The organism is Brevundimonas sp. PWP3-1b1 (assembly GCF_049896065.1).
Lineage (GTDB): Bacteria > Pseudomonadota > Alphaproteobacteria > Caulobacterales > Caulobacteraceae > Brevundimonas > Brevundimonas intermedia_B.
The window spans coordinates 2,351,081-2,402,379 of the sequence record NZ_JAFCTO010000001.1; the positions used below are offsets into that span (position 1 = coordinate 2,351,081).

54 protein-coding genes and 1 pseudogene are annotated in these 51,299 nt (G+C 67.5%); 21 read left to right on the forward strand and 34 right to left on the reverse strand.

Annotated elements, in window-relative coordinates; genetic code table 11:
* The first annotated feature begins 40 nt into the window (after positions 1 to 40).
* Positions 41 to 3,313, forward strand: a complete 3,273-nt coding sequence (locus tag ACP69V_RS11550) for a PAS domain S-box protein (RefSeq protein ID WP_426023964.1) — start codon at positions 41 to 43, stop codon at positions 3,311 to 3,313.
* Positions 3,314 to 3,400: 87 nt separating this feature from the next.
* Here ACP69V_RS11550 and ACP69V_RS11555 read toward each other — a convergent pair whose 3' ends face one another.
* Both ACP69V_RS11555 and ACP69V_RS11560 read right to left on the reverse strand, forming a co-directional pair.
* Positions 3,401 to 3,757 carry a DUF6481 family protein gene (locus ACP69V_RS11555; RefSeq protein WP_426019912.1) on the reverse strand — a complete coding sequence of 119 codons (357 nt, stop codon included), beginning with the start codon at positions 3,755 to 3,757 and terminating at the stop codon, positions 3,401 to 3,403.
* Positions 3,758 to 4,007: 250 nt separating this feature from the next.
* The gene (locus tag ACP69V_RS11560) at positions 4,008 to 4,199 is read right to left on the reverse strand and encodes a hypothetical protein (protein ID WP_426023965.1); all 192 of its coding nucleotides are present in this window, start codon (positions 4,197 to 4,199) and stop codon (positions 4,008 to 4,010) included.
* A gap of 449 nt (positions 4,200 to 4,648) precedes the next feature.
* On the opposite strand from ACP69V_RS11560, the gene ACP69V_RS11565 reads away from it, so the two are divergent.
* Entirely contained in the window at positions 4,649 to 5,800 is a 1,152-nt protein-coding gene (locus ACP69V_RS11565; protein WP_426023966.1) for a cell wall hydrolase, read from the forward strand.
* 27 nt (positions 5,801 to 5,827) lie between these two features.
* Here the strand turns inward: ACP69V_RS11565 and nadC are convergent, their stop codons facing one another.
* Genes nadC through nadA form a run of 4 tightly spaced genes read right to left on the reverse strand, consistent with a single transcriptional unit; the run spans position 5,828 to position 10,216 of the window.
* Entirely contained in the window at positions 5,828 to 6,697 is an 870-nt protein-coding gene (gene nadC, locus ACP69V_RS11570; RefSeq protein WP_426023967.1) for a carboxylating nicotinate-nucleotide diphosphorylase, read from the reverse strand.
* On the reverse strand, positions 6,694 to 8,208 hold the full coding sequence (locus tag ACP69V_RS11575; protein ID WP_426023968.1) for an L-aspartate oxidase: 1,515 nt from the start codon (positions 8,206 to 8,208) through the stop codon (positions 6,694 to 6,696). The genes nadC and ACP69V_RS11575 overlap by 4 nt, the downstream gene beginning before the upstream one ends.
* Positions 8,205 to 9,080 (reverse strand): metalloprotease, encoded by an 876-nt coding sequence (locus tag ACP69V_RS11580; RefSeq protein ID WP_426023969.1) that lies wholly within the window; start codon positions 9,078 to 9,080, stop codon positions 8,205 to 8,207. The genes ACP69V_RS11575 and ACP69V_RS11580 overlap by 4 nt, the downstream gene beginning before the upstream one ends.
* Before the next feature lie 56 nt (positions 9,081 to 9,136).
* On the reverse strand, positions 9,137 to 10,216 hold the full coding sequence (gene nadA, locus ACP69V_RS11585) for a quinolinate synthase NadA (protein WP_426023970.1): 1,080 nt from the start codon (positions 10,214 to 10,216) through the stop codon (positions 9,137 to 9,139).
* A 204-nt stretch (positions 10,217 to 10,420) separates the two neighbouring features.
* Between nadA and ilvA the strand changes: the two genes are divergently transcribed.
* Positions 10,421 to 11,935 carry a threonine ammonia-lyase, biosynthetic gene (gene ilvA / locus ACP69V_RS11590; RefSeq protein ID WP_426023971.1) on the forward strand — a complete coding sequence of 505 codons (1,515 nt, stop codon included), beginning with the start codon at positions 10,421 to 10,423 and terminating at the stop codon, positions 11,933 to 11,935.
* Positions 11,936 to 11,994: 59 nt separating this feature from the next.
* Here ilvA and ACP69V_RS11595 read toward each other — a convergent pair whose 3' ends face one another.
* On the reverse strand, positions 11,995 to 12,393 hold the full coding sequence (locus tag ACP69V_RS11595; protein WP_346494816.1) for a host attachment family protein: 399 nt from the start codon (positions 12,391 to 12,393) through the stop codon (positions 11,995 to 11,997).
* Positions 12,394 to 12,498: 105 nt separating this feature from the next.
* Between ACP69V_RS11595 and ACP69V_RS11600 the strand changes: the two genes are divergently transcribed.
* Complete coding sequence (locus ACP69V_RS11600; RefSeq protein WP_426023972.1) at positions 12,499 to 13,209, forward strand: LamG-like jellyroll fold domain-containing protein; 711 nt, start codon at positions 12,499 to 12,501, stop codon at positions 13,207 to 13,209.
* On the opposite strand, the gene ACP69V_RS11605 is transcribed toward ACP69V_RS11600, so the two are convergent.
* The 7 genes from ACP69V_RS11605 to ACP69V_RS11635 all read right to left on the reverse strand — a co-directional run bounded on the left by ACP69V_RS11605 (position 13,206) and on the right by ACP69V_RS11635 (position 19,187).
* Positions 13,206 to 13,727 carry a methylated-DNA--[protein]-cysteine S-methyltransferase gene (locus tag ACP69V_RS11605; protein ID WP_426023973.1) on the reverse strand — a complete coding sequence of 174 codons (522 nt, stop codon included), beginning with the start codon at positions 13,725 to 13,727 and terminating at the stop codon, positions 13,206 to 13,208. The genes ACP69V_RS11600 and ACP69V_RS11605 overlap by 4 nt on opposite strands.
* The gene (locus ACP69V_RS11610; protein ID WP_426023974.1) at positions 13,711 to 14,802 is read right to left on the reverse strand and encodes a bifunctional transcriptional activator/DNA repair enzyme AdaA; all 1,092 of its coding nucleotides are present in this window, start codon (positions 14,800 to 14,802) and stop codon (positions 13,711 to 13,713) included. Before ACP69V_RS11610 ends, ACP69V_RS11605 begins: the two co-directional genes overlap by 17 nt.
* Before the next feature lie 70 nt (positions 14,803 to 14,872).
* Entirely contained in the window at positions 14,873 to 15,067 is a 195-nt protein-coding gene (locus ACP69V_RS11615) for a helix-turn-helix transcriptional regulator (protein ID WP_426023975.1), read from the reverse strand.
* Positions 15,068 to 15,074: 7 nt separating this feature from the next.
* Positions 15,075 to 15,764, reverse strand: a complete 690-nt coding sequence (locus ACP69V_RS11620) for a hypothetical protein (protein WP_426023976.1) — start codon at positions 15,762 to 15,764, stop codon at positions 15,075 to 15,077.
* 77 nt (positions 15,765 to 15,841) lie between these two features.
* Positions 15,842 to 17,674 (reverse strand): SLC13 family permease, encoded by a 1,833-nt coding sequence (locus tag ACP69V_RS11625; RefSeq protein WP_426023977.1) that lies wholly within the window; start codon positions 17,672 to 17,674, stop codon positions 15,842 to 15,844.
* Between the two features lie 50 nt (positions 17,675 to 17,724).
* Entirely contained in the window at positions 17,725 to 18,855 is a 1,131-nt protein-coding gene (locus ACP69V_RS11630) for an HAAS signaling domain-containing protein (RefSeq protein WP_426023978.1), read from the reverse strand.
* Positions 18,852 to 19,187: a PadR family transcriptional regulator gene (locus tag ACP69V_RS11635; RefSeq protein WP_426023979.1), complete on the reverse strand. Its 336-nt coding sequence runs from the start codon at positions 19,185 to 19,187 to the stop codon at positions 18,852 to 18,854. Before ACP69V_RS11635 ends, ACP69V_RS11630 begins: the two co-directional genes overlap by 4 nt.
* A 139-nt stretch (positions 19,188 to 19,326) precedes the next feature.
* Here ACP69V_RS11635 and uvrB point away from each other — a divergent pair, with 139 nt between their 5' ends.
* The gene (gene uvrB, locus ACP69V_RS11640; protein ID WP_426023980.1) at positions 19,327 to 21,681 is read left to right on the forward strand and encodes an excinuclease ABC subunit UvrB; all 2,355 of its coding nucleotides are present in this window, start codon (positions 19,327 to 19,329) and stop codon (positions 21,679 to 21,681) included.
* A gap of 67 nt (positions 21,682 to 21,748) precedes the next feature.
* Here uvrB and ACP69V_RS11645 read toward each other — a convergent pair whose 3' ends face one another.
* Positions 21,749 to 22,705: an HNH endonuclease gene (locus tag ACP69V_RS11645; protein ID WP_426023981.1), complete on the reverse strand. Its 957-nt coding sequence runs from the start codon at positions 22,703 to 22,705 to the stop codon at positions 21,749 to 21,751.
* Between the two features lie 282 nt (positions 22,706 to 22,987).
* Between ACP69V_RS11645 and ACP69V_RS11650 the strand changes: the two genes are divergently transcribed.
* Positions 22,988 to 23,338: an endonuclease domain-containing protein gene (locus tag ACP69V_RS11650; RefSeq protein WP_426024062.1), complete on the forward strand. Its 351-nt coding sequence runs from the start codon at positions 22,988 to 22,990 to the stop codon at positions 23,336 to 23,338.
* A 145-nt stretch (positions 23,339 to 23,483) separates the two neighbouring features.
* On the opposite strand, the gene ACP69V_RS11655 is transcribed toward ACP69V_RS11650, so the two are convergent.
* A complete protein-coding gene (locus ACP69V_RS11655) occupies positions 23,484 to 23,978 on the reverse strand; it encodes a hypothetical protein (protein ID WP_426023982.1) in 495 nt (164 codons plus the stop codon).
* Positions 23,979 to 24,219: 241 nt separating this feature from the next.
* Here ACP69V_RS11655 and ACP69V_RS11660 point away from each other — a divergent pair, with 241 nt between their 5' ends.
* Positions 24,220 to 25,704 carry a DEAD/DEAH box helicase gene (locus ACP69V_RS11660; protein ID WP_426024063.1) on the forward strand — a complete coding sequence of 495 codons (1,485 nt, stop codon included), beginning with the start codon at positions 24,220 to 24,222 and terminating at the stop codon, positions 25,702 to 25,704.
* 221 nt (positions 25,705 to 25,925) lie between these two features.
* Here ACP69V_RS11660 and ACP69V_RS11665 read toward each other — a convergent pair whose 3' ends face one another.
* Together ACP69V_RS11665 and ACP69V_RS11670 are read right to left on the reverse strand one after the other, a co-directional pair.
* Positions 25,926 to 27,275 carry an OmpP1/FadL family transporter gene (locus ACP69V_RS11665; RefSeq protein WP_426023983.1) on the reverse strand — a complete coding sequence of 450 codons (1,350 nt, stop codon included), beginning with the start codon at positions 27,273 to 27,275 and terminating at the stop codon, positions 25,926 to 25,928.
* 162 nt (positions 27,276 to 27,437) lie between these two features.
* The gene (locus ACP69V_RS11670) at positions 27,438 to 28,202 is read right to left on the reverse strand and encodes a competence/damage-inducible protein A (protein WP_426023984.1); all 765 of its coding nucleotides are present in this window, start codon (positions 28,200 to 28,202) and stop codon (positions 27,438 to 27,440) included.
* Between the two features lie 98 nt (positions 28,203 to 28,300).
* On the opposite strand from ACP69V_RS11670, the gene map reads away from it, so the two are divergent.
* The 7 genes from map (at position 28,301) to ACP69V_RS11705 (ending at position 32,720) form a co-directional block, all read left to right on the forward strand.
* Positions 28,301 to 29,119: a type I methionyl aminopeptidase gene (gene map, locus ACP69V_RS11675; protein ID WP_426023985.1), complete on the forward strand. Its 819-nt coding sequence runs from the start codon at positions 28,301 to 28,303 to the stop codon at positions 29,117 to 29,119.
* A 266-nt stretch (positions 29,120 to 29,385) separates the two neighbouring features.
* Positions 29,386 to 30,111 (forward strand): RadC family protein, encoded by a 726-nt coding sequence (gene radC / locus ACP69V_RS11680; protein WP_426023986.1) that lies wholly within the window; start codon positions 29,386 to 29,388, stop codon positions 30,109 to 30,111.
* Positions 30,108 to 30,632, forward strand: coding sequence for a GNAT family N-acetyltransferase (locus tag ACP69V_RS11685; RefSeq protein WP_426023987.1), 525 nt, complete (start codon positions 30,108 to 30,110; stop codon positions 30,630 to 30,632). The genes radC and ACP69V_RS11685 overlap by 4 nt, the downstream gene beginning before the upstream one ends.
* A 57-nt stretch (positions 30,633 to 30,689) precedes the next feature.
* A complete protein-coding gene (locus ACP69V_RS11690; protein WP_426023988.1) occupies positions 30,690 to 30,932 on the forward strand; it encodes a BolA/IbaG family iron-sulfur metabolism protein in 243 nt (80 codons plus the stop codon).
* A gap of 3 nt (positions 30,933 to 30,935) precedes the next feature.
* A complete protein-coding gene (locus ACP69V_RS11695) occupies positions 30,936 to 31,838 on the forward strand; it encodes an oxidoreductase (protein WP_426023989.1) in 903 nt (300 codons plus the stop codon).
* Positions 31,839 to 31,932: 94 nt separating this feature from the next.
* Positions 31,933 to 32,286 carry a Grx4 family monothiol glutaredoxin gene (gene grxD / locus ACP69V_RS11700; protein ID WP_426023990.1) on the forward strand — a complete coding sequence of 118 codons (354 nt, stop codon included), beginning with the start codon at positions 31,933 to 31,935 and terminating at the stop codon, positions 32,284 to 32,286.
* Complete coding sequence (locus ACP69V_RS11705) at positions 32,286 to 32,720, forward strand: acyl-CoA thioesterase (protein ID WP_426023991.1); 435 nt, start codon at positions 32,286 to 32,288, stop codon at positions 32,718 to 32,720. Before grxD ends, ACP69V_RS11705 begins: the two co-directional genes overlap by 1 nt.
* Before the next feature lie 69 nt (positions 32,721 to 32,789).
* Here the strand turns inward: ACP69V_RS11705 and ACP69V_RS11710 are convergent, their stop codons facing one another.
* Positions 32,790 to 33,170 carry a hypothetical protein gene (locus ACP69V_RS11710; RefSeq protein ID WP_426023992.1) on the reverse strand — a complete coding sequence of 127 codons (381 nt, stop codon included), beginning with the start codon at positions 33,168 to 33,170 and terminating at the stop codon, positions 32,790 to 32,792.
* Between the two features lie 277 nt (positions 33,171 to 33,447).
* On the opposite strand from ACP69V_RS11710, the gene ACP69V_RS11715 reads away from it, so the two are divergent.
* Positions 33,448 to 34,554 carry an NADH:flavin oxidoreductase/NADH oxidase gene (locus tag ACP69V_RS11715; protein ID WP_426023993.1) on the forward strand — a complete coding sequence of 369 codons (1,107 nt, stop codon included), beginning with the start codon at positions 33,448 to 33,450 and terminating at the stop codon, positions 34,552 to 34,554.
* Positions 34,555 to 34,561: 7 nt separating this feature from the next.
* On the opposite strand, the gene ACP69V_RS11720 is transcribed toward ACP69V_RS11715, so the two are convergent.
* The 3 genes from ACP69V_RS11720 to rpsD form a co-directional block, all read right to left on the reverse strand.
* A complete protein-coding gene (locus tag ACP69V_RS11720) occupies positions 34,562 to 36,922 on the reverse strand; it encodes a bifunctional diguanylate cyclase/phosphodiesterase (protein ID WP_426023994.1) in 2,361 nt (786 codons plus the stop codon).
* Positions 36,923 to 37,038: 116 nt separating this feature from the next.
* On the reverse strand, positions 37,039 to 37,419 hold the full coding sequence (locus tag ACP69V_RS11725; protein ID WP_426023995.1) for a hypothetical protein: 381 nt from the start codon (positions 37,417 to 37,419) through the stop codon (positions 37,039 to 37,041).
* Positions 37,420 to 37,615: 196 nt separating this feature from the next.
* Entirely contained in the window at positions 37,616 to 38,233 is a 618-nt protein-coding gene (gene rpsD, locus ACP69V_RS11730; protein WP_426019989.1) for a 30S ribosomal protein S4, read from the reverse strand.
* Positions 38,234 to 38,522: 289 nt separating this feature from the next.
* Between rpsD and ACP69V_RS11735 the strand changes: the two genes are divergently transcribed.
* Positions 38,523 to 38,744 (forward strand): hypothetical protein, encoded by a 222-nt coding sequence (locus ACP69V_RS11735; RefSeq protein ID WP_346494792.1) that lies wholly within the window; start codon positions 38,523 to 38,525, stop codon positions 38,742 to 38,744.
* On the opposite strand, the gene ACP69V_RS11740 is transcribed toward ACP69V_RS11735, so the two are convergent.
* Positions 38,741 to 39,676, reverse strand: a complete 936-nt coding sequence (locus tag ACP69V_RS11740; protein WP_426023996.1) for an MBL fold metallo-hydrolase — start codon at positions 39,674 to 39,676, stop codon at positions 38,741 to 38,743. The genes ACP69V_RS11735 and ACP69V_RS11740 overlap by 4 nt on opposite strands.
* Before the next feature lie 87 nt (positions 39,677 to 39,763).
* A complete protein-coding gene (locus ACP69V_RS11745; protein ID WP_135194846.1) occupies positions 39,764 to 40,375 on the reverse strand; it encodes a superoxide dismutase in 612 nt (203 codons plus the stop codon).
* 148 nt (positions 40,376 to 40,523) lie between these two features.
* On the opposite strand from ACP69V_RS11745, the gene ACP69V_RS11750 reads away from it, so the two are divergent.
* The gene (locus tag ACP69V_RS11750; RefSeq protein ID WP_426023997.1) at positions 40,524 to 40,814 is read left to right on the forward strand and encodes a hypothetical protein; all 291 of its coding nucleotides are present in this window, start codon (positions 40,524 to 40,526) and stop codon (positions 40,812 to 40,814) included.
* 10 nt (positions 40,815 to 40,824) lie between these two features.
* On the opposite strand, the gene ACP69V_RS11755 is transcribed toward ACP69V_RS11750, so the two are convergent.
* The 3 genes from ACP69V_RS11755 to fghA are packed head-to-tail and all read right to left on the reverse strand — an operon-like array spanning position 40,825 to position 42,889.
* Positions 40,825 to 41,052 (reverse strand): hypothetical protein, encoded by a 228-nt coding sequence (locus ACP69V_RS11755; protein ID WP_135194844.1) that lies wholly within the window; start codon positions 41,050 to 41,052, stop codon positions 40,825 to 40,827.
* A 15-nt stretch (positions 41,053 to 41,067) separates the two neighbouring features.
* Positions 41,068 to 42,030 carry a DUF4350 domain-containing protein gene (locus ACP69V_RS11760; RefSeq protein WP_426023998.1) on the reverse strand — a complete coding sequence of 321 codons (963 nt, stop codon included), beginning with the start codon at positions 42,028 to 42,030 and terminating at the stop codon, positions 41,068 to 41,070.
* Between the two features lie 7 nt (positions 42,031 to 42,037).
* Entirely contained in the window at positions 42,038 to 42,889 is an 852-nt protein-coding gene (gene fghA, locus ACP69V_RS11765; protein WP_426023999.1) for an S-formylglutathione hydrolase, read from the reverse strand.
* A gap of 84 nt (positions 42,890 to 42,973) precedes the next feature.
* Between fghA and ACP69V_RS11770 the strand changes: the two genes are divergently transcribed.
* Entirely contained in the window at positions 42,974 to 43,660 is a 687-nt protein-coding gene (locus tag ACP69V_RS11770; RefSeq protein WP_426024000.1) for a glutathione S-transferase family protein, read from the forward strand.
* 9 nt (positions 43,661 to 43,669) lie between these two features.
* On the opposite strand, the gene ACP69V_RS11775 is transcribed toward ACP69V_RS11770, so the two are convergent.
* Both ACP69V_RS11775 and ACP69V_RS11780 read right to left on the reverse strand, forming a co-directional pair.
* Positions 43,670 to 44,053: a VOC family protein gene (locus ACP69V_RS11775; RefSeq protein ID WP_346494786.1), complete on the reverse strand. Its 384-nt coding sequence runs from the start codon at positions 44,051 to 44,053 to the stop codon at positions 43,670 to 43,672.
* Positions 44,054 to 44,116: 63 nt separating this feature from the next.
* Positions 44,117 to 45,223 carry an S-(hydroxymethyl)glutathione dehydrogenase/class III alcohol dehydrogenase gene (locus ACP69V_RS11780; RefSeq protein ID WP_426024001.1) on the reverse strand — a complete coding sequence of 369 codons (1,107 nt, stop codon included), beginning with the start codon at positions 45,221 to 45,223 and terminating at the stop codon, positions 44,117 to 44,119.
* Positions 45,224 to 45,441: 218 nt separating this feature from the next.
* Here ACP69V_RS11780 and cobB point away from each other — a divergent pair, with 218 nt between their 5' ends.
* On the forward strand, positions 45,442 to 46,152 hold the full coding sequence (cobB, locus tag ACP69V_RS11785) for a Sir2 family NAD+-dependent deacetylase (protein ID WP_426024002.1): 711 nt from the start codon (positions 45,442 to 45,444) through the stop codon (positions 46,150 to 46,152).
* 60 nt (positions 46,153 to 46,212) lie between these two features.
* Here the strand turns inward: cobB and ACP69V_RS11790 are convergent, their stop codons facing one another.
* Entirely contained in the window at positions 46,213 to 46,764 is a 552-nt protein-coding gene (locus tag ACP69V_RS11790) for an OmpA family protein (protein ID WP_426024003.1), read from the reverse strand.
* 375 nt (positions 46,765 to 47,139) lie between these two features.
* Here ACP69V_RS11790 and ACP69V_RS11795 point away from each other — a divergent pair, with 375 nt between their 5' ends.
* The gene (locus ACP69V_RS11795; protein WP_426024004.1) at positions 47,140 to 48,003 is read left to right on the forward strand and encodes a hypothetical protein; all 864 of its coding nucleotides are present in this window, start codon (positions 47,140 to 47,142) and stop codon (positions 48,001 to 48,003) included.
* Here ACP69V_RS11795 and ACP69V_RS11800 read toward each other — a convergent pair.
* Genes ACP69V_RS11800 through ACP69V_RS11810 form a run of 3 tightly spaced genes read right to left on the reverse strand, consistent with a single transcriptional unit; the run spans position 48,000 to position 50,167 of the window.
* Positions 48,000 to 48,326: a YnfA family protein gene (locus ACP69V_RS11800; protein WP_426024005.1), complete on the reverse strand. Its 327-nt coding sequence runs from the start codon at positions 48,324 to 48,326 to the stop codon at positions 48,000 to 48,002. The genes ACP69V_RS11795 and ACP69V_RS11800 overlap by 4 nt on opposite strands.
* A gap of 9 nt (positions 48,327 to 48,335) precedes the next feature.
* Positions 48,336 to 49,142 carry an RNA methyltransferase gene (locus ACP69V_RS11805; protein ID WP_426024006.1) on the reverse strand — a complete coding sequence of 269 codons (807 nt, stop codon included), beginning with the start codon at positions 49,140 to 49,142 and terminating at the stop codon, positions 48,336 to 48,338.
* Between the two features lie 5 nt (positions 49,143 to 49,147).
* Entirely contained in the window at positions 49,148 to 50,167 is a 1,020-nt protein-coding gene (locus tag ACP69V_RS11810) for a S1/P1 Nuclease (protein ID WP_426024007.1), read from the reverse strand.
* 226 nt (positions 50,168 to 50,393) lie between these two features.
* On the opposite strand from ACP69V_RS11810, the gene ACP69V_RS11815 reads away from it, so the two are divergent.
* Entirely contained in the window at positions 50,394 to 51,029 is a 636-nt protein-coding gene (locus ACP69V_RS11815; protein WP_426024008.1) for a DUF4168 domain-containing protein, read from the forward strand.
* A 3-nt stretch (positions 51,030 to 51,032) separates the two neighbouring features.
* Here the strand turns inward: ACP69V_RS11815 and ACP69V_RS11820 are convergent.
* Positions 51,033 to 51,299, reverse strand: a pseudogene (locus ACP69V_RS11820) (monovalent cation:proton antiporter-2 (CPA2) family protein); the annotation flags it as partial.

Consider the following 51,299-nt stretch of genomic DNA (forward strand, 5'->3'; position numbering starts at 1 on the left):
AGCATCGCGAACACAACGCGGTTGGGGGAAGCGGGAAAGCATGAGCGCAGGCGCGTTCTTGAGGCGGATCGCCGACACGGACCGATGGCTTATCGGTCTGTCGCGTCTGGCCGCGCCATCCCTGTTCGCCCGCGTTATGATCGGCATCGGGTTCGCCTTGGCGGGATTGATCGTTCGCGCCTGCGCCTCACCCATCTATGGCGAGGTCACAGGATTCGCTATTCTGTTGCCCGCCGTCAGCTTGGCGGCGCTGGCGGGCGGCTGGACCGCCGCCCTTGTCGCCCTGGCCGCCTGCATCGGTGGCGGCTGGACGATTCTGGCGCTGACGGCGACAGGCAAGGACGGCGTCCTGGGCGCCATCGGCTGGGTGGCGACCATAAACTTCCTGGTCGTCGGCCTGATCACGGCTTTCGTCGGCGCATCCCTGCGCCGAACCCTTTCGCGGCTGCGCGAGAGCGAGACGCGGTTTCGCCTGCTGGCGGACACCGCGCCCTCCCCCATCTGGCTGCTGAATGCGGACAACGCGCTGGAATTCGTCAACGCCGCCGTCACCGAATTCCACGGAATGACCATCGACGCCGTCGGCGAGGGGTGGAAGGCTGCGCTTCATCCCGAAGACCGGGCTCGGGTCGATGCTGCCGAAGCCGCCGCCATCCCCCACCGCCTGCCCTATGATTTCGAGGCCCGCCTGCGGCGTCGCGACGGCGACTGGCGCTGGATCCACGCGACGGGCCGGCCGCGCTTCGACGATGGGGGGGTCTTCCTCGGCTACGCTGGAATATCCTTCGACATCACCGAAAATCGCGAGGCGCTAGAGGCTTCGGCGCGCGCCGAGCGCCGGCAGGCCTTCCTGCTGGACCTCAGTGACCGCCTGCGCGACCTGACCGATCCCGAAGAGATCATGGCCGAGGTCGAAAGCGCCCTGGGCGCCCTGCTGGATGCTGACCGCGTCGGCTATGGAGAGGTGGATCAGGCGGCCGGCGTCGTCGCCATGAGCCGCGACTGGACCGCCGGCGTGGCCAGCGCCCAGGGTCAGTTCAGCCTGAACGCCTTCGGCGAGGGTCTTATCGCGGACCTGGCCGACGGCCGCACCATCCACATCGAGGACGTGCGCGAAGACCCGCGCACCTCCGACTTCACCGACGCCTTCAACGCCATCCAGACGCGCGCCCTGATCCGCGCGCCCCTGATCCGCAGCGGGCGTCTGCGCGCCTTTCTTTACGTCCATTCCTCGACGCCACGCCTGTGGACCGAAGCCGAGGTCGGCCTGGTCGAGGAGATCGCCGCACGGACCTGGGCCGAGGTCGAACGCGCCCGCGCCGAAACCGAGATGCGCGAAAGCGAGGAACGCTTCCGCGCCATCGCCGACACCGCGCCGGTGCTGATCTGGGTGACCCAGCAGGACCGCCAACGCGCCTTTGTGAACCAGGCCTATGTCGCCTTCCACGGCGGGGACTACGAGACGGTACGCACGCTGGATTGGCACGTGGCGCTCCATCCCGACGACCAAGCCCGAATTCTCGCCGAGTCCCTGGCAGGAGAGGCGACGCGACAGCCCTTTTCGCTGGAGGCCCGCTACCGCCGCCATGATGGTGAATGGCGCTGGCTGAAGTCCTTCTCGCGACCTCGGCTGGCAGGGTCCGAAATCATGGGCTTCGTCGGCGTGGCCTTCGACGTGACCGACATGAGGGCGGCCCAGGCCAGGCTGGAAGAGTCCGAGAACCGCTTCCGCATCGTCGCCGACAGCGCGCCGGCCCTGATCTGGATGAGCGACGACGCCGCCCAGATGGTGTTCGCCAACAGACGATACCGCACCTTCTTCGGGGTCGAGGCCGACGGCCATCTGCCCGACAGCTGGCGCGCCCTGATCCACCCGGACGACGAGGGCGTCTTCGTCGCCGCCTTCATGCGGGCCTTCGAGGCCAGGGATCGGTTTGAGGCCCTGACACGGGTCAACCACCCGCTGCTGGGCCTGCGCTGGCTGCGCAACGAGGGCGTGCCGCGCTTCGACGCCTCGGGTCAGTTCCAGGGCTATGTCGGCGCCTGCCTGGACGTGACCGACGCCAAGCGCGCCGAGGACGATCTGAAACGGATCAACGAACTGCTGGCGGAGCGGGTCGACGAGGCCCTGATCGACAAGGCCCAGGCCGAGGCCCAGCTGGTTCACGCCCAGCGGATGGAGGCCGTCGGGCGACTGACCGGCGGGGTGGCGCACGATTTCAACAACCTGCTGACCGTCGTGATCGGCGCCCTGGACATCATCCTGCGCAGCGAGGATCCGGCCAAGCGCAAGAAGCTGGGCGAGGCGGCCCTGGCGGCCGCGCGGCGTGGCGAGAGCCTGACGCACCAGCTGCTGGCCTTCTCGCGCCGCCAGGCGCTGAGGCCCGAGCCGATCGACCTGAACGCCCTGATCCGCGAGAGCGCACCCCTGCTGCGTCGCGCCGTCGGAGAGGCGGTCGATTTCAAGGTGAAGCTGAAGCGCGGCGGCGCATGCGCCAATGTGGACCCGGCCCAGTTCGAGGCGGCGCTGCTGAACCTGATCGTCAACGCCCGCGACGCATTGGGCGACGTGACGGGGGCCAAGAGCCGCCATGCGCGGATCACCGTCCAGACACGAGCCTGTAAGGTCGAGGCCGGCCATGTCGCAGAGCTGCCGCCCGGCGACTATGTCTGCGTCGCCGTGTCCGACAATGGCGAAGGCATGTCGGCCGAGGTCCGCGACCGGGTGTTCGAACCCTTCTTCACCACCAAGGGCGTCGGCAAGGGCACGGGCCTGGGCCTGAGCCAGGTCTATGGGTTCGCGCGCCAGTCGGGCGGCGGCGTCCATATCGAATCCGAACCGGGACAGGGCGCCGAGATCTGCCTCTATCTGCCGCCCCTGTCCGCCGAAGATGCGGTGGCGGCGCCGGCCGCGGCGTCCGGGGACGACGCGCCTTTAGCCGAGGGCGGGCGGATGCTGCTGGTCGAGGACGATCCCGGCGTCGCCGCCGTGGCGCTGGAAATCCTGGAAGGTTTCGGGCTTGAGGTCGATTGGGCCGAGACTGGCGACGACGCGCTGAAGTTCCTGCACGCCGACCGCTTCGACGTGATGCTGACCGACGTGGTCATGCCCGGCGGTATGAGCGGGGTGGAACTGGCGCGCACGGCGGCGGTCCAATGGCCCGAAATGCGGATCGCCCTGACCTCGGGCTATGTCGGCGAGGACGTGGATGCGGTGCTGGCCGACACGACCTGGCCCCTGCTGCGCAAACCCTATTCGTCCGATCAGTTGCGCGCCCTGCTGGAGCGCATGAGCGCCACGCCGACGACCTGACGGGCAAAGAAAAACGCGCCGCAGAGCTGCGACGCGTCGATCTTTTCAGCAGTCGGCCCAGTAGTCGGCGGGGTAGTCGGCGGGGGCCTAGCGGCGCGCCTTGCGCGCGGCGTAACGGGCGTCGCGCTTTTCCTTTTGCTCTTCCTTGGTCAACTGCTTGCGCGCCTTGCGGTCGGCGCGCTTCTCGGCCTCGATCGCTTCCTGAGCGGCGAGATCGGCAGCCATGCGGGCGGCGTCCTTCTCGGCCTTCTCACGGCGCTGTTCGGCCTTGGCCAGTTCGTGTTGTTGACGCAGGGCTTCCTTTTCGGCGGCGCGCTTCTCGGCCAGCCGATCGAATTCGGGGTCGGGCGCAGCGGCCTTCGGCTTGAATTTGGCGAGCAGGGCCTTCTTGGCCTCCTGCTGGGCGGTAATGCGGTCGGAGAATCCGGTCTTCAGATCTTTCATGCGAAAGCGTCAGGGTTCCTTGTGAACGGCCAGGGGCGGCCGTCGGGGGTCAGGCGGCGAAAAAACGCGCATCCCGAAGCGGGGGGCACAAAGCCGATAAGCGGGCGAAAATCAAGGTTCGCCGCCAGGAAATCGGTTCTGCGAGGCATTTGGCGTGCGACGGCGTCGCCATCGACACGCCTTGTCTAAGGTAGGTCGCGCCAGCCCGATGGCAAGGGTCGCCATCCGAACGGGCGCGGTCGGCGCAGGCTCAGTTCGGCTTTTGCGCCTGCCCCACAGCCGCTCCAGCGGCCCCGCCGACGGCGGCGCCCACGGGCCCGCCCACGACGGCGCCGGCGATGGCGCCGCTGGCGGCCTTCTGTTCGATGGTTGCGCCACAGGCGGCCAGGGTCAGGGCGGCGGCGACGGCGGCGGCGGCGGTCAGAACGAGTGTCCGGGACATGGTGCTTCTCTCCAAAAGGCCAAGCTTGAACGCGAACGTCGCATCGCGGTTCCGGCCTTTCACTTTAGTAGCGATTACGCGCACCGTCACAATCTTGAACAGACGAAGGCCACGCCTTTAGTCCGCTGCACCGCAACACGTCGTTCGACGGGCAGTTTTTGTGTAAACGAATACAGTATTCGATAGTTCGATTATGGGCGATGCGCCGGATTTCGGCCACAAGCCGCCGACCATCTGAAAAATACCTAGTCGTTTCGCCGCCTTAACCATCGGATTGCGAATCGAACACATTGAGGCCATAAAAGGCTGGCTAAAGGCCCGTCCTCGACGCCCGGGCCAGTGAGCCGAGCGCCGGAAATTGCAGGCTGGAATGCGACCGCAGAGTCGCCTCGCCGGCAAGACTACCCCCGGGGGCCGCGTTTCTCGCCCTGCTGAACAGGACTACCTCGTTGTCGCATTCCTCGCAGACGCGCGCCATTCTGCGCGCCGATCGTGTGGCCAAGATCAAGCCCATGACGGCCGCCGCAGCATTCGGCGGTCTGGTGGGACTGGCGATCGGCTGCGCCTATCTGGGCGGCACGACGGCGCGCGCGACGACGCTGCGCGCCCAGGCCGAACGGATTCAGGGCGCGACCGCCGCCGGTTTCACTGAAGAGGCGCTCGCCGCCGCCGCCGGCGGCCTGGACGCCAGCGCCCTGACCATCGCGCGTCGCCACGATCCCTATACCAGCGCCGGCTCGGCGCAGCGCGACCGCCAGGCCGAACTGCTGGCCGCCCGTCTCGAACAGCTTCGCGCGCCCGGCGATACCAATCTTCGCCGCGCCAGCCTGACCGCCCCGACCGCCGCCCGCCCCTTCCAGATGGCCAACGCCCTGGACGCCAGCCGCGATCTCGATTGCCTGACCCAGGCCGTCTATTATGAAGCCCGCGGCGAAGGCCGCGACGGCATGAAGGCCGTGGCGCAGGTGGTCCTGAACCGGGTTCGCCACCCCGCCTTCCCCAAGACGGTCTGCGGCGTCGTCTTCCAGGGCGCCGCGCGTCGCACGGGTTGCCAGTTCTCCTTCACCTGCTCGGGCGTGATGAAGGGCCGTGTCAATCAGACCGCCTGGAACCGTGCGCGCACCGTCGCGTCGGACGCCATGTCGGGATCGGTCTTCGCCCGCGTCGGCAACGCCACCCACTTCCACACCACCGCCGTCGCGCCGGGCTGGCGTTCGTCGCTGGTTCAGGTCAGCCAAGTCGGAAGCCATCTGTTCTATCGCTTCGGCGGGCGTTCGGGCTCCAGCGGCGCCTTCACCTATGCGGCGCGGCCTTCGGCGCCTGCGGAACAGCCGCGCCTGATCCAGGCCGGCCTCAACCCGGTCGAGACCGCGCGTCAGGCCGGACAGGCCGTGGCCTATACGATGGTGCTGGCGCAGGAAGGCCGGTCCCTGCCGGCTCCCGCCGCCCAGCCGGCGACGCCGCCGCGTCCGGCCGCCGCGACGACCCCGACGCCGACCGCCGCCCGCGCCGCCAACACCCAGCCGACGTCGCGTCCCGCGCGTCCGGCTGAAACCCCGGTCAAGACCGACATCGTCGAAACGGCCTCCAGCCCGGCCTGATCGGCCCAGGTCTGGAGGGTCTGGCGGCTAAAGCGCGTCCAGACCGATGTCGAGAACCGGCGCCGAATGGGTCAGGGCGCCGACCGAGATCACGTCGACGCCCGTCTCGGCGATGCCGCGTACGGTCGTCAAATCGACCCCGCCCGAGGCCTCCAGCACGATCCGCCCCGCGACACGCGCCACGGCGGCCCGCAGGTCCGACAGGCTGAAGTTGTCCAGCATGATCACGTCCGGCGCCGCGCCCTCTTCGATCAGGGCCAGCACCGCGTCCAGCTGATCCAGCCCGTCCACCTCGACCTCGACCTTCATCAGGTGCGGGGCGAAGGCCCTGGCCCGCCGCACGGCCTCGGCGACCCCGCCCCCACCGCCACCACAGACGGCGACGTGGTTGTCCTTGATCAGGATGGCGTCATCCAGGCCGAAGCGATGGTTCATTCCACCGCCACAGGCCACGGCGTGCTTCTCCAGCGCGCGCAGGCCCGGCGTGGTCTTGCGCGTATCGGCGATCCGCGCCCGCGTACCCGCGACCGCATCGACATAGGTCCGCGTCAGGGTCGCCACGCCGCTGAGCCGCCCGATCAGGTTCAGCGCCGTCCGCTCGGCTGACAGGAAGGCGCGCGCGTCGGCCTCGACCACCGCCAACACCGCGCCTGCTTCGAAGGCGTCGCCGTCATGGAGGCGCACGTCCACGAACGCCTTCGGATCCATGGCCAGCACCGCCAGCCTCACGCAATCGATCCCGGCCAGCACGCCCGGCTTGCGCGCCGCAAAGGCCGCCGTCATCCGCGCATTCTCGGGAATGCAGGCCATGGCTGTCACGTCGCCCGCCCGGCCCAGATCCTCGGCCAGAGCCATGCGCACGACGGGTTCGATCAGGACATCGGCAAGCCGTCTCATTCCGCCGCCTCCAGCGCCGCCGGGCGGGTGATCCGCACCCGCGTATGGTCGGCGCGCGCCGCCGTCTGAGGATAGTCCGAACGATAATGGCCGCCCCGGCTCTCGCGCCGATCCAGCGCCGCCTGGGCGATCAGCCGCGCCGCCAGCAGGATGGCTGCCGGTCCATGCTGGACCTCCAGCCGGTCGATCAGGGCGATCAGGGCCGACAGCCCTGCCGCATCGCGCACCACGCCCGCATGAGCCGTCATCGCGGTCCGCAGTTCCGCCATCGCCGCATCCGGCAGATCGGGCGCGATCTCGACCGGCGCAGGACGGCCGGCGCCCGTCTCCAGGGCCGCCGCCACGCCCGCGCGCCGACCGAAGGCCGCCGCTTCGAGCAGGGAGTTGGACGCCAGCCGGTTGGCGCCATGCACCCCCGTCGCCGCACATTCGCCGACCGCATAGAGGCCCGCCACCGTGGTGCGTCCGTCCGCGTCTGCGGCGATCCCGCCCATATGATAGTGGCAGGCCGCCATCACCGGAATGGGACTGACGCGCGGGTCCAGGCCGCTGCGCATGCAGGCGGCGAAGACGGCGGGAAACTCGTGCGGGAAGGACTCGCCGATAGCCGTGCGCGCATCCAGAAAGGCGCCCCTTCCCTCGGCCCGGGCCGCATGGACCGCCCGCGCCACCACGTCGCGCGGCTTCAGATCGGCGTCGTTCTCGGCGCCCAGCAGGAACCGCCCCTGCCCGTCGATCAGCCGCGCCCCCTCGCCCCGCAGCGCCTCGGTCGCCAGAGGCGCGGGGTCCAGACCCACGTCGATGGCGGTGGGGTGAAACTGCACGAACTCGGGATCGAGGATTTCAGCACCGGCTCGCGCGGCCAAGGCCATCCCCTCACCTTTCAGCGCCGCCGGGGTCGTGGTCGCCGCGAACAGGCCGCCCGCCCCGCCGGTGGCCAGCACCACGGCCGTGGCCGTGATCTCGACCAGACGGCCGCCGCGCACGACCACCGCCCCGACCACACGGCCGTCAGCGTCCTGCAGCAGGCCCTTCAGCCGCGCGTCGTCCCACACCTCGATCAGCTTCTCGGCCCGCACCGCCGCGACCACGGCCGACAGGATGGCCCGCCCGGCCCCGTCCCCGCCGACCCGCGCCACGCGGGGGACGGAGTGGGCCGCCTCCAGGCTGACGACGAAGCCGCCGTCTGCATCCCGGTCGAACGGCGCGCCCAGGGCCGCCAGCCATTCCACCGTCTCGCGCCCCGCCTCGGTCAAGGCCCGTGTCGCGCCCGGATCGACTAGGCCCGCGCCCGCCGCCTCGGTATCCTTCGCATGACGTTCGGCCGAATCCTGCGCCGTCAGGGCCGCCGCCATCCCGCCCTGCGCCCAGGCGGACGAGCAGGCGTTCAACAGCGGCTCCGGCGTCACCACCAGAACCCTGACGCCAGCTTTGGCCGCCTCCAGCGCGGCCGACAGTCCCGCCAGGCCTGCGCCGACGATCAGCGGTCCGTCATGCCGCGTTCGGGTCATCCGCGCACTCCCAGATAGTTCAGGCCCAGTTGCACCGCCGCGGCCGGATCGCCCCCGGTCATCGGCATCAGGGCGCCGACGGCCGCCGCCGCACATACGGCAAGGGTCAGCAGATAGAGCCCCAGGCTCTTGCCCGCCTCGGGCCAGCTCAGCGTGCCCCAGGCCGCGCGCCAGACGCCGCGCTTCAGATGACTGAACACCGACAAAGCCAGGAAGGCAGCCAGGATGAACCGCCCCGTCGTCAGACCCCACCAGACGACCGCCACGCCGATGACCAACAGCACGATCTGCTCCAGGCGCGGATGCACCCGCGTCAGCACCGGCCCAAGAGCCTTGGACCCGTCCAGCGGCGGCGCGGGGACCAGGTTCACGAGGTTCAGCATGGCGATGAAGAAGGCGCCCATCAGCCATTCGCCCTGACCGAGCACCATCCAGACCCCGACGAAGGGGATCATGGCCAGCAGACCGAAGGCCGGCCCGGCCAGCGACACCAGCACGCCGTCCCATTCGCTGCGGGGTTCGCGCCGCGCCTTGGCCAGTCCGCCGAGGAAGGGAATGATGTAGATGCGCGCCGGTCCCATGCCGAGCTTGTTCATCGCCAGGGCGTGCCCCGCCTCGTGGACGAACAGGCCGATCAGCACCGCGCCCGCCACGATGGCGCTGCCCGTGACCCACCACAGGAAGCCGCCCATCAGGGCCGTGGACAGCAGGGCCCAGACCAGGCTCTGGTCCTTCTCGATCGGGGCGTCGATGGCGGCGCGTTCGACCTGCGCCTCACGAACGGCGGCGTCCTCGGGCCGAGCATCCCAAGGACCGGGCGTGCGGCCAGAGGGGCTGAGGGGTTTGGGGTTTGGGGTGTCGGTGTTGCTCATGGCGTCCAGATGGGCGCGGACGACCGTCCCGTCGCCGGGACCGATCGCCGCGTCGCTCAGATCAGCTCCACATCGACGTGATGCCGCGCCTTGACCAGGTCGTAGCGCGCGGGAACCAGCGGCGGCGGCAGGTCGATCATCCGCTGCACCGCCAGGCGTCCGCGTTCGATCATGTCGGCCGGCACCGTCACCTCGAACTGCATGTGCAACAGGCAGTCGCGGATGTTCTCCAGCGTGATCCGCTTCATGTGCGGGCACAGGTTGCAAGGCCCGATGAACTGCACGCCCGGCACGTCCCCGGCGACGTTCGCGGCCATCGAACATTCGGTGATCATGACCACCTGTTTGGGCCGGCGCGCCTCGACATAGTCGGTCATGGCCGCCGTCGAACCGGCGAAGTCCGCCGCCGCCAGCACGTCTTCCGGGCATTCCGGATGGGCCAGGATTTCGGCCCCCGGATAGGCGGCGCGCATCTCGGCGATGTCGTCCACCGTGAACCGCTCGTGCACCTCGCAGCGGCCCTTCCAGGCGATGATCCCGACCGTCGTCTGGGCCGCCACATTGCGCGCCAGATATTCGTCGGGGATCAGGATGACCCGATCCACGCCCCATTCCTTCGCCGCCCATTCCACCACCTGAACGGCGTTGGCGCTGGTGCAGCAGATGTCGGTCTCGGCCTTCACATCGGCCGTGGTGTTCACATAGGTCACGACCGGCAGGCCCGGATAGCGCTGCTTGATCAGCCGCACATCCGCACCCGTGATCGAAGACGCCAGCGAACAGCCGGCCCGCAGGTCGGGGATCAGCACGGTCTTTTCCGGGCTCAGGATCTTCGAGGTCTCGGCCATGAAATGCACGCCCGCCTGGACGATCACCTTGGCGTCCGACCGCGCGGCCTCCTTGGCCAGGCCCAGGCTGTCGCCGACATAGTCGCCGACCCCGTGGAAGATCTCGGGCGTCATATAGTTGTGGGCCAGGATCACCGCGTCGCGCTCGCGTTTCAGCCGGTTGATCTCGCTGATCAGCCGCGCCTGTTCAGGCCACTCCAGCGGCGTGACGTGGTCCTTGACCTTCGCCCACACCCCGGCGGTCTCCCGCTCCAGTTCCTTCGTCAGACCAAAGGCGCCGTCCGCCATGACCGTCTCCCTAGACCCTTATGCTCAGAGTTAGCATAAGCAAGAACAATGTAGGCCGATGCGGACGCGGTGCAAGAGGAAATGCAAAGCCGCACTCCGCAAGCGGCGACGGCTCGGATTTGCAAAAACCGTTCCCAAGACGGCTGACTTCGCCTAGATGACAGCCCACTTCTTTGCCGCTTCAAGCCTATTCACGACATTTCCATGCAGGACACCATCCGCCGCATCCTCACTGCCCGCGTCTATGACGTGGCGGAGGAAACGCCTCTCGACCCGCTGCGCCGCCTGTCGGCGCGGCTCGACCGGCCCGTCCTGCTGAAGCGCGAGGACCTGCAGCCGGTCTTTTCGTTCAAGATTCGCGGCGCCTACAACAAGATCGCCGCCCTGTCGGAGGACGAACTGTCGAAGGGCGTCATCTGCGCCTCGGCCGGCAATCACGCGCAAGGGGTCGCCCTGGCTGCCGCGCGGCGCAACACGCCCGCGACCATCGTCATGCCGACCACCACCCCCGGCATCAAGGTCGCCGCCGTGCGCGCCCTGGGCGGCGAGGTGGTCCTGCACGGCGAGAGCTTCGACGAGGCCTATGCCCACGCCCGCCATCTGGAAAGCCGGACCGGCGCGGCCTTCATCCACCCCTTCGACGACCCTGACGTGATCGCCGGCCAGGGCACGGTAGGCTTGGAGATCGCCCGCCAGCACGCCGATCCCATCGAGGCCGTCTTCGTGCCCATCGGCGGCGGCGGCCTGGCCGCCGGGGTCGCCGCCATCGTGAAGTTCCTGCGGCCCGACACCCGCGTCATCGGGGTGGAGCCGGTCGACGCCCCCACCATGAAAGCGTCCATCGACGCGGGAGAGGTCGTGACCCTGAACGAGGTCGGCCTGTTCGCCGACGGGGTCGCCGTGCGTCGCGCCGGGGATCACACCTTCCGCCTTTGCAAGGACCTGCTGGACGAGATCGTCCTGGTGGACACCGACGCCATCTGCGCCGCCATCAAGGACATCTTCGACGACAGCCGCGCCATCGCCGAACCGTCAGGCGCCGTGGCTCTGGCGGGGCTCAAGGCCTGGGCCGTCGCCCACCCGGGCGCAGGCACGCTGATCGCGATCAACTCGGGCGCCAACCTCAACTTCGACCGGCTGCGTCACGTCGCCGAACGGGCCGAGATCGGCGAGGGCGCCGAGGCCCTGCTGGCCGTGGCGATGAAGGACGACCGCGACGACTACCGCCGCTTCCTGGATACGCTGGACGGCCGCTCGGTGACCGAGTTCAACTACCGCTGGTCCGGCGACGGCGACGCCCAGATCTTCGTCGGCGTCGCGCTGAGAAACGGCCCGCACGAGCGTGACGACCTGATCGCCGCGCTGCGCTCGGGCGGCTACGCCGTCGAGGACATGAGCGACAACGAGACCGCCAAACTGCACGTCCGCTACATGGTCGGCGGCCGCACCGTCGGCCTGCCCCACGAACGGATCCTGCGCTTCCAGTTCCCCGAACGGCCCGGCGCCTTCCTGCGCTTCCTCAACAGCCTCCAACCCGCCTGGGCCCTGACCCTGTTCCACTATCGCAACCACGGCGACGACGTGGGCCGGGTGCTGGCGGGCATCAGCGTGCCCCCGCAGGAGCAAGATCAACTGTCCGCCGCCCTCGCCGACCTGGGCTACCCTTACGTGGACGAGACCGCCAACCCCGCCTGCCGGCTGTTTCTGGACGGCGCCTGACAAGCGAAGGGGCGGCGACCGTCTCCGATCGCCGCCCCTTGAACTCATCGTGCTTTAGCTTACGCCTTCTCGATCGCCGCCGCGATCTGGTCGGTGGAATGACCCGTCAAGTCTTTGGCGATCTCGCCCGCCAGCTTGCCCTGGAGATCCTTGTGCCAATGTTTGCGCAGCTCGCCCAAGGTCTTGGGCGCCGCGATCACCAGCAGTTCGTCGATCTTGTTGGTGACCGACCATTTGTTCAGCACCTCTGCGACGCCCATGGCGAAACCGTCTTCGGCTTGGGTATCGTTATCGGGGTTGGCCTCATTGGAACGGCGGCCGGCCGAGCCGGACACGCGATCCGCGATGGGGGGATTTTCCAGGGCCGTCAGCTTGATCTCTTGGGCGTTGGTGTTCTTGAACAGGGCCAGCTTTTCGCCGTCGATCACCGCCACCAGGGCGCCGTTGGAAAGTTTCATCGTCGATACTCCAGTCTATGGACGGAGGTAACGAACCGCCGGCCAGGCCGTTGCGTCGATGGGACGATCGCCTAGTGTCGCAGGCTGATCCTCAGCGAGCCGTCGATGACCAACGCCCTCCATCCCGACCGTCGCAAGCTTCTGGCCTTCGGCGCCGCCGGTGTCGCCGGGACCCTGCTGCCCGGTTGCGCCACGGTCGCCGCATCGTCGCCGCGCCAGACCGTCTGGACCTTCGACCGGCTGAGCGACATCGGCGGGGTCGCAACGAGCGTCGAGGACGACCCGACCCTGATCGACAGTCCGTATGGTCGCGCGGTGCTGTTCGACGGCGAGGACGACGCCCTGTTCATCGAGGACCACCCGCTGGCCGGCGCCGAGACCTTTACCTTCGAGGCCCTTTTCCGGCCCGACGGCGGCGCCTTCGAGCAGCGCTGGTTCCATCTCGCCGAAGAGGCGCCCGCCGGCCAGCCGCCGTCCCAGACGCGGTTTCTGTTCGAGATCCGCGTGGTTCGGGACCGCTGGTACCTGGACGCCTTCACGCGCGGCCCCGGCTACAACCACACCCTTATCTTTCCCGAACGCCTCTACCCTTGCGGACAGTGGTTCCACGTCGCCCAGACCTTCGACGGCGTCATGTACCGCGCCTATGTCGACGGCGTGCTGCAGGGCGAACATGCCGTACCGTTCAAGCCCCAGGGACCGGGTCGCGCCTCGGTCGGCTGTCGCATGAACCGGGTGAACTATTTCAAGGGCGCGGTGCGTCAGGCCCGCTTCACCCACGCCGCCCTGCCGCCCGAGCGGTTCACGCGGCGCTAGAGCAAGCGGCCCTCGTGCGCCAGTAGCCAGCGCTTGCGCTCCAGCCCGCCGGCATAGCCCGTCAGCGTCCCGTTGGCCCCGATCACGCGGTGGCAGGGCACGATGACCCCGACCGGATTGGCGCCGTTGGCCAGACCGACCGCCCGCACCGCCTTGGGCGCGCCGATCGCCGCCGCCAGTTGGCCGTATGACCGCGTCTCGCCGGCGGGAATGTCGCGCAACGCCCGCCAGACGGAGCGTTGGAAATCCGTGCCGCCTGTCTTCACCTCGACCGCGTCGAAGGCGGTCAGGTCTCCGCCGAACCAGGCCTCGACGGCCTGGCGCACCCGTTGAGGCGCCCGGCCCTCAACCAGAACGACCTCGCCATAGTGGCGGCGAAGCAGCAGTCGCAGCCGCGCCTCGTAGTCGTGGAAATCCAGCGCCCGCACCGCACCGTCCGCATCGGTGACGACCAGCACCTCGCCCACCGGCGACGGGATTCGGTCCAGGATCAGATGCATCTCAGGCTGCTTTGTCATCTCGCCGCTCCTCGATCAGGGTCCAGTACAGGCCGCCGTAAGCCCGCCACGGCCGCCACCGCTCCGCGCGCGCCAGCAATCCGGCGTCTGTGGTCGCCAGCCGATCGCTGGGCGCATCCTCGCCCGCATCGATCCAGTCGCCCGCAGGCCGCAATCCCGGCTGGGCCTCGACGGCCGCCCGCAGGACGGGATCGGCCGACAGGTCGCGCGTGATCGCCTCGGGATCGGCGGCGAGGTCGAACACCCGCCGCACCCGCGCCAGAACGCCGGGCAAGGCCTTCAGCTCGCCGACCCGCGCCTCGACCGCCGCCCTGCCCATGGCGGCGGGGCGCACCGTCACAGACCCGTCCGTGCCATCCACTTCGATGCGCAGCCGCCGGGTCCATACGCCATCGACCACCGCCTCGTCCGCGACGCCGCGCATCGCCAGCGTCGTCATCATGGCGGCCCAGTCATAGGGAGGCCGATAGGACAGGCCGATCTTGACCACCCCGCCCGGCTCGCCTTCGACCTTGCGCCGGCGCAGGTCCGACGGCGCGCGGCCGTAGAGGGCCTGGAATGTCTCATTGAACCGACGCACGCTGCCGAAGCCGGAAGCCATCGCCACCTCCGCCATCGACAGGTCGCTTTCGTGGATCAGCTGTTTGGCCAGCAGCACGCGCCGCGTCTGGGCCACGCTGACCGGGGCGGCGCCCAGGTGCTGGCGGAACAGGCGGCGCAGTTGCCGCTCGCCCATGCCCAGCCGGGTCGCCAAATCTTCCGCATTTCCGGTGTCCAGCGCGCCCGCCTCGATCAGGGCCAGCGCCCGGCTGACCGTGTTCGACGTGCCCCGCCAGGCGCCCATCTCCGGCGCCGTCTCGGGCCGGCAGCGCAGACAGGCCCTCAAGCCCGTCTCCTCGGCCGCCGCCGCCGTCGGATGAAAGATCACATTTTCCCGCTTCGGCGTGCGCGCCGGACAGACCGGCCGGCAATAGATCCCGGTCGAGGTCACGCCGGTGAAGAAACGCCCGTCGAAACGGGCGTCCCGCGCCACGACGGCGCGCCAGCAGGCGTCCTGATCCAGGGGCTGTTCCATGAGGACAGGATGCCCCGCTCGCCCGGCCATGTCTCGCGGTTTTCGGACATGGATCGGATCGGGGATCGCATCAGTCCTTGAGGAAGAACAGCGCCTCCACCGTCGTCTCCAGCGCCCGCGCCAGTTCCAGCGCCAGGACGGTGGAGGGCACGAAGACGCCGTTCTCGACCGTATTGATGGTCTTGCGCGACACGCCAGCCTTGTCGGCCAGGCCGGCCTGGGTCAGTTCGGCGGCCAGCCGCGCCTCCTTCAGGCGCGATCCCAATCTCGGATCACCCACCGCGCTCGGCCTCCCGATCCAGCCAGGCGAACCTGAGTCCCGCCGTCGCCCCGCCGATGGCCAGCACATAGGGCAGGGCGGCGACGCCATAGGCCGGTCGCCACATGCCCAGCATCAGGGCAACCGTCGCCCCGCCCATCAGCACCACAAAGGCCAGGATCATCGCCTGCGCCCGCATCGACTGGGTCAGTTCGTCGTCCAGCAGACTGCGATGCTTTCGCGTGGTCCAGTCCCAACCCATCACGATCAGGGGCACGACCCAGCCGTACAGGACCGGCAAGGACACCTGAAGATAATGCCCCCAGTTCCCCTGCCCGGCCAAGACCTGCTGCATGGCCAGGTGGGCCTGGAACATGAAGGCCAGCATGACGAAGGGGAAGATGATCAGCTGACGCGTCCGCGCCTTCTGCAACTGATCACGGCTCGTCCCATGGCGCCGCAGAAGCGCCTCCACCGACTGTCCTGGCCGTGTGCACCAGGCCAAGGCCAGCGCCGCAACCAGGATCACGGCTCCGGCGCCCGTCACCGCGCCGGCGGCGGTGGCAAGGTCGCCATCGACTCGAACCCCGACCGCGACGCCGCCGATCACGGCGGCTGTGCTGAATGCCGCCAGGGCTATCGCCCAGCGCCATTTCGTCGCCCGCTTCGATTCCATCAGGCGGATCGCCTGTTCGTCTTGCATGGTCTTGCCTCCCTGAGCCATAAGTAACCTTGAGGTGACATATCACCTATAGGTTACACGGCGTCAAGAGGTGTTCCTCACATGGGCCAGAACAGCAGGATCATCGGCGGGCCGATGACCAGCACCAGCAGGCTCAAGGGCGCGCCCAGCTTGGGATAGTCCGAGAATTTGTAGCCGCCTGGCCCCATGACCATGGTGTTGCACTGGTGTCCGATGGGGGTCAGGAAATCGCACGCGGCGCCCACGGCCACCGCCATCAGGAAGGGGTCGGGCCGATGGCCTAGCTGCTGGGCCAGAACACCGGCGATGGGCGCCACGACCAGAACCGTGGCGGCGTTGTTCAGGAAGGGCGTCACCGCCATCGACACGGCCATCATCCCCGCCACGGCGACCACAGGCGGTATGCCCTCGAACAGGCCCTTCAGGGCGCCGGCGATCAGGTCGGCCCCGCCCGTCTGCTGGATGGCGTCGGACACGGGGATCAGCGCCGCGATCAGGACCAGCAACGGCCCGTCCAGCGCCGCATAGGCGTCCCGCATCTTCAACCCGCCCAGCGCCACAATCACGACCGCCGCGCCGAAGAAGGCGATGGCCACGGGAAGGATGCCGAATCCCACCATCACCATGGCCGCCGCCAGCACCACCGCCGGCAGGTATTTGCGTCGCTTGCCGCCCAGCCGCACCTCGCGCTCGGCCAGAGGCAGCAGCTGCAGCGCCGTCAGCACCTTGGGCAAGGCGGCCTCCGATCCCTGCAGCAGCAGGACGTCGCCGGCCTGAAGCTTGGCCGTCCGCAGATGCTGGGTCAGCTCATAGCCGCTGCGCGACACGCCCAGCAGGTTCAGACCGTGTTGGCCGTACAAATCCAGTTGGCGCACCGACTGCCCCGTCAGGGGCGAGTCGGCGCCCACCACCGCCTCGACCAGATGCACTTCGTCCTTGGCCTGCTCCAGCAAAACGGGCCTGTCGCCCCGCACCAGGCTCAGCTTCGTCGCGTCGATGAAGCCTTCCAGCGCCTCCTGGTCGCCTTTCAGCAACAGGGTGTCGCCGGCGCGCACGATCGTATTGCCCCGGGGACGGGCGCGACGCTTGCCCTCGCGGATCAGGGCCATGACCCGGATATCGTCCGGCGCCAAGGCCGCCAGCGCGGTGATGGTGGTCGGCTCCAGCGTCCAGTCGTCGGGCACACGCGCCTCGGTCAGATAGGCGTTGGCCGACAGCGCCGCCGACAGGCCCAGCGTCCCGGTCCGGTCCCTGGGCAGCAGCCGATAGCCGAAGGCCAAAAACACCAGCGCCGCCGCCGTCAGCGCCAGACCGACCGGCGCATAGTCGAACATCTGGAACGGCTGGCCGACGATGTCCTGACGCACCTCTGCGACCAGGATGTTGGGCGAGGTGCCGACCAGGGTGACCATGCCGCCCGCCATGGCGCCGAAGGCCATCGGCATCAGCAGGCGCGACTGCGGCGTGCCCGTCCGCCGCGCGACCTGCAGCGCCACGGGCATCATGATGGCCAGGGCCCCGACGTTCTTGGTCACCATGGACAGCAGGGTCACAGCCGTGGTCAGCACCGGAACCTGGCTGCGTTCGGTCTTCAGGTGCGGCAAGACCCGCTTCAACGCCATCTCGACGATGCCGGACCGGGCGAAGGCCGCCGAAACAATCAGGGCGCAGGCGATGATCACCGTCACGTCGTTGGCGAAGCCCGCGAAGGCGTCCTCCGCCGGGATCACGCCGATGGCGAGGCCCGCGACCAGCGCCGCCAGCGCCACCAGGTCATAACGGAAGCGGCCCCAGATGAAGGCCGCCACCGTCAATCCGACCAGGCCGAACGCCAAACCCTGTTGTAATGTCACGCGATAACCCAGCCCCGATGCGGTCCAGAACGGCGCCGCTTGGGCCAAACGGCGCAATCGTCCGAAGGTTCAGCCATTGCCGTCGCGGAAGGGCTGAACCCGTCCCCTCAGCGACCGACGGCCAGCCGCGCCGCCGCCCGCACCATCCGCACGATCTCGGCGGCGAAGGCCCAGACCACCACGATCATCAATATGGTCGCCAGCCCATCGACGTCGCTTGATCGGTCGAACAGCCCCTGCACCCGATCGACGAATTCCGTGATCGTGCCGACCCAGATGATCGGCGACAGCGCCGACCACAGCCATATCCACATTATACCCCACGCCGCCGCCGCGCCGAACGCCAGGTCGCCCAGCGCGGTCAGGCGCACGTCGCCCCCCGACGCGGCCCGCATCAGGTCGAACCCGACCCGGCACACGGCGAACAGCGTCACCGGCCAATAGGCGGCCTGCACCATGTCGCCCAGGACGCGGCCGTAATCGACGCCGTCGACCACGCCGGCCAGGTCCTCGGGCCGGATCGGCGCGACCTGCACCAGGCCCGTCCACCAAAGCAGAACCACTGCCCAGCCGATGGCGCTGGCCACCGCCCGCGCGACCGGCGACATTTCGGCGCTCTTGCGTACCTCGACGCCCGACTTGGCCTTGGGCGAGGACCAGTCGCCGCGCGCCAGCTTCTGGCTCCACTGATCGGCGTCGAAATCGCCGCCCAGTTCGAACATGCCCAGATCCTTGACCCGCCATCTGGCGATGAAGTCCGGCTTCTTCTCCTGGCGTTCCAGAATGAAGCCGGCGACGGTCAGCAGGCCGATTATGGTCACGGCCCCGCTGAACAGGCTGGCGATCCCCTGCCCGATCGCCTGGCCCACATAGACCTCGCCGATCAGCACCCGCACCGCCAGCCCGATCAGGGTCACGCAGGCCATGACCGTCAGCCCGACCTTCACCCCGAACATCCACCACGGATAGAGCTCGGGCCCCATCAGCGCCTGCGGCCCCGAGCGATAGCGCGCCGCGACGCTCAGCGGATGCCCGACCTCGCGCAGCAACGCCTCGACCTCGTCGTCGCTCGGCGTCCGGCCCAGCCGCGCCTCCAGGTCCTCGATCCGACCCATTATGTCATCGCGCAGCTCGGCGACGATGTCTTCGCGCGTCTCCTTCGGCAACTGCGCCGCGACGGCTTTCAGATAGCGTTCGACCAGGTCCATGCCGGTCTCTCCCTCTTTCCCGATGTTCACAGCATCTTCTCCAGCGAGGCCGACAGGCGTCGCCATTCGGCTGCCAGCCGTTCCAGCATCGCCTCCCCGCGCGGCGACAGGCGATAGAACCGCTTCTTGCGCCGCTCCTCCTCGCGCCATTCGCTGTCGAGCAGCCCCTGGCTCTCCAGTCGACGCAGCAGCGGATAGAGGGTGCTCTCCTCCATCTCGACCCCGACCTCGCCCAGGGCGACCCGCAGCGAATAGCCGTATTGCTCGCGCCTGAGGCTCGCCAGCACCGCCAGGATCAACGACCCCCGCCGCAGCTCCAGTCGAAGGCTCTCAAACAGCAGCGCCTCATCGTTCTCGCTCACGCGCCACCTCCGTGCGTCACATAGTGTGTGATACACAGTGTATGGGACATACTGTGCGAGCGAGTCAATCCAGCTCCTGCAACATTCGTCAACCTCGCGCACTATGGCGTGACCCGCACCCACGCACTAAGTTCTGTTCATGAACCGTTCTTCGACGCCGAAGCCCGCCGCCGCCAAGCCGGCCAAGCCCGTCCACGTGCCCAATCCGGGGGTGCAGGAGGCGTCGGCGCAGTTCGTGCGGGATACAGGCAAGCCGGCCAAGGCGATGCCGATGTTCGCGCCAGTCACCGGCCCGCGCCTGACGCCGGAGGAGCCCGTCGCTGCCCCCGCCGACTGGGTCCCGCACCGCCCGTCGCACGAGGGCAAGAAGAAGGGCGGCCGGTTCCGGCTGGAAACCAAATACACCCCCGCCGGCGACCAGCCCGCCGCCATAGCCGAACTGGTGGCCCAGGCCGAGGCGGGCGACCGCGACCAAGTGCTGCTGGGCGTCACCGGCTCGGGCAAGACCTTCACCATGGCCAAGGTCATCGAACAGACCCAGCGCCCTGCCCTGATCCTGGCCCCGAACAAGACGCTGGCGGCCCAGCTGTATTCCGAGTTCAAGAGTTTCTTCCCGGACAACGCCGTCGAATACTTCGTAAGCTACTACGACTACTACCAGCCGGAGGCTTATGTCCCGCGTACGGATACGTACATTGAGAAGGACTCAAGCATCAACGAGCAGATCGACCGGATGCGGCACTCGGCGACGCGGGCGATACTGGAGCGGGAGGATGTGATCGTCGTGGCGTCGGTCAGCTGCATCTACGGCATCGGGTCGGTGGAGACCTATACGGCCATGACCTTCACGCTGAAGGTCGGGGACCAGATCGATGAGGGGAAGCTGCGGGCCGATCTGATCGCGCTGCAGTACAAGCGCAACGACCTGAACTTCGACCGGGGCATGTTCCGCAAACGCGGCGACGTCATCGAAATCTTCCCGGTCCACCTTGAGGACCGCGCCTGGCGCATCAGCCTGTTCGGGGACGAGCTGGAGGCGATCCAGGAGTTCGATCCGCTGACGGGCAAGAAGACGGCCGATCTGAACGAGATCACCGTCTACGCCGCCAGCCACTATGTGACCCCGCGCCCGACGCTGAACCAGGCGACCAACGGCATCAAGGCCGAGCTGAAGGAGACGCTCGACTGGATGGTCGAGAACGGCAAGCTGCTGGAGGCCCAACGCCTGGAGCAACGCACCCGTTTCGATCTGGAGATGATGGAGGCCACCGGTTCCTGCGCCGGCATCGAGAACTATTCCCGCTGGCTGACCGGCCGCGCGCCGGGCGAGCCGCCGCCGACCTTCTTCGAATACATCCCCGACAACGCCCTGCTGTTCGTGGACGAGAGCCACGTCACCATCGGCCAGATCAACGGCATGTTCCGGGGCGACTACCGCCGCAAATCGACCCTGGCGGAATACGGTTTCCGCCTGCCCTCCTGCATCGACAACCGCCCGCTCAAGTTCGAGGAATGGGAGGCCATGCGCCCCCAGACAGTGCACGTCAGCGCCACCCCCGGCCCGTGGGAGATGGAACAGGCCGGCGGCGTCTTCGTCGAACAGGTCATCCGCCCCACCGGCCTGATCGACCCGCCGGTCGAGATCCGCCCGGTCAGCGGCAAGACCCGCAACCAGGTCGATGACGTCATCGACGAGGTCAAGGCCACGACCGCCAAGGGCTACCGCAGCCTGGTCACCACCCTGACCAAGAAGATGGCCGAGGACCTGACCGAATATATGCATGAACAGGGGATCCGCGTCCGCTACATGCACTCCGACGTCGACACGCTGGAGCGGATCGAGATCCTGCGCGACCTGCGTCTGGGCACGTTCGACTGCCTGATCGGCATCAACCTGCTGCGTGAGGGGCTGGACATCCCCGAGTGCGGCCTGGTCGCCATCCTGGACGCGGACAAGGAGGGCTTCCTGCGCTCCGAGACCTCATTGATCCAGACCATCGGCCGCGCCGCGCGCAACATCGACGGCCGCGTCATCCTGTACGCCGACCGCATGACCGGCAGTATGGAGCGCGCCATCGCCGAGACCGACCGCCGCCGCGAACGCCAGATGGCCTATAATACCGAACACGGCATCACGCCCGAAAGCGTCAAGCGCGACATCAAGGAGCTGATGGACAGCCCCTATGAGTCCCGCGAAATGGACCGCCTGACCCGCCCCGGCGTCGCCGAGGCCTCCAAACCCTTCGTCGGCTCCAACTTCCAGGCCGCCCTGCGCGACCTGGAAGGCCGCATGCGCGAGGCCGCCTCCAACCTGGAGTTCGAGGAAGCCGGCCGCCTGCGCGACGAGATCAAGCGCATGAAGCTGATGGACCTGGAGTTCGCCAACGAGGCCCTGACCGGCGCCGGCGAAGCCGTCGACAAGTCCGCGCCCAAACGCTGGCGCGCCGAGGCGGCGGCGGAAGCGCAGGAGCGGTTCAGGAAGGGGCGGCTGTAGAGCCGTTCCTGCTTCCTTCTCCCCTTGCGGGAGAAGGTGGCCGAGCGAAGCGAGGTCGGATGAGGGGTCACGCTGACGCTGGCATTGTTTTCTTACCCTCAAACACAAGCGCTCGTTCCAATAATCGCTGTCGGAGCGTCTCTGGCGATGACGCCTTGGAAATGGAAATGCTCTGACCGCTCAGTTCGGCATAGACGCTGTCTCTGAGGCTTTCATCCAACTCGACCTTCAGCGTATCGGGATTGATCGACAGCAATTGCTGATCAAACAGCGTGTGAAGATCAGCTCTTAGCAACAAGGCGTTGTCGGCCGCATTGGTGTGGGTGCCGAGGTAGGGGACGATATGCGCCGCTTCCAAAACGGGGGCCACATCACACCCGGAAATGGCGCATCGGCCGTTGGAATTGCGCAGTGCCGCTCTACGAAAGGCGCCGCCGCCTTGGCGGACGTAGATCTGCTGCTCAATACGCCGTCGAAAATCTTCAAAGTCGAGGGGAGGCCCGAATTCGGCGAGGTCTGAATAGTCGGTGTGCGGCGAATAGTAGGGAAGGTTTGGCGTCAGTTCGCCAGATTTTGAATAGCCGATCAACCCGAAATAGCCTGCGTCCCAAGCGGCCACCTTGGCCAATCCCCAAACCCGGTAACGAACCTTTGGTTTTGCTTGCTCTTGGACGAGTACAGCCACCGGCACATCGTCTGCCTTACAGGCCATCAAGCCCCTATTGGTGGGGTGTTTGTCTCGCGCTTTTGGATCCGCGCCTTCTTGTAGATAGCGATAAGTCCAACCGTCGTTGATCGAGCCCATGGGAGGCTGGTCGGCATAGGGGCCTTTTAGGGCTTGTCGAACGCTAAGCGTGTGGGTCCAGCCCTTGGGCTTATGAATGCCCTTAGGCCGGTTCACCAAGAACAGCCCATTCAACGTCTCGGGCCAAGGTATCAGGTCGCCCTGCCTTGCCCAAAACCATTCAAGAGCTTCGCGATGCTCCGGCGGCAGCGCGGCCAACCGATTTGACAGCGTGTCCACGCCCTAGGGTTCCAACTCGGCGACATTCGTCATGCCATCCATAAGTTGATGAGTCGTGGCGGGCGCCTACTGAGAGTTTAAGTATCTCGCGTCCCTTCTCCCCTTGCAAAGAAGGTTGTCCGCAGGGCCGGATGAGGGTCGGTTTGACGAGGATCGTCAGGGCTGGCGTGACCCCTCATCCGACCTCGCTCCGCTCGGCCACCTTCTCCCGCAAGGGGAGAAGGGACGCGGGTGAGGGAGCGTGAATTGCAATCCTGCGAGGATTTAGACACAACCTTGATCATGGATGACTGGCTGCAATCCTGCGCCAAGGCGATGCGTCGCGAACCCGTTCTGTATGAGCGGCGGTTGTGGGCGATCTTGCGGGATCGGGGGCTGGCGGGGCTGAAGTTTCGGCGGCAGGTGGTGATGGGGCGGTATATCGCCGACTTCGTCTGCCTGAGGCATCGGCTGATCGTCGAGGCGGATGGGCCGCAGCATGAGGATCGGGTCGAGGACGCCGAGCGGGATGCGTGGTTTCGCGAGCAGGGGTTTCGGGTGCTGCGGTTTCCCAATCAGATGATCGAGAACCACCGAGAGAAGGTGCTGGCGGCGATTGTGGCGGCGACGCGCGAGGGGCTGGTGGAGGATTAGAATTCCTTCTCCCCTTGCGGGAGAAGGTGGGCGAGCGAAGCGAGGTCGGATGAGGGGTTGGGCGGGCGAATACGGTCAATGGTGAACCGACCCCTCATCCGCCCCTGCGGGGCACCTTCTCCCGCAAGGGGAGAAGGATCAGGCCTCACAGTTCATCCAGCGTCTTCTCCCACTCCTCCATCGTTACGATCCCGCGCCAGGTGCCGAGGTAGAGGTCGATGCCCTGGGAGATGCGGCGGTCCTGTTCACGCTCGATGACGGGGTCGAGGCCGGCTTCGCGCAGTTGGGCCTCAAGGGCGGCGATGCGGCGGTCCAGCTGGACGCGGCGGGCCAGTTGGGCGTGACCCCATTCAGTGTTGGCGCGCTCCAGCTTCTGCTTCGCCTGCCAGTATTGGCCGCGCAGTTCCCAGTCGCTCTTGTCGCTGGTGTTTATGGCGAAGCGGTTTTCGGCCTCTCCGAAGTTGGTCAGGATGTCGAAGACCAGTTGCAGGGGGGCGGTCTTGATCGTCAGGCGAGAGGCGCGGCCGGGGCCGTCGCGGTCGGCCAGTTTGCGATAGGTGAGGGGGCGACGCGATACGCGCCCTGATGTGTGCGGCAGTTGACTTATCGGCGATAAGCGCCCATTTGCGCTGCGTCGCACAATCGCGATCTCCGGCGTCTCCAGCGCGTGTGGGTCTGATCCAGACCTGTCTGTAGAAGCCGCCGGCCCCTCATATCCATTCGCTGCCCGGACACGCGGGGCGGCGCCCGATCCACCCCGCAGGCCTCATTCCTTGAGGCCCCGTCGGGACTGGCGGTGCGCGGCCCGACGGCGTCATGCCATGGCCGATGCGCGTCGCCGCTACGCGAAAGACAAAGCTGTGAGCATCACCTTCGAATCCATGGGCCTGAACAAGGCCCTTCTGCAGGCGCTGGCCTCGACCGGCTACACCACGCCGACCCCGATCCAGGAAAAGGCCATTCCCGATGTCATGGCCGGCAAGGACCTGCTGGGCATCGCCCAGACGGGCACCGGCAAGACCGCCGCCTTCGCCCTGCCGATCCTGCATCGCCTGGCCGAGAACCGCATCGCCCCCAAGCCGCGCACGACCCGCGTGCTGGTCCTGTCGCCCACGCGTGAACTGGCGACCCAGATCGGCGACAGCTTCAAGGCTTACGGCGCCCACCTGGGCTTCCGGGTCGCGGTCATCTTCGGCGGCGTGAAATACGGCGGTCAGGAACGCGCCCTGCAACAGGGTCTGGACATCCTGGTCGCCGCGCCGGGCCGCCTGCTGGACCACATCCAGCAGAAGAACCTCGACCTGTCCTCGACCGAAATCTTCGTGCTGGACGAGGCCGACCAGATGCTGGACCTGGGCTTCATCAAGCCGATCCGCCAGATCGTCTCCAAGATCCCGGCCAAGCGCCAGAACCTGTTCTTCTCGGCGACCATGCCCAGCGAGATCGGCAAGCTGGCGGGCGAACTGCTGAAGGACCCGGTCAAGGTCCAGGTCACGCCGCAGTCGACCACGGTGCAGCGCATCAGCCAGTCGGTCGTCTATATCGAACAGGGCCGCAAGCGCGCCCTGCTGACCGAGATGTTCTCGGATCCCGAATACACGCGCTGCCTGGTCTTCACCAAGACCAAGCACGGCGCCGACAAGGTCGCGGCCTATCTGGAAGCCGGCGGCGTCGAGGCCGGCGCCATCCACGGCAACAAGAGCCAGCCCCAGCGTGAACGCACCTTGGCCGCCTTCAAGGCCGGCAAGCTGCGCGTCCTGGTCGCCACCGACATCGCCGCGCGCGGCATCGACGTGGACGGCGTCTCGCACGTCGTGAACTTCGAACTGCCGCACGTGCCGGAATCCTATGTCCACCGCATCGGCCGCACCGCGCGGGCGGGCAAGGACGGCACCGCCGTCAGCTTCGTCGCCGGCGACGAGATGAAGCTGCTGAAGGATATCGAGAAGGTCACGCGCCAGAAGATCCCGGCCATCGACCGCCGCAACGACAAGGCCCTGGGCCAGCTGGACGCCACCATCATGGCGACCGGCGTCGGCAAGAAGGCGACCATGCCGGAACGCGAAGGCGGCGACCGCAACGAAGGCGGCCGTGGCGAGGGTCGTGGCGGTCGTGGACGCAGCCGCGTCCCGCACCGCGACGGCGTGCGCCCGGAAGGCGGCGGCCAGCCTCATCGTCAGCGTCGCAACCGTCCCGGCGAGACCCCGGCGGCCCCGCGTCCCGAACGCGCCTACAACCCCCTGGCCGGCGAGCGCGTCCCGTCGATCAACGACAACGTCAAGCCCGCTGAAGGCGAAATGAAGCGCCGTCCCCGTCGTCGCCCGTCCAACGGCGGCAAGGGCTATGTCGGCGGCGCCAAGGCCTGATCTGAATCCTCCCCCGTGAAGCGCAGCGAAACGGGGGAGGGGGACCACGAAGTGGTGGAGGGGGCGAACGTCGCACGGCGTGAAACGTCGAACATCGCGCCCGTTTCCGCCCCCTCCACCCCGCTTCGCGCGGTCCCCCTCCCCCGCTTTGCGGTGGAGGAACAAAAAAACGGCGGCTCCTGCGAAGGAGCCGCCGTTCTCATGTCAGGCGTGTGCGAACCTTAGAAGGCCCAGGTGGCGCCCATCGAGAAGCCGACGCCGTAGCCGGTGGCTTCGCCGCGCAGGTTCGAGATGACCAGGCCATTCGCATAGACGTCGCGCGTGTCGTTGATCTGCGCGGTGTCGATGTCGATGTAGGTGACGGCGCCGTCGAACGTCATCGATCCGACCGTCTTGGACAGACCCGCCGTGTAGAGGAAGCGGTCGCCGTCCGGGATGCGGGCGGTGCGGTGATCGTCCGGCGTCGGGGTCGGGTCGTAGCCCAGGCCCGCACGGACCGTCATGGTCGGATCGATCTTGTAGTCGAAGCCGATCGCGCCGGTGGTGACGTCGTCATAGTCCTGAACGATGGTCGAGCCGCCGCCGGTGTAGGCCACGCGGATGGCGTCGAACTCGCTCCAGCCGATCTGGTTGACCTGGGCGTTCAGGGTCAGGCGGTCGTTGACGGCGTAACGGGCCGAGACGGTGGCGTACCAGGGCGTCGTGAAGGACGCGCCGCCGTCAGCCGAGATATTGGCGTCGGCCAGGACGCCGGTCAGGCCCGAGATGTTCACCGAACCTTCCAGCTCGTGCTCGATCTTGGAACGGTAGGACAGACCCAGGTCCAGCTTGCCGAAGTGCATCTGGGCGCCGGCGTTCCAGCCGTAATCCCAGCCGTCGCCTTCCAGGTCGTTGCGGCCGTCGGTCGAGGGAGACAGGACATAGGCGGGCGACAGGCCGGCGGGGATGGCCACGTTCGGCAGGGCCGACGACAGGGTCGCCTTGGCGTACTGGGCGTCGAAGCCGGCGCCGATGTCCAGCCAGTCGGTGACCGTCATGGCGGCGACCAGGCTGACGTTGGCCGAGCGCAGCTCGGACGTCAGGGCGTCGTAGCGCGCGAAGTCGGTCGGCTCATACTTGGTGGTGAAGTTGTAAGGCGCCTGAACGGCCAGACCGACGTTGAAGCGGTCGCCGATCGGCATGGAGACGGCGAAGTTCGGCACGATGCCGCTCTCGACCACTTCGTGAACGTGCGGGTCGCCGTTGACCGGCACGGTGTTGCTGACGACGCCGACGCCCGCGACGGGGACGTTGTAGGTCACGCTGGAACCGCGGTCATCGACGTCGGAGTCGAGGACCAGGCCGTGCATGCCCATGTAGACTTCGCGCTGCGTGCCGGCGATGGCGGCGGGGTTCCACCACAGGGACTGAACGCCCTTGTCGGCGCCCTCGCCCGAGTTGGCCCGGCCCTGGCCGCGCGTCGATTGTTCCTGGACATAGAAGGAGCCGGCCATGGCCGGAGCGGCGACGCCGGCCAGCAGGGCGGTCGTAAGGGCGAGCCCGCCCACGCGGGCGAAGTTCCTGGAGGTCATTTCAAACACCTAAGTAAACGCCGACCGCATTACGCGCGGTCGATCCGGGGAGGAGCCCACTCAGCGTTCACGGCGCGAAAGCGTTGCGGGCAAGGCCCCCATCGGACCGGAAACGGGCGAAACCGTGGCGCCGGAGCCGCACATCATCACGGCTTCGAGAGGTTACGTTGCGGCAACATCGATGCTCATATTTCGCAGTTCTGTGATCAAATTTTGCGCCGCAGCCTCGACCAGGCCCGCGTCACGGCCACGGATGACCAGCTGGGTTCCGATCTCGCCGACGCTGCCGTGGCCGAACGGATAGCTGCCGAACGACAGGTCACGGCGCAGATTAGCGGCCGTCCGCAGCACATCGGCCACAGCCCCCTCGCCCACCCCGCTGACTTTCAGCGTGCGGGCGTGAACCACGGCGCCGGTGCGCAGACGCGGCGCCACGTCCTCCAGCATTGCCTGCATGATCCTGGGCACGCCGGCCATGACGAAGACATTGCCGATCTGGAATCCGGGCGCATCGGTGACCGGATTGGCGATCAGCACCCCACCCTCAGGGACGCGAGCCATGCGACGGCGCGGCGCGTTGAAGTCGTCGCCATAGCGCCGCGCCAGGATCGCCAGGGCCTCGGGATGTTGGGGCAGGGCCACGCCGAAGGCCGCCGCGACGGCGTCGGCGGTGATGTCGTCGTGCGTCGGGCCGATGCCGCCGGTGGTGAAGACATAGTCCCAGCGCGACCGCAGCGCATCGAGCGCCTCAATGATCCGGTCGTGGTCGTCGCTGACGACCCGCGCCTCCATCAGGTCGATCCCCAGCGCGGAGAGGAAGCGGGCGATGGTGTTGGTGTTCGTATCCTGGGTCCGGCCCGACAGGATTTCGTCGCCGATGACCAGAACGGCGGCGGTAGGCCCGGCAGCGGGATTGGCGTCGGTCATGCGGGAATCCAAACTCGGGGTTGAGGTTTCATGCTATAACGACCATCTGCGGCGAACGGATTGCGCCGTATCCCCGCCTTTTGCAGACCGATCGCCCCATGTACGAAACGCCCGAAATCGAAACCGACGTCCTGGTCCGCTCCAGCGCCATTCGCGTCCACGAAGCCGAAGACTTCGAAGGCATGCGCAAGGCCGGCCGTCTGGTCGCCGAGGCGCTGGACATGATCACCGCCCATGTGAAGCCGGGCGTCCTGACCAGCACGATCGACGATTTGGTGCGCGAGTTCACCCTGGACAACGGCGGCCTGCCCGCCTGCCTGGGCTACAAGGGTTATGAGAAGACCGTCTGCACCTCGATCAACCACGTGGTCTGCCACGGCATTCCCGGCGACCGGGTGCTGAAGGACGGCGACATCGTCAACATCGACCACACCGTCATCGTCGACGGCTGGCACGGCGACTCCAGCCGCATGTATGCGGTGGGCGAGATCAACGCCCGCGCCAAGAAGCTGATCGACGTGACCTATCAGTCGCTGGATCTGGGCCTGGAACAGGTCAAGCCGGGCAACACCTTCGGCGACATCGGTTTCGCCATCCAGAAGTTCGTCGAGGCCCAGCGCATGAGCGTGGTGCGCGACTTCTGCGGCCACGGCATCGGCCGGGTCTTCCACGACAGCCCCAACGTCCTGCACTACGGTCGTCGCGGCGAGGGGGCGGTGCTGAAGCCGGGCATGTTCTTCACCGTCGAGCCGATGGTGAACCTGGGCAAGCCGCACGTGAAGGTGCTGTCCGACGGCTGGACCGCCGTGACGCGCGACAAGTCCCTGTCCGCCCAGTGCGAACACACCATCGGGGTGACGGAAGACGGGCTGGAAATCTTCACGGCGTCGCCGGCGGGCCTGTTCCGCCCGAACTGACTTCAGGCTTTCGTCATCCTCCGGCAAGCCGCTTGCGGCGCAGACCGAGGGACCCAGCGGCGCGCGCGAGCGCGAACCTGCCGCAGACGCCTTCATTCGACATCATGCCGATGGACGCATCGCCTTCGGCGCCGCTGGGTCCCCCGGTCTTCGCTGCGCTTCGCCGGAGGATGACGAAAGAAGGTGTGCTGGCACACGTTGAGCTTGCGCGCGTCGTCGGATCGACCGATCCTGTGAAGGTTGCGCATCTGCGAGCCTGACGGCGTATGACCGACGAGAGTCTCACCAAACCCAAGCCTCGCCACAGCGGCCATCGCGACCGGCTGCGCGAGCGGGCGGCGAAGGGGGGCCTGGGCGCCCTGCCCGATTACGAACTGCTGGAGCTGCTGCTGTTCCGCAGCGTGCCCTACAAGGACACCAAGCCGCTGGCCAAGGATCTGCTGGCGCGGTTCGGGGGGCTGGAGGGAATCGGGGCGGCCAGCCACGAGGCGATCGAGGATCAGGTCGCGCGGTCGATGGGCTATGCCGTCGGCAAGGCGACGCGGGCGATCGCGCTGGACCTGCAGCTGATCTTCGACGTGACGCGACGGATCGCACGCGAGCCGACGGCGAAACGGCCGGTGATCTCGTCATGGACGGCGCTGTTGGCCTATGTGCGGGTCGCCCTGCAGCACGAACCGCGAGAGCAGTTCCGCGTCCTTTATCTGGACAAGAAGAACCAGCTGATCCTGGACGAGGTGCAGAACCGGGGCACGGTCGATCATGCCCCGGTCTATCCACGCGAGGTCGTGCGGCGCGCGCTGGAGCTGTCGGCCAGCGCCCTGATCCTGGTGCACAACCATCCGTCCGGCGATCCCACGCCCAGCCGCGCCGACATCGAGATCACGAAACAGGTTGTGCAGGCCGGGCGCGCCCTTAACGTCGAGGTTCACGACCATCTGGTCGTCGGCCGCGACGGGGTGGCCAGCTTCAAGCAACTGGGCCTGATGTGAACGACAGAATTCTGACGACCGAGCGGCTGGTGCTTACGCCCGTCTCGACCGACGATTTCGACGATCTGATGACGCTGTGGTCCAACGAGGACTTCACGCGCCACATCATGGGCCGGGCGCTGGGGCGCGAGGAGGTCTGGTTCCGGCTGTTGCGCGACATCGGCCATTGGGCCGCGATGGGCCACGGCAACTGGACGATCCGGCTGCGCGAGGGCGACGTCTATCTGGGCAGCGTGGGGGTGTTCGACTATCGCCGCGAGCTGGAGCCGCCGTTCGAGGCGCCCGAACTGGGCTGGGGCGTGGCGCCGGCCTTCCAGGGCAAGGGCTATGCGGCCGAGGCCCTGACGGCGGTGCTGGGCTGGACCGACCGGACGCTGGGCGGGCGCACCGTCTGCATGATCGCGCCGGAGAACCTGGCCTCGCTGAAGCTGGCGGCGCGGGTCGGTTATCGCCCCTATGCCACCGCGACCTACAAGGATCACACGGTTCAGCTGTTCGAAAGGACGGTTCGAGGCGCGTAGGTCGCCATTAAGGTTTATGCGCCAACATCGCGCCGAACGAACCGCGAGTCCTGTGTCATGCCCATGCCCGTCGAAACGCTGCGCCAGCATCTGGTCGAAGCCTTTCCCGACGCCCAGATCGACATCGAGGACCTGGCGGGCGACGGCGACCACTATCGCGCCCGCATCGTGTCCAGCGCCTTTGCGGGCGTGCCGCGCGTGCGCCAGCACCAGATGGTCTATGCCGCGCTGAAAGGGCAGATGGGCGGCGAACTTCATGCGTTGGCGCTGGAAACCTCGGCGCCCGAGGCGGGAAACTGACCGATGCGCTATAGGCCCTTCGGCGCCTCGGGCGCCGCCATCTCCAACCTGACGCTGAACTTCGGCGCCGATGCGCTGAAGCGCGGGCGTGAAGCGGGTCTGGACCTGCTGTATTCGGCGCTGGAAGCGGGCGTCAACAGCTACCGCCTGGACAGCGCCGACCCTGTGGCGGCCGAGGTGCTGGGCGAGGCCCTGTCGCACGTGGATCGCAAGCTGGTCTATGTCAGCCTGACCCTGGGGGCCGGCGACGGACGCGGCGAAGACAGGGATTTTTCCGCACAGGGCATGACGGCCGCCATCGACCGGGTGCTGCACTTCTCGGGTCTGGGCTGGATCGACGTGGCGGTGCTGCACGAGCCGGGCGAGACCGAACTGGCGCAATCCTCTCTGAGCGCGCTGAAGGCCATGCGGGCGACCGGGCGCATCAAGCTGCTGGGCATCGCGGGCGGCGGCGAGGTGATGGACGCCTATGTCTCGACCGGCGCGTTCGACGCCCTGCTGACCCCGCTGGGCATCAATGCCGACTGGAAGGTTCGCAACCGCATCCGTTCGGCGCGAGAGCAGGACATGTCGGTGTTCGCCTATGACTTCTACACCGACCGGCGCTCGGGTCCGCGCATCGCGCCGGTCTTGAAGAAGGGCCTGTTCGGCATCGGCGCGCAGAAGCGGCCGCCGGATTCGCCGCAGAAGGACGCCTTCGGCTTCCTGTATCGCACGCAGAACTGGACGGCTGAGGCGATCTGCCTGGCCTACGTCCTGACCGACCCGACGGTGTCCAGCGTGATCGTCAACGCCACCGACACCGACCGGCTGGCGCAACTGGCGGCCGCGCCCGAGCGCGACATGCCGCCTGGCCTGGCCGCGCAGATCGAGATGGCGCGCGTCGTCGCCAGCCAGGCCGCCTGACGCAGAGCGACCCGCGCCATACAGATCGTCGCGGACGCCTTGACCGCGCCCTCTCGGCTCCCTAGCTGACGGGCTTCACGAAAGGCCCTTTCCCGTGACCGATACTGTCCAGTCCGCCGATCCCGCCCACGCCTTCATCGGCGAAACCGTCGCCCAGAACGACGTCGTGCTGTTCATGAAGGGCACGCCGGACCAGCCGCGCTGCGGCTTCTCGTCCCTGGCGGTGCAGATTCTGGATCATGTCGGCGCCGGCTTCGTGGGCGTGGACGTGCTGCAGGACGAGGCCCTGCGCGAAGGCGTCAAGAGCTTCACCGACTGGCCCACCATCCCGCAGCTCTATGTGAAGGGCGAATTCGTCGGCGGATCGGATATCATCCGCGAAATGTTCCAGGCCGGCGAACTTCAGGCCCTGATGGTCGAGAAGGGCGTGCCGCTCGGCGAGGCCTGATGGCCCGCAAGACGCTGAGCCCGCGCGAGGACCGCGAGGTCTTCGTCGTGCCGCTGGACGTGCGGCCCGAACACATCGACGCCAACGGACACGTCAACAACGTCGTCTATGTCGGCTGGCTGCAGGATGCGGGCACGGCCCACTGGAACGCGCGCTTCGACGACGAGACGCGGGCCAGATGGTCGTGGGTCGCGACCCGGCACGAGGTCGACTATCTGCGCGGCATCGAGCCGGGCGCCCAGGGCGTCGTCGCCCGCACCTGGGTCGGCGATCCGCAGGGGCCGCGCTTCACCCGCTATGTCCGCATCGAGGACGCCCAGGGCCGCGTCTGCGCCCAGGGGGTCACCGAATGGGTGCTGGTGGACGCCGGGACCCTGAGACCCCAGCGCATTCCGCCCACGATGCTGGCGGTGTTCGAGACGCCGAAAGGCTGAGTGTTCCAATGCTCCGTCATCCTAGGCACAAGGGCGAGGATGACGAGGTCAAAATATATCGCGCGCGTCTTACTTCAACGCATTGAGGATCCGCGCCGGGGTGCCGGGCTCCAGGCCCAGGTCGGCGTAGGTCCAGCGCAGTTCGACGCCGTCGGCGACCAGGGCCTTGCACAGGTCGGGCTTGGTGCGCCGCAGGGTGATCTCGGTGGGCGAGCCGTCCGACACCGACACTTCGAAGTCCGAAGCCTGGGTGCAGCCGTTGGAATCGACCCGCGCGACCAGGGCGCCGTCGGCAAAGCGAGCCTCGCGAATGGCCTCGGCCGGCGGGGCGTCGTTGCGCGTGACATTGACCGAGACGTTCTCGCCCGCATCGCTGTCATAGATGACGCAGGCCGACAGCAGCGGCGCGACCAGGGCCGCGACCGCCAGACCCTTGAGGGCGCCGCGCATCACTGACCCGAGGCCGGGGCGGTGATGACCCGGGTTGTCGGCTTTTCGGTCGAGACGATGATGCAGCCCGACAGCAACGGAGCGGCGATGGCGATGGCGAGAGCGAGACGAAGCATTTGGTGGTTCCCCTTTGAAAGCTTGACCCTTTGTGCCGCGCGGGTCGGTTCCGCACACGTGAATTATCGGCAAGCTGGATGAACAATCGGACAGGCTGGACTTGAACGCGTCTGCAACCGCCATAGCTACGGTCCCTCCCCTTCTCCTCGGATCGTCTCTCATGAGCCTGCTGTTCTCGCCCCGCGCCGTGGGGCCCCTGACGCTGAAGAACCGCGTCGTCATCGCCCCGATGTGCCAGTATTCCGCCATCGACGGCGTGCCCCAGCCCTGGCACGTGCAGCACCTGGGCCGGCTGGCGATCTCGGGCGCGGGCCTAGTCATCGTGGAGGCGACGGGTGTCGAGGCGGCGGGCCGCATCACGCCGGACGACACTGGCCTGTGGAACGACATCCAGGAAGCCGCCTTCGCGCAAATCATCACCGACATCCGCACCTACAGCGACACGCCGATCGGGGTTCAGCTGGGTCACGCGGGCCGCAAGGCGTCGACCAGCGCGCCGTGGAAGGGCGGTCGCGCCCTGGGCGCCGACGAGGGCGCGTGGGAGACGTTCAGCGCCTCGGCCGAACCATTCAAGGACGACTGGCATACCCCGACGGCGATGAGCGAGGCCGACATGGACCGGGTGGTCGCCGCCTTCGAGGACGCCGCGCGTCGGGCCGACCGGGCCGGGTTCGACTTGGTCGAGCTGCACGCCGCCCACGGCTATCTGCTGACACAGTTCCTGTCGCCCCTGTCCAATCACCGCACCGACGACTTTGGCGGGTCATACGAGAACCGGGCGCGCTTCCCCTTGCGCGCAGCCCAGGCCCTGCGCGACGCCTGGCCCCGGACCAAGGCGCTGGGCGTGCGGTTCAATGGGTCCGACTGGGTCGAGGGCGGCATCGCCCGGGACGAGGTCACGGCCTTCGGTCAGGCCTTGCACGACATGGGCTATGACTATCTGCACCTGACGTCGGGCGGCAATGTCGCGCGCGCTGACATTCCGGGCGCCGAGCCTGGCTATCAGCTGGCGTTCGCGCAAGCCGTGAAGGCGGCGACGCCGGACGCCAACGTCATGGCCGTGGGCATGATCTTCGATCCGCAACAGGCCGAGGACATCGTGGCCTCGGGTCAGGCCGACCTGATCGCCATCGCCCGTGCGGCGCTGGACGATCCCAACTGGGCGCATCATGCGGCCGTGGCGTTGGGCGACGACGAGGGCCTGCCGCCGCAATACGAGCGGGCCGGCAAGAAATATTGGCCTGGCTACGGCAAGGCCGGCGCGTAAGGCCTGATCAGGCGGCGTCTTCCAGCGGTCGTGCGCCGTCCCACAGGACGCGCGCCGCCGCCAAGATCTCGCCTTCGGCCGTCTTCTGCGGGCGGCCCAGCAGATAGCCCTGAACCTCGTCGCAGCCCTGGTCGCGCAGGAAGGTCAGCTGTGCCAGCGTCTCGACGCCCTCGGCCAGGACCGGAATATCCAGGCTCTCGCCAAGGGCCAGGACGGCGCGGATAATGGCGGCGGACTGCGGTCCGCCGTCCAGCTCCAACATGAAGGAGCGGTCCAGCTTGATCTTGTCGAACGGGAAGGCGCGCAGGGTCGACAGCGACGAATAGCCGGTGCCGAAGTCGTCCATGGCGATGGAGACGCCCAGCAGCTTGAGCTGGCGCAGCACGTGGGTCGTGCGCTCCATGTCGGTGATCATGGCCGTCTCGGTGATCTCCAGCTCCAGTCGCGCGGCGGGCAGGCCAGTCTCGATCAGGATCTGATGCACCAGGCGCGGCAGATCGACGTGGCCCAGTTGGACGGGCGAGAGATTGACCGCGATCTTGTGCGGTTCGGGCCAGGCGGCAGCCTCGGCGCAGGCGGTCCGCAGCACCCATTCCCCGATCGGCAGGATGAGGCCGTTCTCTTCGGCCAGAGGGATGAATTCCGCCGGCGAGATGAAGGTCCCGTCGGGCTGAATCCAGCGCAGCAGAACTTCGTAGCCGGTGATTTCGCCCGTATCGACAGCGGCCTGAATCTGCCAGTTCAGGCTGAACTGGCCCTGATCCAGGGCCTCGCGCATCTGCTGGGCCATGCGCCGGCGGTTGCGCACCGCCTCGTCCATCTCTTCCTCGTAGAAGCAGACATCCGTCGTCAGCGAGGCCTTGGCCCGGTACATGGCCAGGTCCGCGTCGTTGATCAGGGCGGAGATGTCGCGCGCGTCGTCGGGCCAGATGGCGACCCCCACGCTGAGGCCGCAGGCGACCTCGGCATGGTCCAGCATGACCGGGGCGATGACGGCCTGGCGCAGGCGATCGACCAGGCCCAGCGCGTCCTCGCGCTGTTCGACCGCAACGACGGCTACGAACTCGTCGCCGCCCAGGCGAGCCACGAACTCGCCGGGGCGCAGGCTGGCCTTCATTCGTTCGGCGATGCGGATCAGAAGCTGGTCGCCCGCGGCGTGGCCGTGAACGTCGTTGACCTCCTTGAACCGGTCCAGGTCGATGGCGAGCAGGGCGACCCGGGTCGCGGCGCTGTCGTCGGCGGTCTGGCGCGTCAGCCATTCGAGGAAGGATGAGCGGTTCGGCAGGCCGGTCAGGCTGTCGTTGCGCGCCAGGTGGGCGATGCGACGTTCCTGGGCCAGGCGGGTGCGCAGATCGCGAACCGCATAGATCAACAGGTCGCCTTCGGCCGAATATCCTCCGTCGCGGCGCACGGCGATCTCGACAGGAACAGGCGCGGCGTTGGCCACGGTCAGGCTGGACTGGGTCAGGCTGCCGACGGTCAGACCGGCGAGTTCGCCGATCCAGCGCGACAGGGGCTCGCCAACTAGGGTGTCATGATTGACACCGGCCAGGGCGGCGAAGGCGGCGTTGGCGGCCAGGATGCGTCCGTCCTGCTCCACCACCATGCCATCGACGCTGCCTTCGATCAGATGGTCGAGCCGCGCCTTGGCCTGGATTCGGGATTGCATGTCCAGCGCGTGGCTGGCGACGCCGGTGCCGAACATCATCAGACCGACGCCTGCGACGGCGAAAGCCATGATGACGTTGGCAGGGTCGATGGCGGCCTTTCCGACCATCGGGGCGAACGGGATCACCGTCATGGCCGCCATGCCGGTGAAGTGCAGCGCCACGATGCCGAGAACCATCAGCAGAACGGGGGCGACCTGTCCGGGAAGACGGGCGCGATTGAAGGCCAGGGCGCCGAACACGATCGCGCCGATCACCGAGGCGATGACATAGGCAGGGGACCAGTGAACGACCGCGTCGGTGGCGTAGGCCGCCATGCCGGCGTAGTGCATCGCAACGACTGTCAAACCGAATATCACGCCGCCGATCTCGGCGGTGAACCGACCTGGGCGCGATGCGATCCACAGGGCCACTGCGCTGCCGCCGATGGCCAGGCCCAGAGACATGCCCGTCAGCATCGGGTCGTAGGCGATGTTCGCACCCGGCTCATAGGCGATCATGGCCACGAAATGGGTGCACCAGATCGTCGCCCCCGTCGCCACGGCGCCCATGAAGGCCCAGGCTATCCGTGTTCCCTTTTCAGCCTGCCGCAGCCGTCGGTACAGGCGGAAGGTGATGATGGAGCCGATCAGGCACATCGCGGCAGCGAGCCCGACCAGCCAAAGGTTGTGGTCGTCGGTCAGGCAGGTGAAAAAACGCATGAAAGATACGGACCGTGATAAATACAACCGTCGCCGTAGCCGATAAAATTTAACGGGCCGAAGCCGAACAGGCTTAACGAATCCCTTCCCCTTCGATCAGGCCCCCGATCCTTCGATCAGGTTCGGGGCAGCTGATAAGGGTTGTTGACGCTGATCGGCGAACCGGCCGGCAGGCCCAGTTCCTCGAACGACCATTTCAGCTCGACGCCCTGGACCAGGTCCTGCTCGCACTTGTCCTCGTCGATGCGGCGCAGGGTGATGATGGCGGCGCCGCCCTGCAGGCTGATGATGGGGATCAGGTCTTCCTTGTCGGTGCAGCCGTTCGAACTGACCCAGAAGACAGCCTCGTCCTTGGTGAAGGCGGCGGCGTGGATCGGTTCCAGCGCGCCGGGCATGCCCTGGGTCGAGACGGTCGGCTCGCCGCCCGTGGCGCAGGCGGCAAGGCTCGCCGATGCGGCGGCGATCAAAGCCAAGCGTCCGATGATGGAGTCGCGCACCGACGACCTCCCCTGTCTCTCAAAGCCTGAACTGGCCGAGAATGCGCCTGTTCGCCCGCGGAGGGAACAGGAGAAAAAACGAAAGGCCCCGGACGGATCCGAGGCCCTTCAAACTGAAACCTTCAAAGGGACTATCGATGGGCTCAAGCAGCCCGAAGGGCGATAGCCCCCTCAAAGAGAGCTTCGTAAGCTCTGCTTACGAAGCGTAGTATTCGACGACCAGGTTCGGTTCCATCTTCACGGCGTACGGCACGTCCGACAGTTCCGGCACGCGGACATAGCGGGCCGAGAACGAGCGGTCCGACAGTTCCAGGTAATCCGGCACGTCGCGTTCCGACGACGTCTGGGCTTCGATCACCAGAGCCATGCTGCGCGACTTTTCCTTCACCGTGACGACGTCGTCCGGCTTCACGCGGTAGGAGGCGATGTCGACCTTCTTGCCGTTGACCATGACGTGGCCGTGGTTGACGAACTGACGGGCGGCCCAGACGGTCGGGACGAACTTGGCGCGGTAGACGATGGCGTCCAGACGCGATTCCAGCAGGCCGATCAGGTTTTCCGAGGTGTTGCCCTTGCGACGCGCGGCTTCGTCATAGGTCTTGGCGAACTGCTTCTCGGTGATGTTGCCGTAGTAGCCCTTCAGCTTCTGCTTGGCCTTCAGTTGCAGACCGAAGTCCGAAACCTTGGACTTGCGACGCTGACCGTGTTGACCGGGGCCGTAAGAACGCTTGTTGACCGGCGACTTGGCGCGGCCCCACAGGTTCTCACCCATGGCGCGGTCGATCTTGTATTTGGCGCTGTGGCGCTTGGACATTCTATTCTCTTTTCAACGATACGGCCCGGCGTCCCCTCGATTGGGAATGCGATCTCAACGGCGGTCCACGCATCTTCCGTCATCAATCCCGCCGCTGGCGCAAACCAGAGACATGGAAGGCGGCGCTTATGGCCACCGTGCGGCATTGAGTCAAGCCGGGGGAGCCAAGCCAGGGGAGCCAAGCCGGGCGGAGCCGTTAAGCACGATGGAATGGAACGATGGTCCCCACCCATCCCTTTCCGAGCGGGTGAAGCCTCCAGTCGCCTGAGACGATAGAGGAGGACGAAGGGTGACGAATGAAGCCAAGACCTTCCAGACCGGCCTGTCCGAGCCGGCCTTCGCGACGTTGAAAACCAAGCTGATCGACCTTGTCGAGCCGCTGAACGACGGCCAGCTTCTCGAACTGGCGGATGGCATCCACGAGATGCTTCGGCAGCGACGGATGCTGCGCCAGCACCATGCCGAGCGCATGAACGAACGCGCCCGGCACAGTCTGGACCTTCGTATCTAGTCGGTCGCTGATTGCGCCTCGGAGATGAACATCGCCCGGCCCTCGCGGGTGGCGATCTTGCCCAGGCCCGGGAAGGGGAAGTGATAGGCGTAGATGTGGGCGCCCGAGTTGCGCAACGCCGTCACCTGGTCCAGCCGCGCCTTTTCGCCCGCCGCCTGATCGTCGTCATAGCCGACGTTCCAATCGGGATGTTCGACCGACAGGATCCAGTGGTGCATCAGGTCGCCGGTGAAGAGCAGCTGGTTCTGGCCGTCGGCGATCAGATAGGCGACGTGGCCGGGCGTATGGCCGGCCGTGTCCTGCGCCGTGACGCCCGGCGCGACCTCTGCCCCCGGCGCGAAGGCCTGGACCTTGGGCGTGATGATGCGCACCAGATCGGCCAACTCGGGATTGGCGCGGATCGACGCCCACTCCGCCTGGGACATCCGGATCGCCGCATTGGGGAAGGCCAGGCCGCCGGCGCGGATCAGGCCGCCGACATGGTCGGGGTGGCCGTGCGAGATCAGCACGTCGGTGACGGAGGCCGGATCGACGCCGGCCTTTTGCAGGCTGTCCATCAGCTGGCCCTTGCCCTCGCCCAGGCCGGTGTCGAACAGCATCGTCCGGTCGCCGTTCCTGACCAGCAGCGGATGGATCTCCAGCATGATGGGATCGGCCGGCTGGCCGGCGGCGGCCAGGGACGCGGCGACCGCCTGCGGGTTCAGGCCGACGCCGAACACCTTGTTGTCGTTCGGCACGGGGTTCTCGCCGTCGAACAGGGCGATGGCGTCCAGCGCGCCGATCTTGAAGCGATAGACCGGCTTTTCCGCCGGTGCCGCGACGGTCTGCTGAGGCGTCGGCGGGGCGTGATCGCCGGGCTTCTGTTCGTTCGCCGGCTGGCAGGCCGCCAGCATCAGGCCGGCCAGAGCCGCCCCCGTCATCATCATCCGCATCGTTTCACTCTCCGTCTGTAGAAGCTGAATCGAAAACGCCCGCCGGAGGTTCCGGCGGGCGTCGTCATGTCTCGATCCGAAGAGGCCTTACTTGGCGGCTTCGTACAGTTCGTTGACCTTGTTCCAGTTCACCACCGACCAGAACGACTTCAGATAGTCAGCGCGGCGGTTCTGGTATTTCAGATAGTAGGCGTGTTCCCAGACGTCGGCGCCCAGGATGACTTCGCCGCGCTCGTCCACGACATCCATCAGCGGATTGTCCTGGTTGGGGGTCGAGGTGATCTTCAGCTTGCCGTTCTGGACGATCAGCCAGGCCCAGCCCGAGCCGAACTGTGCGGCGCCGGCGGCGTTGAAGTCTTCCTTGAACTTGTCCATGCCGCCGAGGTCGGCGTCGATGGCGGCAGCGAGTTCAGCCGAGGGTTCGCCGGCCTGGTCGGCCGGGGCCAGCAGCTCCCAGAACAGGCTGTGGTTCCAATGGCCGCCGCCGTTGTTGCGGACGGCCTTGGGCGCGGTCGAAATGCTGGTGAAGATCTCTTCCAGCGACTTGCCCTGCAGACCGGCGTCGGCGTCGACGGCCTTGTTCAGGTTGTCGACATAGGTCTGGTGGTGCTTGTCGTGGTGGAAGGTCATCGTCTCCTTGTCGATGGCCGGCTCCAGCGCGTCATAGGCGTAGGGCAGCGGGGGCAGGGTGAAGGCCATGTCAGTCTCCTGAAGACGGTTTGTTCCTGAACCCCATTTAGGGGCTGTGGCGTCTGACCCAAGCGATTTCGTCGGGTTTTTGTTCAGCTTGGCCATTTGCATTGGCCCACAAGGCGCGCGATTGTCCACCCGTCAATCGGAGGCTGTCATGTCGCGTATCAGATTCGCCGCCCTGCTGGCGCTCGCCGTTTCAGCAAGCGGCTGCGCCGGTTTCAAGGCGCTGGACCAGGCCGCGGCGGACATGGCCAGCCAAGCACCGACCTGCACCCAGGAGCCCGCGATCGGCGCGGACAGTTATGGCGGCAAGACCTGCCGCGTCAGTCATACGGTCTGGTCTTCTACGACGACCACCGTCGAAGAGACCGGCAAGGCGCCCGTGACGACCCGCACCGTCACGACGCCGTCGGGAACCACGACCGAGATCGCGCCAACGCCCTGACGATATCCGGTCAGACGGCGGGCAAGTTCGCCTTCAGGCATTCGCGCACGGCGCGCTTCACGTCGCCCGGCGCATTGGGTTCGTCCACGCCCTCGGCGGCGAAGACGGCGCGCACGGCGGCGTCCAGACCCTTGGGCAGGGCCTCGATCACGCGCTTCTGGCCCTTGGCGTGCAGGCAATAGCCCACCTCGCGGCACAGGGCGGAAAACATCGGTTCGTAGGGATCGGGAGCGCTCATGGCGCCCCTGTAGCATCAGGGGAGAAGACGCGACAGCCAGTGCATCAGGTTCAGCACGAACTGCTGATCGTCATGGCCGGTCGTATTCAGCCCCATGCGAACGGGCTCGCGATCCGGCTGTTCTGAAAACCGCACGATCTGCGCCGTGAGCATGCCGGCCTCTCCCAGTACGACGACCCGGCCCTGGCCGAAACGGAAGGCGACACCTTGAGCAGGCAAGGCGGGCCGCGACAGCTCGGCGAGGACGACGGACGGATCCTGGCCGGCCCGCAGGCGACGTCGGATCGTCTGCAGGGCTTCGAGATCGGGAGCCTCTCGCGCGTCCACGCTCATCGCCAACAACACGGTCGCGTCTGTCGGTCCCGAAAGCGACTGCCCCGTGAAGCTCTTGACGACCGTCACGCGCTCGCTTTGGTCGCGGCCTTCGATGATCGGATGATCCGCAAGCGCCTGGCGCGGAAAGACCAGATTGGCGGTGACGTCGCCGCCCACGGGCTGGAAGGCGTAACCCGTGCCCATCGAGACCCCGAACCTTGCGGCCAGGGCTTCGGCGGCTGCGCCGTGCGGCGCGTGATCGGCAGCCAGAAGCAACGCCCCGCCCTGCTCCACCCAGCGGCTGATCGCCTCGATCTCGGCGTGGTCGAAAGCCGAGGCGCGCGAGCCGTCCGCCGGGCGCGCCGGATTGGAGATGACCAACACCGCCACGCCATCGAGCGCGCCGGGCGCATCAAGCCGCCCCCGGCTCGCTTCGATCCGATATCCGTCCGCCAGCATCAGGGCGGCGAAGGCGGCGTAGCGTCCTTCAATGGTCTGCTCGCTGCCATGACCCTGATCGACACGGACCAGAGGCCCGACGGCCGCGTAGGCCGGAGACGCCACCTCGGGTCGCCAGTCCAGATCGCCGACCTGCTCCTGCGCCAGGGCCGGTCCAGCCGCCAGCATGACCGCGAGACCCATCCAACCCAGGCGACGCATCATCCGACGGTCAGCCCTTCAACCGCTCAGCGTGGAAGGCGACGTGGTCGGCGATGAAGCTGGTCATGAAGAAGTAGGAGTGGTCGTAGCCGGACTGCATGCGCAGGGTGATCTTCTGGCCGGCGGCGTCGGCGGCGGCCTGGAGCAGTTCGGGCTTCAGCTGGTCGATCAGGAAGCTGTCGGCGTCGCCCTGGTCGATCAGGATGTCGTCATAGGCGCCGCGCGCTGCGCCGGTCTCGATCAGCCTGGCGGCGTCGTGGCGGTCCCAGGCGGCGCGCCCCTCACCCTCATTGGGGCCCAGATAGGCGGTGAAGGCCTTTTCGCCCCAGGCGCATCGGGTCGGCGAGCAGATGGGGGCGAAGGCGGAGACGGAGCGGAACAGGTCGGGGTGGTTCAGCGCCAGGGTCAGGGCGCCGTGACCGCCCATCGAATGGCCGCTGACGGCGCGGACGCCCGTGGTCGGGAACGCGGCGTCGATCAGGCCGATCAGTTCCTGGGTGACATAGGCTTCCATGCGGAAATGCGGGGCCCAGGGGGCCTGCGTCGCATCCAGATAGAAGCCCGCGCCCTGGCCCAGGTCATAGGCGGGGTCGTCGGCGACGCCGTGTCCGCGCGGGCTGGTGTCCGGCGCGACGATGATGACGCCGTGGTCGGCGGCGGCCTGGTAGGCGCCGGCCTTGGTGGTGAAATTGTCCTCGGTGCAGGTCAGGCCCGACAGCCAGATCAGCACGGGAAAAGGCCCCTCGCCCGCAGGCGTAAAGACCGACAGGGTCATGGGCGTGCCTGTCGCCGTGCTGTCGTGCTTCAGATAGCGGAGGGTTCCGCCGTGGACGATGTGGGTCTTGGTGGTCTCGAAGGTCATGCCCTCTGGCTAATCCACCTGACCGGCGCCCGCAACGCGCAAGCCCGTGACACGTTCGGTTTCGGACAGGAGAGGAAGATCGCCATGATCACCGTCACCGCCTTCAAATGGGTTCCGCCCTTCGCCGCCGGCCAGGTGCGCGACCATCGGGTGCGATGGATTCTGAACGAGGCGGGCTGGCCCTATGAAATCCGGCTGCTGGACGCGGTCGATCAGAAGTCGGCCGACCACCGGGCGCGCCAGCCGTTCGGCCAAGTGCCGACGCTGGAGGAGGACGGCCGCCCGCCGATGTTCGAGAGCGGGGCCATCGTCTGGGACATCGCCGAACGCGCGGGCGTGCTCATCCCGTCCGATCCGGTGATGCGGGCGCAGGTTCTGGGCTGGTATTTCGCCGCCCTGAACAGTGTCGAAGCGGCGCTGGCCAATGTCGCGGAAGCCGAGTTCTTCCTGCCTGACGAGGCTGCCAAGGCGGTGCGACGACCGCAGGTCGTGCCCTTCGCGGAGCGGCGCCTGGGTGAGCTTCAGACGGCGCTGGGCGACCGGGAATGGCTGGTCGGCGAAGACTTCACGGTCGCTGACCTGATGATGAGTTCGGTGCTGAAGATCGCCGCGTCGCTGGAACTGCTGGATGGGTTTCCCGCGCTTCAGGCCTATTATGACCGCTGCCTGGACCGCCCGGCCTACAAAAAGGCGGTCGCCGACCAGTGCGCCACCATCGCCGCCCACGGGCCCCGCGACATGCGCTATCGCGAGGCCCAGAGCGCAGGCTGACCGACCGCGTCAGCCGACCCGGTGCATGGCGCAGATCTTGTTGCCCGAGGGATCGCGCAGATAGGCCAGGATCATCGGGCCGAACGGACCCTGACGTTCGCCGGGCGGGTCCTCGATGGCGCGACCGCCGGCGGCGACGCCGGCGTCGTGGAAGGCCTGGACCATCTCGGGCGTCTTGGCGTGAAAGCCGATGGTGCCGCCGTTGGCGTGGCAGGCGGGATCGCCGTCGATCGGCGCGCCGACCGCAAAGGCGCCCATGCGGGTCCGCCACCAGTAGCGGCCCTTGGGGTCTGGTCCCTGCCCTGGCTCGACGCCCAGGGCGCCGAGCGCCGCGTCATAGAATTTGCGCGACGCCTCGATGTCGTTGGCGCCGACGGTGACGTGGGTGAACATGGTCAAACCTCCCGATCTTCAGTCCGTTTCTTTAAACAACGAACCGTGCGGCGCGCAAGCCGATCAGAACACGACCACGCTGCGGATGCTCTTGCCCTCGTGCATCAGGTCGAAGGCCTTGTTGATGTCTTCCAGGCCGAAGGTGTGGGTGATCATGGGGTCGATCTCGATCTTGCCGTCCATGTACCAGTCGACGATCTTGGGCGTGTCGGTGCGGCCGCGCGCGCCGCCGAAGGCCGAACCACGCCACACCCGCCCCGTGACCAGCTGGAACGGGCGGGTGGCGATCTCCTTGCCGGATTCGGCGACACCGATGACGACGCTCTCGCCCCAGCCGCGGTGGCAGGCCTCAAGCGCCTGGCGCATGACGACCGTGTTGCCGGTGCAGTCGAAGGTGTAGTCCGCGCCGCCGCCGGTCAGTTCGACCAGATGGGCGACCACGTCGGACACCTCTTTCGGGTTGACGAAATGGGTCATGCCGAAGCGACGGCCCCACTCCTCCTTGTCGCCGTTGATGTCCACGCCGACGATCATGTCGGCCCCGACCATCTTCAGCCCCTGGATGACGTTCAGGCCGATGCCGCCCAAACCAAAGACCACGGCGTTGGCGCCCGGCTCCACCTTTGCCGTGTTGACCACGGCGCCGACGCCCGTCGTCACGCCGCAGCCGACGTAGCAGGCCTTGTCGAACGGCGCGTCCTTGCGGATCTTGGCCACCGCGATCTCGGGCAGGACGGTGAAGTTCGAGAAGGTCGAGCAGCCCATATAGTGGGCGATGGCCTGGCCCTTGTAGCTGAAGCGCGAGGTGCCGTCGGGCATGACGCCCTTGCCCTGGGTGGAGCGGATCGAGGTGCACAGGTTGGTCTTGCGCGACAGGCACGACTTACACTGGCGGCATTCCGGCGTGTACAGCGGGATGACGTGATCGCCGACCGCGACCGAGGTCACGCCCGGTCCGACCTCGACCACCACGCCGGCGCCCTCGTGGCCCAGGATGCTCGGGAAGATACCCTCGGAGTCCAGGCCGTCCAGCGTATAGGCGTCGGTGTGGCAGATGCCGGTGGCCTTGATCTCGATCAGCACCTCGCCGGCGCGCGGCCCCTCCAGATCGACCTCGACGATCTCCAACGGACGTTTGGCCTCGAAGGCGACGGCGGCGCGGGTTTTCATGGCGAGGGCTCCTTGGTTTGGGCCTGTTTCTCACGAGCGACGCCGGGAAGACCAGCCCGTCCGCCGATGAAGGCCACTGAAATTTTTTTGAGTGCACTTTCGTGCAGATTTTTGAGACCGGTTCGCAGACTGCCATCTACAGATTCAGCCATACGCGCCCACTACGTCACAGACGGACGTAGGCTGACCGACCGCGCGAGACGCGCTAATCTCATGCCATGACCCATCGCAACCTCGTCGTCCTGACCGGCGCCGGCATATCGGCGGAGAGCGGCGTGCCGACGTTTCGGGCGGATGACGGGCTGTGGTGCGGGCATCGGGTCGAGGATGTGGCGACGCCGCAGGGGTATGCGGCCGATCCGGCCCTGGTTCAGGACTTCTATAATCAGCGGCGGCGGCAGTTGGCGCAGGTTCAGCCCAATGCGGCGCATCGGGCGCTAGCGGAACTGGCGGCGCGGTGGGAGGGGGACTTCCTGCTGGTGACGCAGAACGTCGACGATCTGCACGACCGGGCGCATACGCAGACGCCGCCCGGCGCCGGGTTCGAACTGATCCATATGCATGGCGAACTGTTGAAGGCGCGCTGCACCCGGTCGGGCGTGGTGATGGACTGGACGGGCGACATGGCGGCGGATCAGGCCTCGCCGCATCATCCGCAGGGCCTCATGCGGCCGCACATCGTCTGGTTCGGGGAGATGCCGCTGGAGATGGAGCGGATCGAGGCGGCGCTGGAGGCGTGCGACCTGTTCGTCTCGATCGGCACGTCCGGCGCGGTCTATCCGGCGGCGGGCTTCGTGCAATCGGCGCGGTACGCCGGGGCGCGGACGGTGGAGATCAATCTGGAGCCGACGCAAGGCGCGCGCCTGTTCGCCGAGGGGGTCTATGGGCCGGCGACGCAGGTCGTGCGGGGCTTCTTCGAGAGGCTGTAGAGACGAAAACGGCGACCGCTGCGAAGCGGCCGCCGTTCCGGTCGTTGAGGTCGAAGGCGGTTAGGCCAGGACGACGATGGTCACGCGGCGGTTCTGCGAACGGCCTTCCGGCGTGTCGTTCGAGGCCACCGGCTGTTCCTGACCATAGGAGATGGTCGCCATACGGTTCAGGGCGACGCCCTGACGGTTGAGGAAGCGGCGCACGGCCTCGGCGCGCTGCTCGCCCAGCTGGTCGTTATGCTCGGGCGTGCCGGTCGCATCCGTATAGCCCTGAATTTCCAGATAGACGTTCTTGTTCTCACCCTGCAGACGCTGGGCGAACTGGGCCAGGCGTTGCTCGGCTTCGGGCGACAGGGCCGCCGCGTCGGTGGGGAATTTCACGGAATCGTCCGACAGCACGACCTGATAGAGGAACTTGCCCTCCGCCAGTTTATGCGCGTCGTTGGCGCGTTGCAGGGCCTGACCTGCGGTGCCTTCGACGCCGGTCACGCGGGTATCGACGACTTCCACCTGATCACGCACGAAACGATGGCTGGCGCAGCCGCTGGCCGCAAGGCCGAGGGCGATGAGGGCGCCGCCGACGACCGCCGTCCTGAGTTTCGATCTGCTCAAGTTCTGTCTCCTTCTTGCCGGGAGCGCCACACCCGTTTTTGCGCCAGATGAAAATGGCGTAGGGCACAAGGCGGAGTAATGACGTGCTTTGGGCAGGATCATGTCAGCTTGACCATAAAAAGATGGGGTATTTCGCGTTATTCTTGCGCCGACACGGAACCCGGCGGCGAGATCAACCGTTGCGCCGCCGACGGTCAAGGCCGGAAGGCGGGCAGGCTGATCTATCGCTGATCTGCAACGCCGCCCGGTTGTATTCCGCACAGCGCCACTTTCCTGACGCGACCCGATGTTTTCAACAGGGCCTGAAGTTTTTTACAGGCGTTCTGTTCTGATGACCATGCGGCACGGTGTTCAACAGTCATCACGGATAGGCGATTGAGCGCCGGCCGAACACGACGCTGGGCACGACGCCGGGCACGACGCTGGGCGCTGGCGGCGACGCCGATTCTGGTCGCGCACGCCGGGCTGGCCCTGCTGATGACGGCGCGCGCGACGCCTGAGCCTGTCGTGTCCGAGCCGCCTTTGGTGATGGTCGAGCTGGTCGAACCGCCGCCTCCGCCGCCGCCGCCGCCGCCCGCAAGGGTCATCGCGCCCGATCCCTCGTCCAAGCCGGATGCGCCGGCCGCCGCAGCCCAGGCGGCCGCGCCGCCCAGGCCCGCGCCCCAACGTCGCCCGTCCGCCGTGGCGGCGGCGCGGCCTCGACTGGTCGTCGCCAAACGTCCGCCCGACGTCGAACCCCTGCCCGCCGCGCCCGCGCCGCCGGGACCGCCCCTGCCCTTGCTGGGCGCGGCCCAGATCGCCGGCGCCATGACGGTGGGCGCAGGACCGGGCGGCGGAGGCGGAACGGGCGTGGGGGGCGGCGGCGGATCGGGCGGAACCGGCTCGGGCTCCGGGTCAGGCGGCGGATCGTGCGACATGGTGCGCTGGGTCCAGGACGCGGTGCGCGACGACCAGGCGGTGCGCCGCGCGGTCATCGCCGCGTCTCAGGACATGGACGCCAACGGACGCGCCATCCTGGTGTGGAACGGCGACTGGCTGCAGAGCCGCAACCAGTCGGGCAAGGGCCTGGCCGGCGTGCGCCAGGCCATCGCCCTGGAAGTCGCCTTCGCCCCGGCAGAGTGCAAGAGCCAGCGGATGACCGGTTTGGCGGTTCTGAAGCTGGAAGACCGCCCCGGCGGCGCGCAGCTGGCGCTGGGCAAGGGCAGCTGGCGGTGGTCGGACCTGCTGGGGGCGGGTTAGGCCGCCCGTGGCCCGAACAGGATGATGCCCGCGCCGACGATGCAGACCAGACCGCCCAGCACGTCCCACCGGTCCGGCGTCGTCTTCTCGACCACGGCCATCCAGATCAGAGACGCGCAGATATAGACCCCGCCATAGGCCGCGAAGGCCCGGCCCGCCGCGTCGCTGGGGACCAGGGTCAGCAGCCAGGCGAAGGCGATCAGGCAGACGACGCCCGGCGCCAGCCATAGCGGCGACCGATCCAGCTTCAGCCAGGCCCAGAAGGCGAAACAGCCGCCGATCTCCGCCAGCGCCGCGAGGGGATAGATCAGCAAGAGCTTCATCCTCGCCTCCTATCGCTCGCCGCGCGGCGGCTCGCTACTTGAGGAGGCTTTCGCCGCCCGCTCGGCCGCCAGCTTGGCCAGCACCCGGCCGCGACCGCGCGACAGGGCGTGGATGGCGCCGCGCATGGTGGCGACCTCTTGCTCCGAGAAGGCGGCGCGGCCCAGCATGACGCGCAGGTTCTGGCTCATCGAGCGCTTCTTCTCGGGCGGATAGAAGAAGCCGCCGTTTTCCAGCTCCTCCTCCAGATGTTCGTACATGCCCACCAGAAGCTCGTTGGACGCCGGCGGCTCGCTGTCGCGGAAGCGCGGCGGCGGGGCGTCCAGGATCAGGGTGCGCCATTCATAGGCGTTGATCGCCACAGCCTGGGCCAGGTTCAGCGAATGGTGCCGGGGGTCGATGGGGATGGTGACGATGCCGGCGCACAGGGCGATGTCGGTCGTTTCCAGTCCCGCACGCTCGCCGCCGAACAAGAGGCCGGTCTTCAGGCCCGAGGCGGTGTCGTCATAAAGGACGCGGCTGGCCTCGCGCGGGGTGCGGACCGGCTGGCGTGTCTCGCGCGGGCGGGCGGTGGTGGCGAAGACGGTGTTCAGGTCGGCGACGGCGTCCGCCACGCTGTCGAACACCCTCACCCCCTCCAGCACCCAGTCGGCGCCCGAGGCCATGGCCCAGGCCCGGTCCTGGGGCCAGCCGTCGCGGGGCGTGACCAGACGCAAATCCGTCAGGCCGAAGTTGGCCATCACCCGCGCCACGGCGCCGATGTTCTCGGCCATCTGCGACTTGTCGAGGATGACGGCGGGGGGTGTTAGCTCCGACAAGGAAATCAATCCTCGCCCACCATGGCGATCCAGGGGTCGGCGGTTCCGGCCTCGACCTCGGCGACCTTGACGGCGGGCCAGCCGATGGAGGCGCTGCCTGAGGCGGTCCAGGCGGCGACGATGAAGTCGCGCAGTTCGCCCGCGCCCGCCGCCAGACGTTCGTTGACGAAGGCCGCGCCGCGCGGATCGGCGTCGCGGAAACCGCCCGCCTTCTCCAGCCGATAGAAGGGGATCACCGTTCCGAGCGTCGTGGTCAGGTATGAGACGGTGCGCGCCTTGACGTCGAAACCGTCCAGGTTGGCGGCCGGCATGGCGGCCTCGACCGCGTCCAGACGGGCGATGCGGTTTGTGAACTCGCCCTCGAACAGGGCGTGGGTCTGACGCGAGTTGGTGAAGCCTTCGGGGTTCGGGAAGTCGCCCCAGCCGTTGTAGTGGATCGTCGTGTGATGCGGCTGTGAGCCGTCGCCGACGTAGTGGCCCATCACGCCGATGTCGCGCAGGATCAGGGCCTCGCGGCGGATGCGGTCGGCGCGGTACCAGGCCTGGCGCTCCATGTTCGTCTCGCGCTTCTCGGCGGCGTTCAGCACGCGCCAATAGGCGAAGTCGCGGCCCAGGTTCTGCCAGGCGTCGATCATGGCGTAGGGCAGATAGCCGGCGTCGTTGACGTCCAGACCGGCCTTGGTCAGGGCGGCGTCATACTCGGACTTCAGGCGCGGCAGGTCGGCCAGCGCCATGCCCCGTTGATCCATCACCCGGCCTTGGTCGTCCATGTCGATGAAGTGGGCGGTGTCGCGCTCGCGGTCGTGCGGCTGGCCGGCGCCCTTCCAGCGGTCCGGTTCGCGCGCCAGCTCGCCCACGTCGGCGATGGCGGCCGGGGTGCGCAGGAAGGCGGGCAGATCGTCGGGCAGGGCCCGCATCGCGGCCACGCCGATCAGGCGGTGGCCGGTATTGCCCCAGGCGGTGACGGTGACGGCCGGCGCGGCGACCGCGATCAGGGCCAGGGCGGCGATGGCGAGACGTTTCATGGGGCGAACCTTTGGAGCGATCACGCCCGTCTAACGTATCCTTGATCGCCCCTCCAGCCCGTCCGGAGCCCCAAAAGGTTGCAAAGCGGCGCCGTGTCCCTAGGTTAAGGGGGCTCCCGCATCCTTGTTTTTCAAACCCAGGCTCCACATCCTGCGGTGAGCGTCGGCGTGATTGCGTCGTCGCCGTCGTGACGGTTCGTGGACGCCAGACCGAAAGGACACGCCCATGCGCGCTCCCCGTCTCGCCCTTCTCGTTTCCGCCGCCGCCCTGCTGACCGCCGCAGGCGCCCAGGCCCAAACGGCTCCGACAGCGCCGGCCGCCTCGCCTGCGCAAGCCCTGCCAGCGCCCGCCGCCACGGTCGGATCGGACTTCACCGACGACGAGTTGATGAAGTACGACGCCGCCATCACGCGCGTTCGCGCCGTCAGCGACAACCTGAATGGCGCAGAGCCGACGCCGGAACAACAGGCCGAAATGGCCGCCGCCGTGCAGGAGTCCGGTCTGGAAGTCGTCCGCTTCAACGCCATCTCCAGCGCCGCCGCCGAAACCCCGGTGATCAACGCCCGCATCAATCTGTTGAAAGCGCCCGAGCCGGCCGCAGGATCGGTCGCCGCCAGCGTCACCGACGCGGAGCTGGGACAGTTCGTCACCGCCATGACCAAGATCCGCGCCGTCACGGCCACCGTTCAGAACAACCAGGCGACGCCCGAACAGAGCGCCCAGTTGACTGCGGCCGTCGAAGGATCGGGCCTGGCGGTCGATCGCTTCAACGCCATCGCCACGGCGGTGTCGCAAGACCCGGGCCTGCGCGCGCAGGCCGAGTTCCTGGGCGCGCAGGCCCAGGCTTCCGGCGGCCAGTAGGCGTCAGGCGTCGGCGGGTTCGGTGCTGCGCGTCTCCGGCGCGGCCGGACCCGCCTCGTCCTCGTTCAGCAGGCGGCCTTCGCGGCGCGGCTTGATGTAGGGGGCCGGCTGCGGCGTGGGCATGTTACCACGCATCAGCTGGCGGCCGGCCTTGAGGCCGCCCGTCAGTTGCAGGTCCAGGCGCGCGGGGGCGCGACGACGCCCGGCGCCGCTTGCCGCGGCCCCCGGGCGCTCCGGCCAAACCCCAGCGATCAGAGCGCGCGCGCCCCA

Excerpts from the sequence above, each read along its gene's own strand:
- ACP69V_RS11815 (WP_426024008.1), top strand. The coding sequence starts at position 50,394 with ATGCGCGCTCCCCGTCTCGCCCTTCTCGTTTCCGCCGCCGCCCTGCTG.
- ACP69V_RS11715 (WP_426023993.1), top strand. The coding sequence starts at position 33,448 with ATGAGCCTGCTGTTCTCGCCCCGCGCCGTGGGGCCCCTGACGCTGAAG.
- radC (WP_426023986.1), top strand. The coding sequence starts at position 29,386 with ATGACCGACGAGAGTCTCACCAAACCCAAGCCTCGCCACAGCGGCCAT.
- ACP69V_RS11620 (WP_426023976.1), bottom strand. The coding sequence starts at position 15,764 with ATGCAAGACGAACAGGCGATCCGCCTGATGGAATCGAAGCGGGCGACG.
- ACP69V_RS11780 (WP_426024001.1), bottom strand. The coding sequence starts at position 45,223 with ATGAAAACCCGCGCCGCCGTCGCCTTCGAGGCCAAACGTCCGTTGGAG.
- fghA (WP_426023999.1), bottom strand. The coding sequence starts at position 42,889 with ATGACCTTCGAGACCACCAAGACCCACATCGTCCACGGCGGAACCCTC.
- ACP69V_RS11710 (WP_426023992.1), bottom strand. The coding sequence starts at position 33,170 with ATGCGCGGCGCCCTCAAGGGTCTGGCGGTCGCGGCCCTGGTCGCGCCG.
- ACP69V_RS11670 (WP_426023984.1), bottom strand. The coding sequence starts at position 28,202 with ATGACCGACGCCAATCCCGCTGCCGGGCCTACCGCCGCCGTTCTGGTC.
- nadA (WP_426023970.1), bottom strand. The coding sequence starts at position 10,216 with ATGGCGGACGGCGCCTTTGGTCTGACGAAGGAACTGGAGCGGGAGACC.
- ACP69V_RS11605 (WP_426023973.1), bottom strand. The coding sequence starts at position 13,727 with ATGACAAAGCAGCCTGAGATGCATCTGATCCTGGACCGAATCCCGTCG.
- ACP69V_RS11770 (WP_426024000.1), top strand. The coding sequence starts at position 42,974 with ATGATCACCGTCACCGCCTTCAAATGGGTTCCGCCCTTCGCCGCCGGC.
- ACP69V_RS11705 (WP_426023991.1), top strand. The coding sequence starts at position 32,286 with ATGGCCCGCAAGACGCTGAGCCCGCGCGAGGACCGCGAGGTCTTCGTC.
- ACP69V_RS11665 (WP_426023983.1), bottom strand. The coding sequence starts at position 27,275 with ATGACCTCCAGGAACTTCGCCCGCGTGGGCGGGCTCGCCCTTACGACC.
- ACP69V_RS11695 (WP_426023989.1), top strand. The coding sequence starts at position 30,936 with ATGCGCTATAGGCCCTTCGGCGCCTCGGGCGCCGCCATCTCCAACCTG.
- ACP69V_RS11755 (WP_135194844.1), bottom strand. The coding sequence starts at position 41,052 with ATGAGCGCTCCCGATCCCTACGAACCGATGTTTTCCGCCCTGTGCCGC.
- ACP69V_RS11555 (WP_426019912.1), bottom strand. The coding sequence starts at position 3,757 with ATGAAAGATCTGAAGACCGGATTCTCCGACCGCATTACCGCCCAGCAG.
- ilvA (WP_426023971.1), top strand. The coding sequence starts at position 10,421 with ATGCAGGACACCATCCGCCGCATCCTCACTGCCCGCGTCTATGACGTG.
- ACP69V_RS11810 (WP_426024007.1), bottom strand. The coding sequence starts at position 50,167 with ATGAAACGTCTCGCCATCGCCGCCCTGGCCCTGATCGCGGTCGCCGCG.
- nadC (WP_426023967.1), bottom strand. The coding sequence starts at position 6,697 with ATGAGACGGCTTGCCGATGTCCTGATCGAACCCGTCGTGCGCATGGCT.
- ACP69V_RS11660 (WP_426024063.1), top strand. The coding sequence starts at position 24,220 with ATGGGCCTGAACAAGGCCCTTCTGCAGGCGCTGGCCTCGACCGGCTAC.
- map (WP_426023985.1), top strand. The coding sequence starts at position 28,301 with ATGTACGAAACGCCCGAAATCGAAACCGACGTCCTGGTCCGCTCCAGC.
- ACP69V_RS11800 (WP_426024005.1), bottom strand. The coding sequence starts at position 48,326 with ATGAAGCTCTTGCTGATCTATCCCCTCGCGGCGCTGGCGGAGATCGGC.
- ACP69V_RS11600 (WP_426023972.1), top strand. The coding sequence starts at position 12,499 with ATGACCAACGCCCTCCATCCCGACCGTCGCAAGCTTCTGGCCTTCGGC.
- ACP69V_RS11550 (WP_426023964.1), top strand. The coding sequence starts at position 41 with ATGAGCGCAGGCGCGTTCTTGAGGCGGATCGCCGACACGGACCGATGG.
- ACP69V_RS11720 (WP_426023994.1), bottom strand. The coding sequence starts at position 36,922 with ATGCGTTTTTTCACCTGCCTGACCGACGACCACAACCTTTGGCTGGTC.
- cobB (WP_426024002.1), top strand. The coding sequence starts at position 45,442 with ATGACCCATCGCAACCTCGTCGTCCTGACCGGCGCCGGCATATCGGCG.
- ACP69V_RS11750 (WP_426023997.1), top strand. The coding sequence starts at position 40,524 with ATGTCGCGTATCAGATTCGCCGCCCTGCTGGCGCTCGCCGTTTCAGCA.
- ACP69V_RS11560 (WP_426023965.1), bottom strand. The coding sequence starts at position 4,199 with ATGTCCCGGACACTCGTTCTGACCGCCGCCGCCGCCGTCGCCGCCGCC.
- ACP69V_RS11740 (WP_426023996.1), bottom strand. The coding sequence starts at position 39,676 with ATGCGGATGATGATGACGGGGGCGGCTCTGGCCGGCCTGATGCTGGCG.
- ACP69V_RS11595 (WP_346494816.1), bottom strand. The coding sequence starts at position 12,393 with ATGAAACTTTCCAACGGCGCCCTGGTGGCGGTGATCGACGGCGAAAAG.
- ACP69V_RS11745 (WP_135194846.1), bottom strand. The coding sequence starts at position 40,375 with ATGGCCTTCACCCTGCCCCCGCTGCCCTACGCCTATGACGCGCTGGAG.
- ACP69V_RS11775 (WP_346494786.1), bottom strand. The coding sequence starts at position 44,053 with ATGTTCACCCACGTCACCGTCGGCGCCAACGACATCGAGGCGTCGCGC.
- ACP69V_RS11760 (WP_426023998.1), bottom strand. The coding sequence starts at position 42,030 with ATGATGCGTCGCCTGGGTTGGATGGGTCTCGCGGTCATGCTGGCGGCT.
- ACP69V_RS11690 (WP_426023988.1), top strand. The coding sequence starts at position 30,690 with ATGCCCATGCCCGTCGAAACGCTGCGCCAGCATCTGGTCGAAGCCTTT.
- uvrB (WP_426023980.1), top strand. The coding sequence starts at position 19,327 with ATGAACCGTTCTTCGACGCCGAAGCCCGCCGCCGCCAAGCCGGCCAAG.
- ACP69V_RS11610 (WP_426023974.1), bottom strand. The coding sequence starts at position 14,802 with ATGGAACAGCCCCTGGATCAGGACGCCTGCTGGCGCGCCGTCGTGGCG.
- ACP69V_RS11650 (WP_426024062.1), top strand. The coding sequence starts at position 22,988 with ATGGATGACTGGCTGCAATCCTGCGCCAAGGCGATGCGTCGCGAACCC.
- ACP69V_RS11580 (WP_426023969.1), bottom strand. The coding sequence starts at position 9,080 with ATGAGCAACACCGACACCCCAAACCCCAAACCCCTCAGCCCCTCTGGC.
- rpsD (WP_426019989.1), bottom strand. The coding sequence starts at position 38,233 with ATGTCCAAGCGCCACAGCGCCAAATACAAGATCGACCGCGCCATGGGT.
- ACP69V_RS11575 (WP_426023968.1), bottom strand. The coding sequence starts at position 8,208 with ATGACCCGAACGCGGCATGACGGACCGCTGATCGTCGGCGCAGGCCTG.